We start from the raw sequence: 54,973 nt of genomic DNA on the forward strand, positions 1-54,973 counted from the left end.
TTTTTTTGTGTTTCAAAAGGGGGAAACCCTGAAAAGATTCAAGGAGGATTGCCAAAGAGTGCGACGTCCTGTCGTGAAGGCGATCATCTACATCCACGTACAAGTTAATGGCAATCCGTATCGCATCCAGCGACGCGCCTGTGAGAGTAGGACGTTGCTATGCAAGCTAAGATAATCAATCATTTGAGTGTTTGTTTTTTTGTGGATAGTATTTTAAAAATCCTTATAATGACATTTTATTAACAGAAACATTACAAAGGTTTTATTTCGTGTTTAGTATGGTATTATATAAAGAACCAAGTAAGGAGTTGAATGTACATGAGAAAAAATTATCGTTGGATTGCAATCGCTGTAACAGTCATCTTTACTTTATTAAAACGTGCTAGAAAAGCTAAATGATCTCATTTAGCTTTTCTTTTTTGGTATAATAGATATTATTCGCTACAGAGGAGTTTACATAATATGAGTAAATCATTATTTATTACATTTGAAGGTCCAGAAGGTGCTGGTAAAACAACAATTTTAAAAAAAATTGTTGAAAGATTCCAAGAACAGGGAATAGATATACTAGCTACTCGTGAACCAGGTGGTAGTCATATTGCAGAGCAAATTCGTCAAGTTATTCTAAATCCAGCGCATACGGAAATGAATGCAAGAACAGAAGCTTTATTGTATGCAGCAGCTCGAAGTCAGCATTTTGCTGAAAAGATAGAACCAGCTTTAGCAGAGGGCAAAATTGTTTTATGTGATCGTTTTATTGACTCTTCCTTAGCTTATCAAGGTGTAGGTCGTTCTTTAGGTATTAATGAAGTATATGATATTAACGTATTCGCAATTGGTAATAAGATGCCAGATTGTACAATTTTATTTGATTTAGAGCCTGAAGTTGGTTTAGCACGTATTCATGCGCATTCAGAACGTGAAATTAATCGTTTAGATGTTGAAAGTTTAGCCTTCCATCATAGTGTGCGTGAAGCGTATTTACAACTAGCTAATAAGTATTCAGAACGCATTCAAATTGTTGATGCAAATCGTCCAATTGAAGTGGTCGTTGAAGATGTATGGCGTATTTTACAAACATCTATAGCAAAGTAAAGGTCGTAAAATAATTCTTATGTTATAATTTAAAGAAAGAATCAATACCTAGTGAGGTGGATACGAATGAAATTAGTGGTAGCAGTAGTGCAAGACCAAGATAGCAATCGACTTTCCAATGCTTTAACGAAATATGATTTTCGTGCAACGAAGTTAGCCAGTACAGGTGGATTTCTTCGTTCTGGAAATACAACATTTTTAATAGGTACAGAAGATTCATTAGTTCCAAAAGTTTTAGATGTCATTCGAGAAAATTGTCGTGCAAGAGATCAAATGGTTGCACCAATTTCTCCAATGGGTGGTAATGCAGATTCATACATTCCTTACCCCGTAGAAGTAGAAGTTGGTGGAGCAACAGTATTCGTTCTACCAATTGAACAGTTCCATCATTTCTAGAGTGGAGGCGTTCGTCTTTGAAGATTAATCAAGATCTTCGAATCGGTAATAACCAAGCAAGAAAACCTTTGCCTATGCAGCAACCTAATACCCGTTTTGGTGATATGGTTGTTTCACAAGGTCAAAAAATGCAAACTGAGCAAATTACAAGGTTATTAGGCGATATTTCAACAGCAGGAGATCGTATAGCAAAGTCGCGTAATTTAAGAGATTTAGCAAAATTTAAAATGCTTGTAAAACGTTTTTTGAAAGAAGCTGTATCCTATGGTATGGAATTAAAACAATCTCATACATGGAATCGCTTCGGAGAAGGAAGACGTTTGAAAATTGTTGATACAATTGATGAAAAATTAGTTGAGTTAACAGAAGATATGTTAGATGAAGAAAAAAGTTCAGTTGATTTATTAGCTAAGATTGGTGAAATTAAAGGTTTATTAATTAACTTATACACGTAGCTCCCGTGTTTTTCGGTAGGACCGGAACACGGGTTTTTTTAAAAGAGGTGAAATGATGCAAGTCGATTTAACAATGTTGGAACAGACTCAACCATATGTTTTAAAACAACTTCAAACAATTTTTGACCATCAAAAAGTAGGGCATGCCTATATTTTTGAAGGAACTAGAGGTTCTTTAGTAGAGGAAATGATGTTCTATTTTACGGAATTGTTACTTTGTGAACATCCAAATGGTCATGTTCCATGTGAAACATGCAGAAGTTGTGTGCGACTGCAATCAGGAAACCATCTGAATTTTCATGAAGTTTTTCCAGAAGGGCAGTTTATTAAAGTAGATGCAATTGAACGTTTACTAGATGAATTAAGTAAAAAAGGTGTCGAAGAAGGCAGAAAAATTTATGTAATTCATGATGCAGAACGTTTGAACGTAAAATCAGCTAATAAACTTTTAAAATATTTAGAAGAGCCGGATGGTACAGTCACAGCAATTTTTTTAACGAATAATATAAATGCGATTATTCCTACAATTCGTTCGCGCTGTCAGCAGATTAAATTCCAGCCAGCCTCTAAAAAACTTCTAGTAAAACAACTACAAGAACACGAAGTTACATATTCAAGTGCATCGACGTTAAGTATGATTACAGCTAATTTAGATGAGGCACTTCGTTTATCAAATGATGATGCGTTTGCACATGCAAGAAAAACAGTGTTAAAATTGGTAGAGGCAGTTTCAAAAAATGTACATGAGTCATTGTTAGTTGTACATGAAGAATGGTTGCCTGCCTTTAAAGAAAAAGAGCAGATGGAATTGGCATTAGACCTACTATTATTTGCAATTCGTGATATAGTAGCAATAAAGGCAAACCCAGAGGCAGAGCTAACTTACCCAGATCAAAAACAGTTGTGGAGTACGCTAGCTTTACGTTCATCGTATCAGCATTTATCTGTACAGTTGGAAGCCGTCCTACGTGCACGTCAACAGCTACAGAGTAATATGAATCGAACGTTGCTGATGGAGCAGTTAATGCTGAACCTTCAGGAGGGGAAATCCTTTGTATAAAGTTGTCGGTGTCCGCTTTAAGAAAGCGGGTAAAATATATTATTTTGACCCTGGTGCTTATCAAATCGAAAAAAATGATTATGTAATTGTAGAAACAGCAAGAGGCATTGAGTATGGTAAGATTGTTGTGCCAATTCGCGAGGTAGGGGAAGATGATGTCGTACTTCCTTTAAAACAAGTGGTTCGACCAGCTGATGAACAAGATCGTTTTCAAGTAGAGGAGAACACAAGGGATTCAAGAAAAGCATTTGATTTAGCCACTGAAAAAATTGTGGAGCATCAATTAGATATGAAGCTTGTTGACGTTGAATATACGTTTGACCGCAATAAAATTATCTTTTATTTTACAGCGGAAGGTCGTGTTGATTTCCGTGAACTTGTAAAAGATTTAGCAGCTGTTTTCCGTACACGAATTGAATTAAGACAAATTGGTGTGCGTGATGAAGCAAAAATGTTGGGTGGTATCGGTCCCTGTGGTCGTATGTTATGTTGTTCAACATTCTTAGGCGATTTTGAGCCTGTTTCAATTAAGATGGCAAAAGATCAAAATTTATCATTAAATCCAACAAAAATTTCAGGCTTATGTGGTCGTTTGATGTGTTGTTTAAAATATGAAAACGATGAATACGAAGAAGTTCGTGAAAAAATGCCTGATATCGGTTATACAGTAAATACACCCGATGGAAAAGGGAAAGTAGTTGGCTTAAATATTCTTGAGAGAATGTTACAAATTGAATTATTTGAGCATAAACGTGTTTTAGATTACACATTGGACGAAATTTTACAAAGTATGGGTAAGAGCGTTCAATAGATCAATAATGAGGTGGCTTGAGTGAAGGACCGTAATTTTTTAGATACTGTTATGGAGTTCGAACAGCAGCTTGAGTTGATGCAAAAGCAATTTGAGGTCTTGAAAAATTCAGTAGCATCGATGATGGAGGAGCATCAAGCGCTCCAAATGGATAATCATCACCTACGTACAAGATTAGAAAAGGTTCTAGCGAGTAACGAATCCATTGAGATTCAAGAGAAGCCAGATCGTACAAAGAAAGAACTTTTTGATATTGGAGAGGGTTATGATAACTTAGCTCGTCTGTATCAAGAGGGTTATCATGTTTGTTCGTTAAATTTTGGAAGCTCAAGAAAAGGCGAAGAATGTTTATTCTGTCTTACGTTTTTTGATAAAAAAGGTGAGAAGCAAAACGGCTAAAAGACTGATTCCACATGTATGTGTGGCTCAGTCTTTTGCTATGTTGGAGGGATATTAAAGTATGGAAGAATGGTTAAAAGATGATGAGAGGTTAGATTATTTATTAGCAGAGGAATTGCGTATTATTCAGAGTCCGTCTGTTTTTTCATTCTCTTTAGATGCAGTTTTACTATCACAATTTGTGAATGTTCCACATCATAAAGGAAGTATAATTGATTTATGTGCTGGAAATGGAGCGATTCCTTTATTTTTAAGTAAACGAACAAAAGCGCATATCACAGCAGTAGAATTACAAGAAAAACTAGTAGATATGGCGACGCGTAGTGTTCAATATAACAAACTAGAAAATCAAATTAAAATCATGCAAGGTGATGTTAAAACAATCAGTAGTGTATTAGGAATCGAAAAACACGATATTGTGACATGCAATCCACCATATTTTTTAGCGCATGAAGCAAGTGATAAAAATTTAAAAGAGCATGTCGCAATCGCACGTCATGAAATTCATTTGAAATTAGATGAGATGATTTATACAACAGGCAAGTTATTAAAGCAAGGTGGTAAGGCAGCATTTGTACATCGGCCAGGACGTTTATTAGATATTGTGACAGCTATGCGTGCAAATCGAATTGAGCCAAAACGCATTCAGTTCGTCTATCCAAAACAAGGGAAAGAAGCCAATACACTTTTAATAGAAGGAATCAAAGATGGAAAACCAGATTTAAAAATTCTACCTCCTCTTTATGTATATGATGAGAACGGTGAATATACAAAAGAAGTACATGAGATGCTATATGGAAAAGAGTCTTAACCATTGTATGTATGTACTTCGTTGTGCAGATGGTACGTATTATACAGGTTATACAAATCGTTTAGAGCAGAGAATTAAAACACACAATGCAGGAAAAGGGGCGAAGTATACGCGATGTCGCTTGCCTGTGGAATGTATGTATTATGAAGTTTTTGAAACAAAGTCAGAAGCGATGTCTGCTGAGTATTATTTTAAAAAGAAAAGCAGATTAGAAAAAATAAAATATATGCGAGAAAGAGGTGTCGAATTTGATTCAGACACAGATGAGTAGCCAATACGAAAAAGGTCCATGTCTTTATTTAGTAGCTACACCGATTGGAAATTTAGAAGATATCACAATGCGCGCAATTCGTATTTTAAAAGAAGCAGATTACATTGCAGCAGAAGATACACGTAATACGAAAAAGTTATGTAATTACTTTGAAATCGACACACCACTTATTAGTTATCACGACCATAATCAAGAAGTTGGTGGTGAAAAGTTATTACAATTACTACGTGATGGAAAGACGATTGCACTTGTAAGTGATGCTGGTTTACCTGCAATTTCAGATCCAGGAGCAGATATTGCAATGAAAGCAATTCAAGAAGATTTTGCAGTTGTGCCACTTCCAGGTGCAAATGCAGCAATTACAGCGCTTATTGCTTCGGGATTACCAACACAACCTTTTTATTTTCATGGATTTTTAAGTCGTTATAAAAAAGAACGTCGTGAGGGGCTAGAGGCTTTACGTAATAAGCAAGAGACTATTTTGTTTTATGAAGCACCACATCGTTTAAAAGAGATGTTAAAAGATGTTCAACTTGTTTTAGGGAATCGTCAAATTGTATTAGCTCGTGAACTGACAAAGAAATTTGAAGAATTTATTCGTGGAACAGTAGAAGAAGCACTTGAATGGGCAAATACGAATGAAGTACGCGGCGAGTTTGTAGTTATAATAGAAGGAACTCAAGAAGAAATTGTAGAAGAAGCTGCAACTTGGGAAGCTTTATCGATTAAAGAGCATGTACAACAATTAATAGATGAACAAGCAATGAGCTCAAAAGAGGCGATTAAAGAAGTATCAAAATTACGCAAGTTATCAAAGCGTGAAGTGTACCAAGAGTATCATATAGAAGCATAAAGAAGAAAAGCCCTATGAAACGGCGAAATTTCATAAGGGCTTTTCTATATATTATAGATCACATATTAAAACAAGGTTAGGTTTATGGTTTAATAAATCGTTACTCTACACTACTGAAATGATTATTTTGAAATTTTAGATTGAATTTCTTTTACTAAAATTTGTGCGCCTTCTGGGCTAAGAATTAAGTTACCGCCAGCAAGACGGAAGTTATCATCTGATACTTCACCTGTTACCATGCAAGTCATGTTAGGCATATATTTTTTTAAGATGATTTTATCATCATCAACATAAATTTCTAAAGCGTCCTTCTCTGCAATACCTAATGTGCGGCGAAGTTCGATCGGAATAACCACGCGGCCTAGTTCATCAACTTTACGTACAATACCTGTAGATTTCATTAATAATCTACCTCCTAATTTAAATTTTATATATTATATATTTCGTCAAAATTCGACATTAATTCTTCATCTGTGACTTATCATACCAACTAATTACATATACGTCAATTATTTTACCTGATTATTTTAATATTTTTTTGAAAAAAAATCCATTTTACAAGTGAAATAAGCATATGTTTTTGATTTAAATAGCCAAAACGTGTTGAAAAATACAGTTTTCACGTCTGAAATAGTGTTTTAAAGTTAAAGTATTTTTTTCGACAAAATAAGACAAAAAGACAAATTTCGCTTTTACTAAGATTTACAAAAATGTTGAACTACAGATAAATACCCTGAATTCAAGGGAATTAAGCTGGATTCTTTTTCTGTTAGAAAATAAGTCTTGTAGAGTTCACTTGAAAGGAGTAGGGTACTCCTATAAAATAAGGTTTAAACAAATTAGACAATGGAGGAAGTTTTCGTGAATAATGAAAAGAAAACGTTCTATATAACTACACCTATTTATTACCCGAGTGGTCGTTTCCATATCGGTACAGCTTATACAACAGTAGCAGCAGATACAATGGCTCGCTATAAAAGATTAAGAGGCTTCGATGTTCGTTTCCAAACAGGAATGGATGAGCATGGTCAAAAGATTCAAGAAAAAGCACAAGAAGCAAATAAATCACCTAAAGATTATGTAGACGAGATTGCGGCGTCTGCAAAAGAACTTTGGAAGATGATGGACATCTCGTATGATGACTTCATTCAAACAACAGAAAAACGTCATACTGAAGCGGTTGAGAAAATTTTCCAAAAGTTTTTAGATAATGGCGATATTTATAAAGGTGAATATGAAGGATGGTACTGTACGCCTTGTGAATCATTCTTTACAGAAATGCAATTAGTAGATGGCAACTGTCCAGATTGTGGTCGCCCAGTAAATAAAGTAAAAGAAGAATCATACTTCTTTAATATGAAGAAGTATGCGGATCGATTATTACAATACTATGAAGCAAATCCAGAATTCATTGAGCCAGAATCACGCAAAAATGAAATGGTAAATAACTTCATCAAACCAGGACTAGAAGATTTATCTGTATCACGTGCTTCATTCGACTGGGGTATTCGTGTTCCTGGAGACCCACGTCACGTTATTTACGTATGGGTAGATGCACTAACAAACTATATTACAACTTTAGGATATCCAACAGATGAGAATGGTGACTTCAGTAAATACTGGCCAGCAGACGTACATGTAGTAGGTAAGGATATCGTGCGATTCCACACAATTTATTGGCCAATCTTCTTAATGGCACTAGATTTACCATTACCGAAAAAAGTATTTGCGCATGGTTTCATTATGATGAAAGACGGCAAAATGTCTAAATCAAAAGGAAATGTTGTGTATCCTGAAATGTTAATTGAACGTTATGGACTTGATGCAACACGTTATTTCTTATTGCGTGAGTTACCATTCGGTTCAGATGGCGTATTCTCTCCAGAATCATTCGTAGAGCGTACAAACTTTGATTTAGCCAATGACTTAGGAAACTTATTAAACCGTACAATTTCGATGATGAATAAATACTTCGATGGTGTGATTCCAACAGAAAATTTACAAGCCACTGAATTTGATGCTGCATTACAAGCACAAGCAGATGAAACGATTGCGAAGTACGAAAAAAATATGGATCAAATGCAATTTAGCGTCGTGTTATCGGATGTTTGGGCACTTGTATCACGTACAAATAAATATATTGATGAAACATCACCTTGGGTTCTTGCAAAAGATGAGGCTTTAAAACCACAGCTTGCAATGGTTATGTATAATTTAGCAGAGAATTTACGTCGTGTGGCAGTATTATTACAACCATTCATGACAAAATCACCTGTGGAAATTATTCGTCAATTAGGCTTATCAACAGATGTACTGGCTTGGGAGACATTAACACAAACGCATGTTATTCCAGCAGGTACAAAAGTGATTGAAAAAGGTGAACCAATCTTCCCTCGTCTTGAACAAGAGGTAGAAGTAGAATATATTCGTGAACAAATGAGAGGTTCTGTTAAAACATTAGAAGTAACAGAAGAAGCAGATGTCTATGATGAAGAAGCACCTGAAATCTCAATTGATGATTTTATGAAAGTAGATTTACGTGTAGCAACAGTAACTGCAGCAGAAAAAATGCCAAAAGCAGACAAGTTAATGAAGTTACAAGTAGATTTAGGTTATGAACAACGTCAAGTTGTATCGGGGATTGCAAAATTCTATACAGCTGAAGAATTAGTTGGACGAAAAGTGATTGTTGTTGCAAACTTAAAACCTGTGAAACTTCGTGGTGAATTATCACAAGGAATGATTTTAGCAGGAAGTAAAGATGACGTACTTGTTTTAGCTAGTGTAGATGAAAAATTAGCAAATGGTGCAAAAGTAAAATAAGAAAATACAAAAACTGGAGATGATTTTATAACATTTCCAGTTTTTTTATGAAAAAACATTCTTTTTTATTTGGTAATTATAGAAAAAGTTAGAATTTCATGATAGTTAAATTTACTACTTAAACACTATTTAAAGAGGACTAATTCCAATTTAATATGCAATTAGTATTATATTAATAAATTTTAAATTGGAAAAATTAATTTATGTAATAAATTTGTAATATACAGGTTATATATGAAATATTAAAACGGATAAAATAAGTACAGTGAAGGAGGAAGCCATGATGTTAATGGATACACATGTGCACCTAAACGCAGAACAATATGACGAAGACATAACAGAAGTAATTCAACGAGCTTTGGATGCGAATGTTCAAAAAATGATTGTAGTCGGATTTGATCGTCCGACTATTACGCGCGCCATGGAGTTAGTTGAAGAATACGAATTTTTATACGCAGCAATTGGTTGGCATCCAGTCGATGCAATTGATTGCACAGACGAAGATTTGCAGTGGATTGAAACACTTGCCACGCATCCAAAAGTGGTTGCCATTGGTGAAACTGGACTGGATTATCATTGGGATAAATCACCGAAGGATGTTCAAAAAGAGATCTTCCGAAAACAAATTGCTCTAGCAAAAAGAGTAAAACTACCGATTGTCATCCATAACCGTGATGCAACAGAAGATTGTATTTCAATCTTGGATGAAGAAAATGCGAAAGAAGTCGGTGGTGTTATGCATAGTTTTAGTGGAAGCGTGGAAACAGCCGAATTTTGTATTAATAAACTTAATTTTATTATCAGTTTAGGCGGTCCTGTTACATTTAAAAATGCGAAAACACCGAAAAAAGTTGCTGAAGAAATTCCGCTGAAATACATCATGTTAGAAACAGATGCACCATATCTTACACCACATCCATATCGTGGTAAGAGAAATGAGCCTTCTTACATCCCTCTCATTGCAGAACAAATCGCAGCATTGAAAGGCATTACAGTGGAAGAAGTAGCGAAAATTACAACAGAGAATGCACATCGTCTTTTTTATAAAATTAAGTAGAAAGCCCTAATTTCCTTATGAACTCAAATGATTGATTCTACAGGATTTGTTAAAAATAGGTATTTTTTCTACTATTGACAGTCCAAAAAAGAGTCTTTATAATCCAACGAGTGAATAAGGAGGTATTTTCATGTCAAATCATTCCATGAAAAAACTGTTCCCGGAATCATTAAAAAATTCGAAAGTGAAAATTGGTTTTACAACTCTTTCACTGATGATTGCGTTTGTAGTAGCTGCAGTATTTGGCTCTACAACTAACGAACAGGCAAGTAACACAGAAGCGAAATCAACGACTTCAAATACATCAGTAGATGCAAATCGTTTTGCAGGTGAAAAAATTGCAACAGTCGCATCTAAGAAATACAGAACAACAGCAGCATTAAATATGCGTAAAGGTGCAAGTACAAAATATAAGCGCATTGCGGTATTACCAAAAGGTGCTACAGTCACATATGTAAGTAAAAAAGGTGGCTGGTATAAAGTTTCGTACAAAGGTAAAAAAGGTTATGTATCATCAAAATATTTAAGCCGTACGAAAAAAGCATCAGGTTCAAATTATAGTTCAGGTCGTACAATGTATGTAGAAGCAACAGCCTATACAGCATATTGCTACGGATGTTCAGGTATTACAGCGACAGGTATCAACTTACGTAAAAATCCGAATAGGAAAGTAATCGCAGTTGATCCTCGTGTCATTCCTTTAGGTTCTAAAGTATATGTACAAGGTTATGGTGTAGCGATTGCAGGAGATACAGGTGGCGCAATTCGCGGTAACCGTATTGATGTATTCTTAAAATCAAAAACAGCGATGCGTAACTGGGGTCGCCGTACAGTGAAAATTACTGTATTATAAATAATAAAGAGGGAAGCATAGATATAATATGCCCCCTCTTTTTTTTCGAGAAAAACGCATATTTTCACTATAGTTCAACTTCGTGTATAATAGGAATATTGCAAACTGAGATGAAAAGAGGATTTGAACGTACGTGAAAATCAAAGAAGTCATTGTAGTAGAAGGAAAAGACGATACAACAGCGATTCGAAAAGCAGTAGAGGCTGATACGATTGAAACAAATGGTTCAGCCATTTCAAAAGAATGTTTAGAAAGGATTCAACATGCGCATGAAGTAAGAGGCGTGATTGTTTTAACGGATCCAGACTATCCAGGTCGTCGTATTCGCGCTTTAATCGAACAACAGATTCCAAATGTTAAACACGCTTTTTTACCTAAAAAACAAACGATTGCGAAGAATGGCAAAGGGTTGGGGATTGAACATGCTAGTCCTGAAGACATTAGAACAGCTTTGCAAAACGTTTATACAGTTGCAGATGATAAGTTTGTTTCGACAATTACATTAGAGGATTTAATCGCAGCTCAATTATTATCACATCCAGCTGCCAAAAAGCGTCGTGAACGTTTAGGTGAACTTTTAAATATTGGTCCAACGAATGGAAAACAACTAGTAAAAAGACTAGAAATGTTCCAAATAACAGAAGAACAGTTTGGTGCAGCAATTGCACAAATGAATCAGGAGGAAAAACATGCATAAAGATATTGCGACACCCGTTCGCACACAGGAGATTTTAAAAAAGTATGGCTTTTCATTTAAAAAGAGTTTAGGGCAGAACTTTTTAATCGATCCAAATATTTTAAGAAACATTGTAGGACATGCAGATTTAACGAAGGATAGCGCAGCCATTGAGGTGGGTCCTGGGATCGGTGCTTTAACAGAACACTTAGCACGCCAAGCAGGTAAAGTGGTATCATTTGAGATTGACCAGCGTCTATTACCTGTATTAGAAGATACACTTTCTCCATACGATAATGTCGAAATCATTCATTCAGACATTTTAAAAGCAAATGTAAAAGAAGTGATTGATACACAATTAGCAGGTTATGAGGATATTATGGTTGTAGCGAACTTACCATACTATGTAACAACACCAATTCTTATGAAATTATTAATGGAAGGTCTACCGTTACGCGGAATGGTTGTCATGATGCAAAAAGAAGTAGCAGACCGTATTTCTGCAAAACCAGGTACAAAAGCGTATGGTTCACTTTCAATCGCTGTACAGTATTATATGCAAGCTGAGATTGCGATGATTGTACCGAAAACGGTATTTATGCCACAACCGAATGTTGACTCGGCTGTATTGCGTCTGATTCGTCATGATGCACCACCTGTACAAGTAAAGGATGAGGACTTCTTCTTTACAGTTACGAAAGCTGCATTTGCACAACGTCGTAAAACGCTATTGAATAATTTACAATCGCAATTGCCAAATGGAAAAGCACGCAAAGAAGAAATTTTAGTTGCGCTTGAAGAAGCAGGTATTGAGCCGACAAGACGCGGTGAAACCTTATCAATAGAAGAATTTGGGAAGTTGTCAGACCATTTGTTACCAATTTTTCATTCTTAGAAAAAAATATAGAAAATCATATAAAAAAGAATTGACATAAGAATTGCTGCTTGATAAAATATTTATTTATGTATTGACAAACGTAGGTATTTTTGCTATGCTTGTATCTAGTGAGGTGTAAGCGAAATGCCAAAAACATTAGCCGACATTAAAAAGTCGTTAGATTGTCATTTGGGTAAACGTCTGCAATTAAGAGCAAACGGTGGACGCAAGAAGACCATTGAGCGCGTTGGAACATTACGTGAGACTTATCGCGCAGTATTTGTAGTGGACTTAGATCAAGATGAAAATGCGTTTGAACGCGTTTCATACAGCTATACAGATATTTTGACAGAGGCAGTAGAAATTACATTCGATGAAGAACCTAAAACTGCAGTAATTGATTAGTATTTATAATTTTTATGATTTTTTGAACACTTATCTTCTAACTAGATAAGTGTTTTTGTTATGACAAATTTCTAACTCTCCTACTTATGTGGTAGTTATGATAAAATATAAAACAGTAATCAATTGAGCGAAATTCGCAACAAGGAAAGAAGTGGAGGATCTTTATATGCTTTATGTAAAAGCACCCGCTAAGATTAACTTAACATTAGATGTTTTAAATAAGCGTCCTGATGGCTATCATGAGGTAGAAATGATTATGACAACGGTAGATTTAGCCGATCGCATTGGACTAGAATTACGTGAAGATGATGCGATTCATATTTATTCTTCAAATAACTTTGTACCAAATGACCATCGCAATCTAGCTTATCAAGCAGCAGCTATTTTAAAAGAGCGTTTTAAGATTCAAGAAGGCGTAAATATTACAATTGATAAACAAGTACCGATTGCGGCTGGTTTAGCTGGTGGTAGTAGTGACGCAGCAGCTACATTAAAAGGTTTAAATGATTTATGGAATTTACAGCTTACATTAGATGAAATTGCAGAAATCGGTTCAGAAATTGGCTCAGATGTTCCATATTGTGTATATGGGGGGACAGCTATTGCAAGAGGTCGTGGTGAAAAGATTGAGCATATTGAGGCACCACCGAATTGTTGGGTTGTATTAGCGAAGCCATCAATTGGCGTTTCAACAGGTTCAGTATATGGTGGTTTACAATTAGATTCGATTGAGCATCCAGATACACAGAGAATGAGGGATGCGATTGCAAAGGGTAGTTATGAGGAAATGTGCGCGAGTGTGGGGAATGTTTTAGAGAGCGTTACATTAAAGCTTCATCCAGAAGTATCGAGCATTAAGGAACAAATGAAGCGTTTTGGTGCAGATGCGGTATTGATGAGTGGAAGTGGCCCGACAGTATTCGGACTTGTATCAAATGAAACGCGTACAACACGCATTGTAAATGGTTTAAGAGGTTTTTGTGACGAAGTATATGCGATACGAATGTTAGGCGAACGCGAGTTGCTTGATTAAAGGCGTATGTTTATGGTAAATTTTGTATAGAATATTCGTGTTCAGGAGTGAATCACATGAAATGGAAGCGTAGTGAGCGTCTTGTAGATATGACGCATTATTTAATGGAGCATCCACAACAATTAATTCCACTTACTTTCTTTGCGGAATCATATCAATCAGCTAAATCTTCAATTAGTGAAGACTTATCGATTGTGAAAGAAACGTTTGAAGAAAGAGGAATTGGTTTATTGGTAACTGTTCCAGGAGCAGCTGGTGGCGTAAAGTATATTCCAAAAGTGCCGGATACTGCAGTGAAGAAGATTATTGAAGAATTAAAACAAGAATTAGGGCATTCGGATCGTTTATTACCGGGTGGCTATCTGTTTATGACAGATTTATTGGGCAATCCAGATTTGATGAATCGTGTAGGAAAAGTATTTGCATCTGCATTTTGTGACCAAAAAATCGATGTTATTATGACAGTAGCAACAAAAGGTATTTCGATTGCTCATGCAATTGCACGACACTTGAACGTACCTGTTGTTGTCGTACGACGCGATAATAAGGTAACAGAAGGTTCTACCGTAAGTATTAACTATGTGTCAGGGTCTTCTCGTCGTATTCAAACGATGGTATTATCAAAACGTAGTATGCAAAGCGGTCAACGCGTACTTATTACAGACGACTTCATGAAAGTTGGCGGTACGATGAATGGTATGAAGAATCTTTTAGAAGAATTCGACTGTACATTAGCAGGGTGTGCTGTGTTAGTTGAAGCAGAGCATCCAGATGAGCGTCTAGTCGACGATTACTATTCACTTGTGAAGCTAAAAGAAGTGAACGAAAAAGACCGTACAATTGTTTTAACAGAGGGAAATTACTTTACGAAGGGTGGAAATTAGGGTGAAAGAAGTTTCGACAACAAAGGCTCCAGCAGCGATTGGACCATACGTACAAGGTATGATTGTAAACAACATGTTTTACAGTTCAGGTCAAATTCCATTGACTGCAGAAGGTGTTATGGTTGAAGGTGACATTGTCGCACAAACACAACAAGTTTTTGAAAATTTAAAAGCTGTACTTGCAGAGGCGGGTACATCATTAGATCGTGTTGTGAAAACAACTGTTTTTATGGCAGACATGAATGATTTTGCAGAAATGAACGTGATTTATGCAAACTATTTTGGAGAGCATAAGCCAGCACGTAGCGCAGTAGAAGTAGCACGCCTACCAAAAGATGCGCGCATTGAAATTGAAGTAATCGCATTAGTATAATCTTATAAAATAAAGCACTTCTTAGTATTCTTTTATACTAAGAGGTGTTTTTTGATTTAAAAAAACAAATAAATGAACTTTTCGACATATATTTCTTTTATACATAAAATAAATTCTAAAAATTTAAAAAAAATAAGAAGGAATTGGGTAATTTTTGAAGAATAAAGAAAGTGGATAGGATTAGTTATGCAACTAAGATGAGAGGTGGTGAAAAAATGGAAGTTACAGACGTGAGATTGCGCCGTGTTCAAACAGACGGTCGTATGAGAGCAATCGCTTCCATCACACTGGACAACGAATTCGTCGTACATGATATTCGTGTAATCGATGGGAATACAGGGTTATTCGTAGCAATGCCAAGTAAACGTACGCCAGATGGTGAGTTCCGAGATATTGCACATCCAATTAACTCTGGTACAAGAACAAAGATTCAAGAATCAGTGTTAAAAGCTTACGAGGAATCAAGCGAGGAAGAAGCTGTTGTACTAAATGAAGTCGAAGTTGAAGTATAAGACGTAAGCGCGGAGCCACCTAATTCACCATAGGCAGGCTCTTTTTTTATGGGGAAAATAATAAAGAGATTTCGGTATGTCAAACGACCGAAATCCCTTTAATTTATGTGTTTTGTAACATGCGTTCTAGCGACTGTAAGGCATATTTCGTTGTTTCATCATCTACTGTAATTTGATGCATCGTCTCACCTGCCACGACTTGATCTAATTGCCAAAGTAGATGCGGTAAGTCAATTCGGTTCATTGTTAAACAAGGACACATGTTTTCGTTCAATGAGATGATGTGACGTTCTGGATATTGTTTGATGATTCGTTTGACTAAATTCATCTCTGTTCCAATTGCGAAACTTATATGGGGATCAGCCTGTGCAATTGTATCAATAATGTATTTTGTCGAACCGGCATCATCGGAAGCTTGTACGACTTCATGGCTGCATTCTGGATGAACAATTACTTTCATATCAGGATAATTTTCGCGTACTTGTTCAATATGTTGAACAGTAAAACCTTCATGTACAGAGCAATGCCCTTTCCATAAGATGACACGTATATCTTGTTTGTCGCCTTCAAAAACTAACGCACGTTTAATCGGGTCCCAAATTGCCATTTGTTCTAATGGAATACCCAAGTCGAACGCAGTATTTCGACCAAGATGTTGATCTGGTAAAAAGAATAGACGTTGTTTTTGTGTAAATGCCCATTCGACCATTTTTTTAGCATTTGAAGAAGTCACACAAGCTCCACCGTGACGACCTGTAAATTCTTTAATGGCGGCAGTTGAGTTCACATATGTTAATGGGATAATCGTATCATCAAAAATCTCCTGTAAAACATCCCAAGCCTGTTCGGTTTGATGAATGTTTGCCATATCAGCCATTGAACATCCCGCGCGTAAATCCGGTAAGTAAACACGCTGGTGTGCTGACGTCAACATGTCAGCTGTTTCCGCCATAAAATGTACGCCGCAAAAGACAATATGCTCCGCTTCGGTATTTGCTGCACATATTTGAGCTAGTTGTAAAGAATCTCCTGTCACATCAGCAAACTGAATAACTTCGTCTTTTTGATAATGATGCCCTGGAATTAAAAGCTTTGTACCAAGTTCTTTTTTAATTTTATGAATACGACTTTCAATTTCTACAGTTGATAAAGTTAAATATGTTTCCGGTATTTTTGAGATTTGTGTTAGTAAATTCACGTTTAAACTCCTTTCAATTGAACGAGTGCGCTCATATCTAATGAATGAATTGAATGTGTTAATGCTCCGAGTGAGATGTAATGTATTTCAGTAGCTGCATATTCAGGTAAGGTATCAAGCGTAATACCACCAGAAGCTTCCGTTATGATGTGAGGTGGAATAAGTGGTAACCACGACTCAATTTCTGCTGGCGTACGATTATCAAGTAGTAGAAGGTCAACACCTGCTTCAATCGCTTCAATTAATTGTTCCTTTGTTTCGACTTCGACTTCAATTTTGGTTGTGTGACCTAATTGTTGTTTCACATGGTTCACAGCTTTTGAAATGCTCCCAGCAAATTCAATATGGTTATCTTTTAACATGACACAGTCATACAGTCCACTGCGATGGTTAAAGCCGCCTCCTACACGTACAGCATATTTTTCAAACATACGTAAACCAGGTGTTGTTTTACGTGTGTCACAAATACGTGTACGCGAATTTGTAGTTGCGGCTACTGCTAGAGCTGTTTTGGTGGAAATCGCTGACATACGCTGAATTAGATTCAAAATGACGCGCTCTCCACTGAGAAGTGTTCGAATGGGTCCCTCAATACGTGCAATTAAATCGCCTTTTTGAATCGCTGTCCCATCTTGAATCAACTCATAAATTTGAATTGATTCATCGGTTAGTAGTTGAAATCCGATTTGAATAATTTTTTCGCCACAAAAGATCCCATCCTCCTTTGCGTAAAGTGAAAATTCACCTCTCTGTTTTTCATTGAATAGTAATTCAGAAGATAGATCTGTATCACCGATGTCTTCATTGAAAAATTCCGTAAGTTGTTGTTTGAGTTTGAGTAAATTCATACCATGTCCCCCTATAAATTGGCTGGTCTTTCTGTTGAATAAATAATGTTTGTGTTAAAGAATTATCACTTTGTGGATAGTCGCTCCGAATATGCCCCCCACGTGATTCTTTTCTTGCAAGGGCAGCTTGTACAATTAATTGAGCAGTTATGTGCATAAAATAATGTTCTATATCTAGCTGCGTCAAGTGGCGAACATCTTGTAGAAGTGGTTGTTGTAACTGCGTGCTTAATTGATTTAAATCATGTTCATTTCGAATGATACCTACTGCATGCATCATATGTTGTTGCAATACACTCGGTGTCATGAGTGATGGAAGTTGTTCCTTCTGTGTTGTAATTACATTTTCTGTGTAGTCAATCTCGCATGATGTATGTAAGTGCTTCGCTAAACGTTTTCCAAAAGCTAACCCTTCTAATAGAGAATTACTAGCTAATCGATTGGCACCATGAATGCCATTACAAGCAACTTCCCCAATTGCATACAATCCGGGCAACGATGTTTCACTGTTTACATTAGTCATAATTCCACCCATTAAAAAATGACTTCCTACAGTAATCGGAATACGTTGAGTTTCTAAAGAAATGCTCAAATCACTACATTTTTTAGCGATGCTCGGAAATTGAGTTGTGAAATTTTCAACGCATGAAATATCTAAAAAAACGGTATGCCCTTGTTTTATTTGATCGTAAACTGCTTTTGCTGTAATGTGTCGCGGTGCTAAATCACGTTGTGAATAATCTTCCATAAAATAATGTTGCTGTTCATTAACGAAACGTGCACCAGCACCTCTCACAGCTTCTGATACAAGACCATGCGTCTTTCCTTCCTGGAAAAGTAGCGTAGGATGAAATTGAATAAATTCTAAATCAGCTACAGTTGCACCAGCCAAGTAAGCCAAAGCAATCCCATCGCCAAAGCTATTTTCGCAATTTGAAGTTTGCGGGTACAGTGATCCAATGCCTCCTGTTGCTAGAATGACAGCTTCACCTGTGTAACGACATAATGCACCCTCCACATTCTTTGTATAAACACCGATTACACGTTGTTCTGGATTCTTAATTAATTGAATTGCACATTCTTGTTCATGCACGATGACGTTTGATGGGAGTGTTTTGTATAAAAATTCAATTGTATTTTTGCCTGTCGCATCACCGCCACTATGGATAATTCTGTGATGTGAATGGGCGCCTTCTAAACCAAGTGAAACCTCACCATCGCTTGTCCGGTCTACAGGTAAACCAGCTTGAATTAATTCTTTCGTAGCGATGTGACCTTCTCTTACGAGGAGTTGTACCATCTCATGGTTCGTATGATTAACACCTGCTTCATGTGTATCTTGTTCATGTGAGGAGAAGGAGTCTTCATGATGCCAAACCGTTGCAATGCCACCTTGTGCATAATAAGAACTGCTTTCATAAATTTCTCTTTTTGTAATGAGGTGAATTGTTTTATGAGAGGGTAATAGGCGGGCGCATTGAAGTGCGGCAATCCCGCTACCGATAATCAAAATATGATTTTTCATTTTACTTAACCTTCTTTACAGTTGTCTTGTCACATATATTTACATAAAATATGAAATAAAACAAGTTTTGTTTATAGAAAGAGGTTTTCGTATGGTGTACCTAGATTATGCTGCTACAGCGCCTATGAGCGATGAAGCCATTCGTATGTACGGGGAAGTTGCAACTACTTATTATGGAAATGCGTCTAGTTTACATGAAGCGGGTTGGTATGCGGCACAAATTTTACAACTAACTAGAGAGCAAATTGCTTCAATTTTATCAGTTTCTTCAGATGGTATTTATTTTACAGGTAGTGGTACGGAAGGGAACTTAATCGCAATCCTATCCATTATATTAGGGCAAAAAAAGCGGCAAATTATTACAACTATGGCAGAACACACTTCTGTTCATGCTGCGATGAATACATTGACAAGATGGGGCTATGAAGTCATCAAATTACCTTTAATGCCATGTGGACAAATTAATTTAGAAGAGTTAGAAATGCTGATTACAGAAGATACTGCACTTATTAGTGTGCAACATATCAATGCAGAAATTGGTGTCATTCAGCCAATTGAAGAAATATGTGAAATCGCGAAAAAATATCAAATCCCTGTGCATACAGATTGCGTGCAATCCTTTGGAAAGGTACCTTTACATGAACTTGCGAAAATGGTTGATAGTTTGACCGTTTCGGCGCATAAAATCGGTGGCCCGAAAGGAATGGGGGCAATTTATATTCATCCTAAAAGAATCATTGAACCTTTATTTCCTGGTGTAACACATGAGAAGGGGATGCGTGGTGGTACAGTAGATATTCCATCTGTAGCTGCTTTTTCAGCGGCGATGAATCAGTTATTTACAGAGCAAGATCTTGTAAAGTTAACGCAATTACGACAGTACATGTTAGCAGAACTTCGTACACTACCGATTGAAGTAGTTGAATCGTCAAAAGAGCAATATTCTGGAATTATTGGCATGATGGCGAAAGGGATGGAAGGTCAATTGATGATGTTGGAATTAAGTGAGAGAGGCTTTTATATTTCAACGGGAAGTGCGTGTGATGTAGAGCAAGATGAAGGTACAAAAACAGTTCTTGCAATGGGTTATACACCATCACAAGCGCGTCAGTTTTTCCGTGTATCATTACATCCTAAAAATACATTGGAAGAAATAGAAGAATTCGTAGAAGAAATGGGTAATATTATAAAAAAACATGAATTTTCTATGAACAAGTAAATGTGACTTTTCGAGCAGAATAAAGAGGAACTGTCTAAACAATAGCTTTTATGCGAATAAAAAAGGCAAAGATTTCTAATCATAAGTTGTATGACCTCTTTTTGTCAAGTCATGTACCCTTGAAAAATGCTTACATTTACTATATAGTCATAATAGAAAATCAGCTAAATGGAGGACTTGCGAAATGACAAAAATTTATGCGGTAGTTTTGGCTGCTGGTCAAGGAACGCGTATGAAGTCCAAATTATATAAAGTTCTTCATCCGGTTTGTGGGAAGCCAATGGTTGAGCACGTTGTCGATCATATTCGTGATTTAGACGTAACAAAGATTGTATCAATTGTTGGTCACGGCGCTGAGAAAGTAAAAGAGCAGTTAGGTGACAAAAGTGAGTATGTGTTACAAGAAGAACAACTTGGAACAGCTCATGCAGTTCAGCAAGCTGAAACTTTACTAGGCGACCTAGAAGGCACAACCATCGTTATTTGTGGAGATACACCATTAATCCGCCCTGAAACGATGAAGGCATTACTAGAGCACCACCAGCAACAAGCTGCAAAAGCAACTATCTTAACAGCTGTCGCTGAAAATCCTACAGGTTATGGTCGTATTCTTCGTAATGAAGAAGGACATGTTGAACAGATTGTAGAGCAAAAAGATGCAACAGTTGAACAACAAAAAGTAACCGAAATTAATACAGGCACATATTGTTTCGATAATAAAGCACTATTTGAAACATTAAAACTTGTTAAAAACGATAATGCACAGGGTGAATACTATTTACCAGATGTCATTGAAATTTTAAAACAACAAGGTGAAATCGTATCTGCATATATTTCAGACGATTTCTCTGAAAATTTAGGAGTCAATGATCGTGTAGCACTTTCTCAAGCAGAAGAAATTATGCGTGCGCGTATTAACGAAACACATATGAGAAATGGTGTAACAATCATTAATCCAGCAAATACGTATATCGGTGCAGATGTTACAATTGGTAGCGATACAATTGTTTACCCAGGTACTTTACTTGAAGGTCAAACGGTGATTGGTGAGGATTGCTATATTGGCCCGAACAGCCATATTGTAGATAGCCAAATCGGTCATCGCACAAAAATTGATGCATCTGTTGTGGAAGAAAGTATGATTGGTGAAGATGTCACAGTCGGACCTTATGCACACATTCGTCCAGCTTCAAATGTTTTAAATCGCGCAAAAGTAGGCAACTTTGTTGAGTTGAAGAAAACAACTTTAGGTGAAGGAAGCAAAGCTTCACATTTAACTTACTTAGGTGACGCTGAAATCGGTGCAGACGTTAATATTGGCTGCGGGACGATTACAGTAAATTATGACGGTGTTAATAAATTTAAAACGACAATCGGTGATCGTTCATTCATCGGCTGTAACGCAAATTTAGTAGCGCCTGTAACAATTCATTCAGACACATATGTAGCGGCTGGAACAACAGTTACAAAAGAAGTTCCCCCATTCGCACTTGCCATTGGACGTTCTCGTCAAGAGAACAAAGAGAATTACGTTAACAAATTAAATTCTAATAAATAATTAATATTTAACAGGAGGCCATCATGCCGTATCAATATGCTAACTCAAAATTAAAAATCTTTTCTCTGAATTCTAACGAACCACTTGCAGCTTCGATTGCAAAAGAAATGGGAGTAGAACTTGGTAAAAGTTCTGTAAAACACTTCAGTGATGGAGAAATTCAAATCAGTATTGAGGAAAGTATTCGTGGTTGTGACGTATTCATCGTGCAGTCAACTTCAGCTCCAGTAAACGAAAACTTAATGGAGTTATTAATTATGATCGATGCTGTTAAACGTGCTTCAGCTCGTACAGTAAACGTAGTAATGCCATACTATGGTTATGCTCGTCAAGATCGTAAAGCACGCTCACGTGAACCAATTACGGCTAAATTAGTGGCTAACCTACTAGAAACAGCAGGTGCAACACGCGTTGTACTTCTTGATTTACATGCTCCACAAATTCAAGGTTTCTTCGATATCTTAATTGACCACCTTGTTGGTGTTCCATTAATCTCTGATTACTTCAGCCAAAAAGGTTGGAACCCAGAAGATATCGTAGTAGTATCACCAGACCACGGTGGTGTAACACGTGCACGTAAAATGGCTGAACGCTTAAAAGCGCCAATCGCGATTATCGATAAGCGTCGTCCAAAACCAAACGTTGCAGAAGTTATGAACATCGTTGGTAACGTAGAAGGTAAAATTTGTATCTTAATCGATGATATCATCGATACAGCTGGTACAATTACAATCGGTGCGGATGCATTATTAAAATCAGGTGCAAAAGAAGTATATGCTTCTTGTACACACCCTGTATTATCAGGTCCAGCAATCGAGCGTATCGATAACTCTGTAATTAAAGAGTTAGTAATTACAGATTCAATCCAATTACCAGAAGAAAAGAAAATCGCGAAAATTACACAACTATCAGTTGCAAAATTGTTAGCAGATGCAATCGTTCGCATTTATGAAAACAAATCAGTATCAAAATTATTCGATTAATCATTCGAATGAGAGCAGGTGGGGTTCATCCTCATCTGTTCTTTTTTTATGCAACAAATTATCATGTGAAGCGTCCTAGTACTGTAAGAATGCCAAACGCATTCATTTGCTCCATGTTTATAGCACTTAAAACAGGGTATGTGTATTAGGTGTAACTATGAGACGGAAGGGGAAATGAAACATGCCAGAAACTTTACAAGTAAAGAAAAGACAAGCACATAAGAATTCAGTTTTAAGAGAATTAAGACAGGATGGTTTTGTGCCAGCAGTTGTGTACGGCTATCAAGTAAATACCACTCCAATCGCAGTAAACGAACGAGATCTTGAGAAGAAATTACGTGAAGAAGGCAGAAATGCAGTCTTATCTTTAGAATTAGATGGGAAACACGTAAATGCTGTATTATCAGAAGTTCAAAAAGATCCATTAAAAGACACATTGATTCATTTAGACTTTTTAGCAGTTAATATGAATCGTAAAATTGAGATGGAAGTGCCAATTCTGATTGTTGGTGAATCAGTGGGTGTAAAAGAGGGCGGCTCATTACAACAGCCAAATCGCGAAATTACTTTATTCGTTGAACCTTCAAATATTCCAGAATCAATTGAAGTAGACATTACAGAGCTTGGTATTGGTGATTCACTTGCTGTAGTAGATATTCGTGAACAAGTAGACTTTGATGTCCTACATGAAGACGATTTTGTACTTGCTACAGTTTTACCGCCAGTATCTGACAAAGACTTAGAACCTTCATTAGAAGAAGGAGAAGTAGAAGCAGATAATGGTAAGGAAGCTGAAGATCCATCACCACTAGAAAATTAAATAGATATGAATTAAATAAAAACAAAACGCAACGATTTTAGTAGAGTCGTTGCGTTTTGTTTCTGTTTAAACGTTCGAAGTATTCGTATTTTGTTTAAAAAGATGGGGTATGTTAAAATAACAAGGATTAGTACAGAAAAGGATGTAGTAGATATGAAATTAATCATTGGATTAGGGAATCCAGGTAAGCCATATGAACATACACATCATAACGTAGGTTTTGACACAATTGATGTATTGGCAGACCGCATGGGAATTACATTAAATCAAACGAAATTTAATGGTGTCTATGGTACGGTACATCGTCCAGAGGGTAAAGTCATTTTATTAAAACCATTAACATATATGAATCTATCAGGAGAATGTGTACGACCACTGATGGATTATTTTGATATTGATATAGAAGATATTGTCGTAATATATGATGACCTTGATTTAGAAAAAGGTAAATTACGTTTACGTCAAAAAGGTAGTGCAGGTGGACATAATGGGATTAAGTCGTTAATTCAACATTTAGGAACACAGGAATTTAATCGCATCCGCATTGGCATTAATCGCCCACCACAAGGTATGAAGGTGTCAGATTATGTACTAGCACGTTTTTCAAAAGAAGATCAGCCATTAATGCAAGAGTCCTTTGAAAAAGCAGCCGATGCAAGCATGTATTGGTTAGAGAAGCCATTCGTAGAAGTCATGAATAAATTTAATCAAAAGTAAAAAGAATAGATGCGTGTAGCTTTGGTAAACAACTTACCAAAGCCTTTTTCTATATGAAGAATAGGAGGAAAACATGGAAATCTTACGTCGGTTATTGATGAAAGACATGGAAGTAGCAGCATTAATTGAAGATATAAGAAGAGAACAACCTGCACAACTTGTAACAGGATTATCCGGAAGCGCAAGATCGGCTTTCATCGCTACAATGTATGCAGAAACAAAAAAATCAATCTACATGATTGCACCGAATATGTTGCAAGCACAGTCTTTGTATGAGGACTTATCAAAATTAATTGGTAGTGATGAAGTACATTACTACCCAGCAGATGAGTTTATCGCGGCAGATATGGCTTTAGCAAGTCCCGAATTACGTGCACAGCGTATCGCAACGCTGGATCATATGATTCATGATGTACAAGGCATCTATATTATTCCTGCTGCTGGTATGCGTAAAGTAATGACGCCAAAAGAACAGTGGTCATCACTTCGTTATACATTAAAACTCGGCGATGATTTAGATACACAGGAACTATTGAAGCAATTAGTCATGATGGGCTATACGCGAAATGGTATGGTGACAACTCCCGGCGAGTTCGCTGTTCGAGGTGGAATTATCGATATTTATCCACCATATGATGACCATCCTGTTCGAATTGAGCTGTTTGATACTGAGATTGATTCGATTCGTACGTTCTCAGCAGATGATCAGCGCTCAATTGCGAAATTACAAGAGATGGTGATCTTACCAGCGATGGAGTTTGTATTATCTACAGATGAACGACACGCCCTTGCAGAACGTTTAGAAGCTGGTTTAAGTGAAAGTTTAAAAAAGGTAAAGACAGATGCAGTAAAAACAGCACTTTATGAAAATGTACAAGCAGATATTGCGCTATTACAACAAGGTGAATTACCTGAGTATGTAAATCGCTATGGCTCTTTATTATATGAAAACCCAACTTTTTTAGGTGATTATTTCAAACGAGATGGCATTGTAATTTTTGATGAATTAACACGTATTCAAGAAACAATGGAAGCGTGGGATTCAGAGGAAAAAGAATGGCTGCTTGAGATGATTGAACTCGGTAAGATGTTGCACAGTGTGAAACCATCTTTCAGCTTTAAAGAATTACTTGCGAATATCGAGCAACAAAAAATCTTCTTTGCATTATTTGCGCGTGGATTTAAAGGAATGACGTTTACAACAACACGTAATTTTTCATGTAAACCGATGCAACATTTCCACGGACAGATTGCTCTGTTGAATAGTGAAATTGAACGTTGGGTGTCAAGTGACTTTACAACGCTATTTTTAACAGAGAATGAAGAACGAATCGATGTATTACAAAATCTATTGGCAGACCACGGTGTAGAAGTACAACTCGGTGAACCGAATGGACCGGGTGTCTTCATTATGTCTGGTGCTTTAACTAATGGTTTTGAGATGCCGATTCCGAAATTAGCAATCGTGACAGAAGATGAGCTATTTAAGCAACAAAAGAAACGTAAAGCACGTCCTAAAACGATGACCAATGCGGAACGAATTAAAAGCTATACAGAGATTAAACCAGGGGACTATATTGTCCATGTACATCATGGTATTGGTAAATATATTGGCATTGAAACACTCGAAATTAATGGGAACTATAAAGATTATTTGCATATTCGTTATCGTGCAGACGATAAGTTATATGTGCCAGTCGACCAAATTGACTTAGTTCAAAAATATGTAGGTTCAGAAGATAAAGAACCAAAGCTTCATAAATTAGGCGGAGCAGAGTGGAAAAAGACGAAAACGAAAGTATCAAAAGCAGTTCAAGATATTGCGGATGATTTAATTAAGCTATACGCTGAACGCGAAGCAGCAAAAGGTTTTGCCTTCTCTCCTGATGGCGATGAGATGCATCAATTTGAAGCTGCCTTCCCATATGAGGAAACAGAAGACCAACTACGCACAATTCAAGAAGTGAAAATGGATATGGAGCGTGAACGTCCAATGGATCGCCTTGTTTGTGGAGATGTAGGTTATGGAAAGACAGAAGTAGCCATTCGTGCAGCGCATAAAGCAATTTTAGATGGTAAACAAGTCGCTTTCTTAGTGCCAACAACGATTTTAGCACAGCAACATTATGAAACAATGCTCGACCGATTCCAAGACCTTCCGGTTAATATCGGTTTACTTAGCCGCTTCCGTACACGTAAACAACAAACGGAAACATTAAAAGCCTTGAAAGATGGACAAGTAGACATTTTAATCGGGACACATCGTATTTTATCAAAAGATGTGATTTATAAAGATTTAGGGTTATTAATTGTTGATGAAGAGCAGCGTTTTGGTGTCACACATAAAGAGAAAATTAAGACATTGAAAACAAATATTGACGTGCTAACGTTAACCGCAACACCGATTCCACGTACGCTTCATATGTCGATGGTCGGTGTGCGCGATTTATCGGTTATTGAAACACCTCCTGCAAACCGTTTCCCTGTACAAACGTATGTCATGGAACATAATGGCGCACTTGTACGAGAAGCGATTGAGCGTGAGATGTCGCGTGGTGGACAAGTCTTCTACTTACACAATCGTGTAGAGGATATGGCAAAACAAGTCGATCAAATTCAATCACTCGTACCTGAAGCGCGTGTTGCGTATGCGCATGGGAAGATGACGGAGAATGAATTAGAATCCATCATTTTAGGCTTCTTAGAGGGCGAATTTGATGTATTAGTTACAACAACGATTATTGAGACAGGAATTGATATTCCAAATGTTAATACGCTGATTGTGAACAATGCAGACCGTATGGGATTATCACAACTTTACCAATTACGTGGACGTGTAGGACGTTCTAATCGTGTTGCTTATGCATACTTCATGTATCAACGTGATAAAGTACTGACAGAAGTTGCGGAACAACGTTTACAAGCGGTAAAAGAATTTACGGAGCTTGGTTCTGGTTTTAAAATTGCGATGCGCGATTTATCCATTCGCGGCGCAGGGAATTTACTTGGTGCGCAACAACATGGCTTTATTGATTCAGTTGGTTTCGACTTGTATTCACAAATGCTTGAAGATGCCGTAACTGAAAAACAAACAGGTGAGAAAAAGACCGAAGAAAAAGGGATCGAGATTCTTCTTCCGTATGATGCATATTTACCGGATACGTATATTCCAGATGGTTATCAAAAAATTCAAATGTATAAGCGTATTAAAGCGATTGAAACAGAAGAAGCTTATCACGAAATTTCAGAAGAATTAGTAGACCGTTTTGGTGACTTGCCAATCGAAGTGGATCGCTTAATGCGTATTGCACGTATGAAAGCATGGGGATTAGAAGTTGGCTTAGAGTCCATCAAACTAAAAAATAAAATGTACCGTATTACGCTATCAATGGATGGTACACAACGAATTGATGGTAGTAAGATGGTATCCGATTCAATGGTTTTAGGGCGAGCAGTTGGCTTTACATTGGAAGATGGAAAACTTGTTTTAACAATTGATGAACGAAAGATGTCAAAAGATCAAGATGTCTTTGATTTGGTTGAAGCGGTTGTTCAATTATTGCCAGCTTCACTAAAAGAAGAGAATCCTGCATAATTTTTGTGAAAGGAGGAACTAAAGAAGTAGTTTCTCCTTTTTACATAAGTATTCAAAAAAATGTAGTAATGGAAAGAGGATGCGAATGACAAAAGTAAAAGGCTATGCAAAAGGAGTTGCCCTTTTAACGATGGCAGCACTTTTTGTAAAAGTATTAAGTATGGTCTATCGTGTCCCCTTTCAAAACTTAGTGGGGGACCAAGGATTCTTTATTTATCAACAAGTCTATCCATTTGTGGCTGTTTTCATGACATGGACATCGAGTGGTCTAGCGATTGCTGTTTCGAAGATGATTGCAGATGAACTTGGTCAACCATTGAAAAGGCAACAAGCAATATCGCAATTGTTATATCGCGCGCTATGGGTATTTTCAATTCTTTTATTTATTGGCATGTATAGTGCTTCTGATTTTTTTGCGCGTGCAATGGGTGATGAACAGCTCGGCTTTTTATTGAAAATCGGTTCACTTGTTATTTTTACAGTACCGACATTATCTATGTATAAAGGAAAGTTACAAGCACATGGCAATCTACAAACTGTCGCTGTGATGCAAGTGATTGAACAAGTTGTACGTGTAACTGTTATTTTAGGTGGTACAGCATATGTTATGGCTACTTCACAGTCATTATATACAGCTGGAGCAGTCGCTGTTTTAGGGACAGTTAGTGGCGAATGGATTGGTGTCCTACTTCTAATGTTATATATGAGAAAAAAGCGCCAGTCGATTTATTTACTTAACAAAGAAAATACAGTTGTTCGAAAGCGTGAATTTTTGAAAAAGATGCTCGTTGTGAGTGTCAGTGCGAGTATGAGTAGTCTACTGTTGATTTTCTTTCAAATTGTCGATGCATTTACCGTATTTGATACGCTCGTTCAGTATATTGAACAACCCATTGATGCGATGAAAGAGAAGGGGATTTATGACCGTGGTCAACCACTTGTACAAGTTGGATTAGTGATTGCTACATCATTCTCTATGGCCATTGTACCGATGATTGCAAGCGCGATGAAAAAAAGAAAAGGCGAGCAAATGCGCCAACTCATTCGTGTTACTTTTCAAGCAACACTTCTTTTTGGTGTAGCAGCAACAGTTGGTTTAATGCTCGTTATGCCTTATTTGAATAAAGCTTTATTTGAAACAGCAGATTTATCAGATGTACTGTCGGTCTATGTTATTCAAATTATTATGCTTTCAATGATTATGGCAATTACAGCGATTTTACAAGGTTTAGGGTATCGTAAAGGTCCTACGTACATTTTAGCCATCAGCTTGTTGATCAAAATACTAATTACAAAACCATTTGTACACTATTTTGGAATAGTAGGTGCAGCATGGTCGAGTAATCTAGCTCTAATCGTAGGTGCATGTAGTTTAGTGTATTATTTAAAAAAGAAACAAGATATTCAGTTAGCCAGTCGTCTGTTTTATCAAATCACAGGTTACGCAACAGTTTGTATGGTATTTGTTGTAGGCGGTATTCGCATATTTGATGAGATTTTAGCAATTGATAGTCGTTTATATGCAGCAATTATGATGCTTTTCTTAGTCATCATTGGTGGGAGTATCTTTATTTTATGTATTACACGTTATCGAATTTTTACAGTAAAAGAATGGTTGTTATTACCGCTTGGCAGTAAGATGGCGGCATTACAATTATTTTTAAATCGAAAATAGGTGGGTTAAAAATGAAAGAAATTACAGTTGTAGGTTTAGGTGCAGGTGACTTTGAACAGTTACCGATGGGTGTTTACCGAACATTAAAAAATGCAAAAGAAGTATATATGCGTACATTAGATCATCCTGTTGTCGCGGAATTACAAAAAGAAGGTGTATCATTTATCAGTTTTGATGAAGTGTATGAAAAACATGATGAATTTTTACCCGTATATCAAGAAATCGCTTCTACATTAATTGAAAAAGCTGAAAAGGAACCTGTTCTTTATGCAGTTCCAGGTCATCCACTTGTTGCAGAGATGACGATTCAACTATTAATTGAAGCGGAGAAAAAAGGTGAGATTCAGTTATCGATTGAAGGCGGGCAAAGCTTTTTAGATGCGATGTTTACAACGCTTAAAATTGATCCGATTGACGGTTTCCAAATGGTAGATGGTGCAACGTTCTCAGTTCATCACGTGCATATGCAAAATCATTTATTAATTGCACAAGTGTATGACCAAATTAGCGCCTCACACGTAAAATTAACATTGATGGAGAAGTATCCAGATGACTATGAAGTAACGATTGTAACAGCAGCAGGTTCAAAAGAGGAAGTCATTAAAACGGTACCGTTATATGAATTAGATCACGTTGCGGAAATTAATAATTTAACAACTGTCTATGTTCCACCTGTTCAAGATGCAAAAGAGGCATTAAAGGAGTTTTCAACATTACGTGAAATCATTGCCACACTTCGTAGTCCAGAAGGTTGCGAATGGGACCGTGCGCAAACACATGAAAGTTTAACACGTTATTTACTTGAAGAAGCACATGAAGCAATCCAGGCAGTAAATGAACAAGATGATGACCATATGATTGAGGAATTTGGCGATTTGTTAATGCTTGTTTTAATGAATGCACAAATTGGAGAAGATGAAGGCTATTTCAACTTAGAAGATATTATCCAAGCGATTAACGAAAAAATGATTCGTCGTCATCCGCATGTTTTCGGTGATGTACACGTTGAAAGCGTTGCGGAAATTAATGCGAATTGGGAAAAAATTAAAAAAGAAGAACACCAGAACCATGAAGATGAACCTGTACTAAAAGGTGAGTATCGTGCAGCTTCATCGTTACAAACTTCATATAATTATCAAAAAAAAGCAGCAAAATTAGGGTTTGAATGGGGTACAACTGAAGCATTCCGGGGTAAAGTGGAAGAAGAGTTGGCTGAATTAAAAGAAGCAATTGAAAAAGGAACAAAAGAAGAGCAAATCGAAGAATTCGGCGATGTACTAACGACTCTTGTGAATGTAGCACGCCACTATAAGATTTCTGCTGAAGAAGCGATGGTATTAGCAAATGCAAAATTTGCAAAACGTTTCGGTTATGTAGAGCAACAAGTAAAAGGTAGTTGGGAAGACTATTCAGTAGAGGCACTATTACAATTTTGGAGAGAAGCCAAAGAAAAAGAAGGAGAATCATTATGAGATTAGATAAATTTTTGAAACTCTCACGTTTAATCAAACGTCGTACATTAGCAAAAGAGGTAGCTGATCAAGGGCGTATTGAAATCAACGGGAAAGTGGTAAAAGCAGCGAGTAAAGTAAAAGTGGGCGATGAATTAGCGATTCGCTTCGGTCAAAAAATTGTAACAGTACGAGTAGAGTTATTAAAAGATGTTGTGCGTAAAGAAGAAGCAAGTACAATGTACACAATTTTAAAAGAAGAAAGACTGGAAAAAATCGAGCCACAATTCATTGACGATGAAGAATAGGTAGAAAAAAGAACTATTTTTTGTTAATTTATTGCAAAAATGTGGTTTGACAATACAATATTTGTCGATTTTCCTTTATAATGAACAAATAGATTGGTCAAAAAAGGAGGAGAGATTGTGTCTGAAAGAAAGCGTAATACAGTAAGTCGTATTCATACAGAATTTGCAAAACAAGAAGAGCTTCGTGAAAAAAGACTACATAATAAAAAAGTTTCGCTGTATCGAAATCTCGCTATTATGGGTACAGTTTTCTTCTTAATTATGGGTACATTAGTATTTACAATTATAAATCAGCATCAAGTATTGAAAAAAGAACAACAAGAACAAGTAGCATTAAAAAAAGAAAAGTTAGAACAAAAGCAATATAAGAAAGAATTAGATGCGCAACTCGTAAAATTAGATGATGATGATTACATCGCTAAGATTGTACGAAAAGACTTATTTTTATCTAAAAAAGGTGAGAAAATATTCCATTTACCAGAAGACTCAGAAGACGACGAAGGAATAGATCTTACGGAAAATGAAAAGAAGTAGTGTTGTTGACACGTGTTTTTTCATCGTTATAATAAGAGTAAGTCATAAGCAAGTTTAAAGTCATTGGAACTTTAAATATGTTCATCTGACGCGTCTTATTGTAAAATAAGAATAAGCAATACAGATGAATGAGCGATTGCGTATCATTCCCGTCGGACTACGGCTGAATTACTTGCAGTGGATATTCATAGAGTGTATATGGGTAGAACAATGAAGTATTGAAGAAAAGTACCAAACAATATGGTTATTGACTAGAGATAGTCGCTTAAATTCTAAGGAGGAGCATTTTTTTTATGGCAATTGAAGTAGGCAGCAAAGTGCAAGGTAAAGTAACAGGTATTACAAATTTTGGAGCATTCGTTGAATTACCAGATAACTCAACAGGTCTTGTGCATATTAGTGAAGTTGCTGATAACTATGTAAAAGATATTAACGATCATTTAAAAGTTGGAGAAATGGTTGAAGTTAAGGTAATGAATGTGGAAGCTGATGGTAAAATTGGACTTTCAATTCGTAAAGCAAAACCTCAAGCAGAACGTCCAGAGCGTCCAGAACGCCCGCAACGTCCTCGTCATAACAATAATCGTGGTGGCGGAAATCGTGGCGAGAGTCGTCAACCGCAAGAGAACTTCGAACAAAAAATGGCACGTTTCTTAAAAGACAGTGAAGACCGTCTAACAACATTAAAGCGTGCAACTGAATCAAAACGCGGTGGCCGTGGAGCAAAAAGAGGTTAATTTGCAAACTCTTTGGTCATAGAAAAAGTGTTTGAATAGATCTTAAAAGGTGAGAGAATTCTTGGTTAAGAATTCTCTCACCTTTTTATAGTTATCGAAAATAGCCATTTTTAAAAAGATTGTTTATAATAATTGTAATAAATTCCTTATATAGCATGATTCAATTAGTTTATTATTATCGTAAAAAAACAAAAAAAGAAACTTTCCTAATTGGAAAGCTTCTTTTAATATGACCCCTACGGGATTCGAACCCGTGTTACCGCCGTGAAAGGGCGGTGTCTTAACCGCTTGACCAAGGGGCCGATTATGGCGACCGAGGGGATCGAACCCCCGACCTTTCGGGTATGAACCGAACGCTCTAGCCAGCTGAGCTAGGTCGCCGTTAGTTGCTGTCTTTTTGACAACATAGATTATATTACAAGAGGATTGCGATACCGTCAACCCATTTTTGAAAAAAAAATAATACTTTGCAAAAGTATTTGTTTTTCCACGATATTTATAGCATTTTTTAGAAAAAATTGGGGTATTAAATAAGGAATGAAAAATAATACCATCTTATTTGGTATTGATTTATAAAATATTTGATAAGGAGGGGGATTTCAACACTTTATTCTATTACTTCTACCTCTGTAAAATGCTATGATAAAGCTAAGAGGTGAAAGAGATGGTCAAATTTGAGCAGGAAGTGAATGAATATATTCAAACTCATGCGTTGATTCAATCTGGAGATCGCATTTTAGTTGCATGTTCAGGTGGAATTGATTCGATTGTCCTTTTACACTTTCTACACACTTATCAAAAACATTATGCAATTGATTTAGCAGCTGTACATGTAAACCATATGTTACGCGGTGAAGCGTCGTATGAAGATCGACAGTTTGTAGAAGATTTTTGTAAGGAAAGAGAAATCCCTGTTTTCTCTACAGATATTCCAATTTCTGAAATTTTGAAAAGAGAGAATGGTAATTTACAAGACACTTGTAGAAGAGAACGGTATCACTATTTTGAACAAGTGATGAAGCAACATCATTATAATAAATTAGCTGTGGCACACCATGCTGATGACCAAATGGAGACGGTATTAATGGCTCTTATAAAAGGAGCTCATATCCAAGGGGTTCTAGGTATGTCTGCTGAGAAATCTTGGTGCTCATTTAAAATTATTCGCCCTTTTCTAAGTGTAACAAGAGAACAACTCGTCGCGTATTTAAATAGTCAATCTTTAATGTATAGAGAAGATGCAAGTAATGCAAAAGACGATTATTTACGAAATCGTATACGCCACCATGTCGTTCCTTTTATGAAGAAAGAGAATCCACAAGTTGCAGCAGCTTTTCAGTATTTTACCGAAAAAGAGCAAGCAGAAGATGTTTATTTAAACGAGCAAGCAGAAAGTGTTTTAAAACAGTGTGAAATACAAAAAAGTGATGATGAGATTTATCTGCGTATACTTCCGTTTCAAAAGCAGTCACTTGCTTTACAAAGAAGAGCCATTCTACTACTATTAAAATATCTTTACAAAGATACAATCGTTGCGCAAAGCCATGCACTTTGGACAGCTATTTTAGAGCTTATTCAAAAAACAGATGGACATAACGAAATTTCACTGCCTTTAGGAGGAAGAGCGATTCGCACATATGATGTTTTGGTTTTAACAAAACGTCCACAAGTACAGCAAGTCGTCCAACCACTTCAGCTGCAATTAGGTGAATGGGTCACCTTAATAAATGGTTGTAAAATAGGAGTGTTCCAAAAAAGTTCAGCGCCACAAGTAAGTAAATACGTTAAAAGTTACATACTGTCTACACAACAACTTCCTTTAACCATTCGAACAAAAGAAGTTGGTGATCGTATGTACTTACCAGGTGTGAATGGTTCTAAAAAGGTATCACGCATTTTAATTGATGCGAAAATACCGCAGTCAAAAAGAAGTACATGGCCTATTCTTGTGGATGCAAAGAATCAAATTTTAGCGATTCTAGATTTACGAGTGAGTCGTCTTTTACAAGACGATATGCGTTCAATAGATGATGGTGTAGTATTAATGATAGATACCGCTCCAAAGCAGTAATCTATTTATATTTAAGGAGGATACAAATATGCTTCAAAAGGACATCGAAGAAGTATTAATTTCTGAAGAACAATTACAAGAAAAAATGAAAGAACTTGGTGCACAGTTAACAGCTGATTATCAAGACAAATTCCCATTATTAGTGGGTGTTTTAAAAGGTGCTATGCCTTTTATGGCAGATTTAATGAAGCGTATTGATGCATACATCGAAATTGATTTCATGGATGTAACAAGCTATGGTAACGCAACGGTATCTTCAGGTGAAGTAAAAATCGTAAAAGATTTGAATACAAGTGTTGAAGGTCGCGATATTATCATCATTGAAGATATCATCGATTCAGGTTTAACACTAAGCTATCTAGTAGATTTATTTAAATATCGTAAAGCAAAATCAATTAAAATCGTAACATTATTAGATAAGCCATCAGGACGTAAAGTGAAGCTAGAAGCAGACTATGTAGGCTTCGACGTACCAGATGCGTTCGTTGTTGGTTATGGTTTAGACTACGCAGAAAAATATCGTAACTTACCATATATTGGCGTGCTGAAAAAATCAGTTTATTCATTTTAAAATAATGTGACAAATTTCACTTGAAATTTGTTTAAAACAAAGCTTTTAAATTGTACGCGCAAATAGTCATATGATAAGATTTATTATAGTTTTTCTGTTTACCTTGTGAGGAGGCTGGGGATGAATCGAGTATTTCGATACGCCATATTGTATTTATTGATTTTCCTCGTGATTGTAGGGATTTTTGGCACATTCAATGGCAAAAATAAACCGACAAAAGAATTGAATTATCACGAGTTTGTAACAGCGTTAGAAGATGGACAAATTACAGAGGCGGATATTCAACCTGAAAGGTTAGTATTCGTTGTAAAAGGTAAGTTAGAAGGTTATAAACAAGATGAATCGTTTATTACGAATGTACCACAAGATGATCAGGAATTATTAAACTTAATTCGTAAAGCAGCGCAAGATAATAAGAACAATATTAATTTCTTACCTGCACAAGAATCAAATGGTTGGTTATCGTTATTAACAGGGATTATCCCATTCATCATTATTTTCATTCTCTTCTTCTTCTTATTAAATCAATCTCAGGGCGGTGGAAACCGTGTAATGAGTTTTGGTAAGAGTAAAGCAAAATTGTATGATGACCAAAAGAAACGTGTACGCTTCACAGATGTAGCTGGTGCTGATGAAGAAAAGCAAGAGCTTGTAGAAGTAGTAGACTTCTTGAAGGATCATACGAAATTTGAAGAGATTGGTGCACGCATTCCGAAGGGGATTCTATTAGTAGGTCCTCCAGGAACAGGTAAAACATTATTAGCACGTGCGGTAGCTGGTGAAGCAGGCGTACCATTCTTCTCGATTTCAGGTTCTGATTTCGTAGAGATGTTTGTCGGTGTCGGTGCGTCACGTGTACGTGATTTATTTGAAAATGCGAAGAAAAATGCGCCATGTATCATTTTCATCGATGAAATTGATGCAGTAGGTCGTCAACGTGGAGCTGGTGTTGGTGGTGGTCACGATGAACGTGAACAAACATTAAACCAATTACTTGTTGAGATGGATGGTTTCGGAGCAAATGAAGGTATTATTATCATTGCTGCCACAAACCGCCCAGATATTTTAGACCCTGCATTGTTACGTCCAGGTCGTTTTGACCGTCAAATTACAGTAGGTCGTCCAGATGTTAAAGGTCGTGAAGCTGTATTAAAAGTTCATGCACGTAAAAAACCATTAGATGAATCAGTAGATTTAAAAGCAATCGCACAACGTACACCAGGATTCTCTGGTGCCGATTTAGAAAACTTATTAAATGAAGCTGCACTTGTTGCTGCTCGTTCAAATAAGAAGAAAATCGATATGGGTGATATTGATGAAGCAACAGACCGTGTAATCGCGGGTGTTGCGAAAACAAGCCGCGTAATCTCTGAGAAAGAACGTAACATCGTTGCTTATCATGAAGCAGGTCACGTTGTTGTTGGTTTAACACTTGATGAAGCTGAAAAGGTTCATAAAGTAACCATCGTACCACGTGGACAAGCAGGCGGTTATGCAGTAATGCTTCCAAAAGAAGATCGTTACTTCATGACAAAACCAGAGCTTCTTGATAAAGTAGCGGGCTTACTTGGTGGACGTGTAGCAGAAGATGTCGTATTTGGTGAAGTATCAACAGGTGCGCATAATGACTTCCAACGTGTTACAAGTATTGTTCGTTCAATGGTTACAGAATACGGTATGAGTGATAAGTTAGGTCAATTACAATTCGGCGCAAATCAAGGTGGTAATGTATTCTTAGGACGCGATATGTCTTCAGAACAAAATTACTCTGATAAAATCGCATATGAAATTGATCAAGAGATGCAATCAATGGTTGCAGAACAATATCAACGTACAAAAGATATTCTGACTGAACGTCGTGAATTATTAAATCTAATCGCACAAACGCTATTAGAAGTTGAAACACTAGATGCAGAACAAATCGAACACTTAGAGAAGTATGGTAAGTTACCAGAACGCTCATATGAAAAGAAAAAAGTAGACGATGATCCAGAAGCACTTGTGTTAGATGAAACATTTGGAGGAGACCCTGATCCATCGACAGCGGATCTTCCAAAACCAGATTCATTAAGTAAAAATAAAGACGGTATTCAAGAAGAACGTGAATAAAAAATTTTGACCGACTCTCCGAGTCGGTCAACTTTTTTTTATAGGAGTACCTGTGTTATGATGTCGAAAGATGTTTTAATTATGCTTATAAAGAAAAGAGGATATAATACATGTCAGATTATTTAGTAAGAGCAATTGGTTTTAACGGAAGTGTGCGTGCATTTGCTGTAAGCTCAACAGAAACAGTAGGTGAAGTACAACGTCGACACGATACATGGCCAACAGCTTCAGCAGCACTTGGACGTACAATGACTGCTGGTGTCATGATGGGTGCTATGCAAAAAGGTGACGACCAATTAACAATTAAAGTTCAAGGTGACGGTCCTATTGGTGCGATTATCGTTGACGCAAACGCAAAAGGTGAAGTACGTGGTTATGCAATGAACCCGCACGTGGATTTTGAATTAAATCAATTCGGTAAATTAGATGTACGCCGTGCTGTAGGTACACAAGGTTCGTTATCTGTTGTAAAAGATGCTGGATTACGTGATTACTTTACAGGACAAGTTGAATTAGTATCAGGTGAACTAGGTGAAGATTTCGCATATTACTTCACAAAATCGGAACAAACACCGTCAGCAGTTGGTTTAGGCGTACTTGTTAATCCAGATTATACAATTAAAGCAGCAGGGGGCTTCATTGTCCAAGTTATGCCAGGTGTAGATGATGAAACCATTACACAAATCGAAGAAGCACTATCAAAAATTGAACCTGTTTCAAAAATGATTGAAAAAGGCTTCACACCAGAAGAAATTTTAGAAGCAGTGTTAGGTAAAGAACATGTCGAAATTTTAGATCGCCAAGATGTTACATTCTCATGTAACTGTTCAAAAGATCGTTTTTCAAATGCTTTAATTGGACTAGGTGAAGAAGAATTACAGGCGATGATTGATGAAGATCATGGTGCAGAAGCTGAATGTCATTTCTGTATGGAAAAATACAGTTATTCAGAAGACGAATTACGCGATATTATCGAAGAAGTACGCGCTCAAAAATAATACAAAAAAGCTTTCCGCTCAAGTTTGGAGTGGAAAGCTTTTTTTATAGGGATATTTTGTAAAAATGATATACTAATTAATAAATAAGGTTGTGAGGTGTTTTGAGTGGAAAAATATGAAGTGATTAAACAAGAAATTTTAAAGTATCCAAATGAATTAGAATATTATCCGAAAGTAACGAATGAGTTAATTACAAAAGCAGAAGATGCACTGAATGTTAAAATAACCGGAACGTATAAACAATTCCTTTTAGATTTTGGTTTTTTATCATTTGGAGGTTTGGAAGTTTTCGGAATACCGCATGAAAACATCTTAAAACAAAATGAAGATTGTACCAATGTTGTTGTGAATACACTTGAAAGTAGAGAAGAAATCAACTTACAAGAAAGTTTATTAGTTATACATAACTTTGGAAATGGTGAGTTGTATTGTTTAGATCTATCAAGTAATCAACCGCAAGTTGTAGCAATCTGGGATGAACAACCTGAAAACGATGAATACCCTCCTGTGACAGAAATCATTGCAGAAACATTTGAAGACTTTTTAGAAGAATATACTGCAATGGAAATTGAAGAATTTGATTCATTATAACTGGGCTGTCATATACGTGTAAAAATACTACTCTATATGAGCATAAGAAAAACTGGAATCGCGCTGTTGCGTGGTTCCAGTTTTTCGTTGCGAACTCTAAAAAGGGGAAGTGAAATATTTGGTCCTAACTAGTTTTATTTATGTCATTTAACGATTTAAAATATTTTTTAATTTTTTCACTGCATAGGGGATTTCATGCAATTGTAAGCTAGCAAACCCTAGAATAAAATAACGCCCATCATCCTCATCCTCTACAGGTGTAAGGTAAAAGCGTTCTAAACTAAAAATTTCAAGACTTTCATTTTTGGCACATTCTAAAATCTCTGCATAAGATCTTTCTGTATTGTAATGAATAATAAAATGTAGTCCAGCTGGCACATCGATAATATTTAAGTCCTCGTCAAAAGCCTCTTCTAGTGTATGAATTAAACATTTGCGTACTTCTTCAAAGTGTTCAGTCATGGTTGATAAGTGTTTTTGGTAATAACCATCTTTCATAAAAAAATGTAAAGTATATAAGTTTAATGTGTTACAAGATGGAATTAAATGATTGAATTTTTCTTTATACTTTTTTAAAAGGTTAGGTGGCAGCACCATATAACTAATACGAATACCAGGAAACAATGTTTTGGAGAATGTACCCATGTAGATAGTACGTTGACTACGATCCAAACTTTGTAGCGAGGGAATATGCGCTGTTTCATATTTATATTCACTATCATAATCATCTTCAATAATATAACGCTCTTGCGGAACGTTCACCCAGTTTAATAATTCAAATCTTCTAGAGATCGGCATAATCATCCCCATAGGAAATTGATGTGCAGGTGTGACACATACGAGTTGGACATCTTGATTTTGAAGTCGTTCTACATCAAACCCCTTTTCATCAAGAGGTACCGTTAATACATCCCATCCATGATCTTCAATTAACGCTTTATAACGTGCGTAACCTGGATTTTCTAATGCGATGGTATGCGGTGCATCATCAAATAATTCGAGTAGTTGGCTCATTAAAGCCTGACTAGAAGAATGAAGCACTACTTGCTCTGGCTCACAACGTACACCTCGTTTAAAGTTCAAATGTTGTGCTAAAGTCTGACGCACAATGTAAGGTCCTTGCTGGTGAGATAAGTGAGATAGCTCATTATTGAATTGCTGAATCGCTTTTTGCTCACACTTTAACCATTCGTTATAAGGAAACAGGCTCATATTCGAAGCCATATGTGAAAATGAAGTCTGGTAAGGGCGTTCAATCGGCTGCTCTTTTAATTCAGCTGGTAGCCCACTCCATTCTTGATCATCTAAATCATACCTTGTAATGTCCTCTACAAAATATCCTTTTCTTTCTAAACTATAAACATACCCTTCTACAATAAGTTGATCGAGTGCGACAATGACGGAGTTAATACTCACGTTGAATTGCTCGGAAATTTTTCTTTTAGATAATAATTTCTCATGAGGTTGATAATTCCCAGCTAAAATTTGTTCTTTGATGCGTTCATATACAAGTTGATATTTATATTTTTTATCTTTTAGCATCGTATGTCACAACTCCTTTTTGAAAAGTGGTTCTTATTTTTTTTTGAAAGTGGTTCTTTTCTTTTTTTCTATAAATTGGCATACTTTTAATAAGTTAGAAAATTAAGAATGTTTGTAGCGTAAAATTGAATAAGCGAGAATAATTTATATGTGTAAAAATATGTATATTTTAATCGCGCTGAAAACTCTCAGAATAAGTGTAACATATTCTTACTTTTCTGAAAACGTATGGAGTGTACCTGAAAAATGGATATCCATAAGTAAATCAATCATTCTTGATCAATTAAAGAACATGAAGGAGGGACTTCGCTTGAGAATGCGAGAAAAAAGAGTGCCAACAGTGGGTATTGCTCTAATACCCATCGTTTCAATGGTTGTATTGTTATTTGTGGGTGTATTTATGTATGGATCGGACCCACATGTACCAATCATGCTAAGTGCGGTAGTTGCTAGTTTAGTAGCATTGTACTTAGGCTTTTCTTGGAAGGAACTAGAGCAAGGAGTCATGAAAGGAATCACCCTTTCCTTACAAGCCCTACTCATTTTAATTATCTTGGGAACATTAATCTCGACATGGTTAGCTGCAGGTATTGTCCCGACAATGATTTACTATGGTGTGGAATTTTTATCACAAGGCCTATTTCTCCCAATCGCAATCGTTATTTGTAGTTTAGTAGCAGTTGCTTCAGGTAACGCTTGGACAGCAGCAGGCACAATTGGTATTGCTGTAATGGGGATTGGTACTGTATTTGGTTATAATCCGGCAATGGTAGCGGGGGCAGTTATCTCAGGGTGTTATTTTGGTGATAAACTTTCACCGCTATCAGAAACAACGAATATGTCACCAGGTATTACAGGTGTAGAGTTATTCGACCATATTCGTAATATGATGTTTACGACGATGCCAGCTTGGATTATCTCCATTATCCTATTCTTTATTTTAGGATTATCTCAAAATACGAAAAATGGAAGCGCTGACACAATCGTAACATTACAAAATGACTTAAAAGAGTTATTTGTCATCTCACCATGGTTACTGATTGTACCTGTTATTGTTCTCGTATTAATTGCTTTTCGTATGCCGGCTATCCCTGGGCTACTAATTGGTTCTATTCTTGGCTTTGTAACAGCGATAATCGTACAAGGCGCTTCAATTAAAAAAGTTTTAGGGACAATGGTTTCAGGTTACGAAGGAAAATCAAATAACGAGGTAATTAATAACCTTTTAAACAATGGTGGCATCGAAACGATGATGTACACAGTAAGTCTCGTTATGTTAGCGATGAGCTTAGGCGGTATTTTAGAAACAACAGGTATTTTAGAAGTACTCGTAAATAGCTTACTGAATTTAGCTAAATCAACAGGTAGTCTAATTGCTACAACAGTTGTTACATGTATTTCTGCAAATGTCGTAGCTTGTGACCAATATTTATCGATTCTACTACCAGGACGTATGTATTTAACGGCGTATAAAAAGAGAGGACTTCATCCAAAGGCTTTATCGAGGACACTCGAAGATGCTGGAACGATGTCATCACCACTTGTTCCGTGGAACACATGTGGAGCTTTTATGGCAGCCACGCTTGGAGTAGCGACGATTGAATATGCGCCTTACGCATTCTTATGTATTATCAGTCCAATTATTGCGATTCTTTTCGGAATCTTTAATATCAAAATTGCTAAATTAGATCCACAAGAGCAGCTTGAGTTTGCTGAAGCAACTTTAGCAGCTGAAAAATTGGAAAATTCATATGTTTTAAATAATAAAGTCGACTTCGACTAACAAAGGAGAACAATTATATGTCAAACAATAATCAAGTATTACAATATATCAATCAAGTATTAAGTTTAGTAGAAAAGAAGGAATTAACTTCTGAAGACGCGAAATGGATTACAGAGGAAACAGTTAATGGTTTCCGCGAAAATATTAATCCTGGATTTTTAGAATATCGTAAAACGGTAACAGTTGATAATCAATTTGCTGCTGTTGAGTGGTCAGATGAAGGTTCACACTTCAAAGATGTAAACGGTAAAGAATATTTAGACTGCCTAGGTGGTTTCGGTATTTATAATGTAGGTCACCGTAATCCGAAAGTGGTAAAAGCAGTTATGGATCAATTACAGCACCAAGCACTACACTCACAAGATTTACTTGATCCACTACGCGGTATGCTAGGTAAAGTTTTAGCAGAAATCACACCAGGAGATTTAAAATATTCATTCTTTACAAACAGTGGTACAGAATCAGTAGAATGTGCGTTGAAAATTGCAAAAATGTACAATACTGAACGCTCAACTTTTATCGCAGCCACAAAAGCATTCCACGGTAAAAGCTTAGGTTCTTTATCAAGTACAGCAAAAGGTGTGTTCCGTAAACCATTCCAACCATTAATTCCTGGATTCCGTCATGTACCATACGGCGATCTTGATTATATGCGTAAAACATTCGAAGCATGTCAGTCAACAGGTGATGATGTAGCAGCAGTAATTTTAGAGCCAATTCAAGGTGAAGGCGGAATTATTATTCCAACTCGTGAGTACTTACAAGGTGTACGCGATTTATGTGACGAGTTCGGCGCATTATTAATTTTTGATGAAGTACAAACAGGTATGGGACGTACAGGTGCGATGTTCGCTTCAGAATTATTCGGTGTAACACCAGATTTACTTGCTCTTGCAAAAGCATTCGGCGGTGGAATTATGCCAGCAGGTGCTGTAGTGGGTAGCGAAAAAGTATTCTCTGTATTATTTGACAACCCATTCATGCATACAACAACATTCGGTGGTAACCCACTTGCATGTGCAGCAGCTCTTGCAACAATTAGTGTCCTTTTAGAAGATAACTTACCAGCGCGCGCAGCAGAAGTTGGCGAATATATGTTAAAAGGTCTTCGTGAAGCAGCAACAGAACATGGCGATAAAGTATTAGAAGTACGTGGTATTGGTTTAATGATTGGTATTGAATTCCACACAGATGAAATTGGATATGAAGTATCAAAAGGAATGTTCGATGAAGGCATTCTTGTAGCAGGAACATTAATCAACTCGAAAACAATTCGTATTGAGCCACCACTAACAATTTCTTACGAAGAAGCAGATCAAGTAATCAACACATTCAAAAAAGTACTATCTGAAAAATTTGATACAGCTGTATTAGCTAAATAAAACGAACATCAGAAGGGACGGAGCATACATGGAAGCAACGCAAGCGGTAAAAACATTAAAAAACTATATTAATGGTGAATGGCAAAAGCCTTCATCAAATCATGTAGAGGATGTCATTAACCCAGCAACAGGTGAAGTAATCGGTAAAATTCCTTTTTCAACAAAAGAAGATACAGAGCGCGCGATTCAAGCAGCACGTCAATCATTTGAAAGTGGTATTTGGTCTGAAAAGACAACGCATGAACGTGCAGCAGTTCTGTTGAAAATTGCGGATTTAATTGAAGCAGAAGCTGATGAACTTGCGAAAGCAGAAACAATTGATAACGGTAAAATTCTAGCAGAATCAGAATTCGATGTTGCAGATGCAGCAGCTTGTTTCCGCTATTATGCTGGTATTATGCTTCATCCAGATGGTGAAACGTATCATGTACCAGATAATGTGCAAGCAATGGTTGTAAAAGAACCAGTGGGCGTTACGGGACTAATTGTTCCGTGGAACTTCCCGATTCTTATGTCGGTTTGGAAGATTGCGCCTGCATTAGCAGCAGGAAATGCCATTGTTTATAAACCATCTGAAGTTACACCGATGAATGCACAACGCCTTGTTGAAATCATTGAAGAAGCAGGCGTTCCAAAAGGTGTGATGAACATGGTCATTGGTGACGGGCAAACAGTAGGGCAAACCATTTCTGAAAGTCATGATGTAGATATGGTTTCATTTACGGGAAGTACAGCAGTTGGTCGTGAAATTATGAAGGCTGCTTCTGGTAACTTGAAAAAGATTTCACTTGAATTAGGTGGAAAGTCGCCAAATATTATTTTCGCAGATGCAGACTTAGAAACAGCTGTTGATTATGGTCTATTCGGCATTTTCTTCGGCTCAGGCCAAGTATGTTCTTCAGGTAGTCGTATTCTTGTAGAAGAGAGCATTTATGATGCTTATGTAGAACGTTTTGCAGAACGTGCAAAATTAATTAAAGTGGGACCAGGACTAAATCCAGAGTCAAACATGGGTGCGATTGTTAGCCAAAAACAATTGGATCGTATTCTCTCTTATATTGAAATCGGTAAAGAAGAAGGCGCACGTCTAGTTTCAGGTGGTCATCGTGTGACAGCAGATGGTTTAGACAAGGGATTCTTTATTGAACCAACTGTTTTCGCTGACTGTACCCCAGATATGCGTATCGTTCGTGAAGAAATTTTTGGTCCTGTTGTAACAATTCAAAAATTTAAAACAGAAGAAGAAGCAATCCAATTAGCAAACGATACTGATTATGGTTTAGCTGGTGGTGTATTCTCTGGTGACGGCGCCAAAGCGTTACGTGTTATTAAAAAAGTACGTGCAGGTATCACATGGGTGAATGATTATCACCCAACATATGTGGAAGCGCCATGGGGTGGATATAAACAATCGGGTATTGGTCGTAGTTTAGGTAAATACAGTTTGGAAGAATTCCAAGAAGTAAAACAGATTAATATTCGTTTAAATGTAGAGCCAAATGGTTGGTTCCCAACGAATTAAATAAAAGAAAGAGAGTCGCTTCATAATAAGGAGTGGCTCTTTTTTTACGAAAATTTAGAAAAATACATTTTTTGTCACATATTAGGGTATCTTTTGATTGACATTCGCAAAATGCGCGCGTATTATTAAATTAATAAAACATACAAATTTACTAGGGATTAGGAGTGGGATTGCATGACAAATCAAATTGTACAATCAGTAACAGATTTAGTAGGTAATACACCAATCGTTAAATTAAATAACTTAACAGGACCAAATGACGCAAACGTATACGTGAAATTAGAATATATGAACCCAGGAAGTTCTGTAAAAGATCGTCTAGCTTTAGGTATGGTAGAACAAGCTGAAAAAGATGGTATTTTAAAAGAAGGTAGTACACTAATTGAGCCAACTTCAGGTAATACAGGAATCGGTTTAGCGATGATTGCTGCTGCAAAAGGTTATAAATCAGTCATCGTAATGCCAGATACAATGTCAATGGAACGCCGCAACTTATTACGCGCATATGGTGCAGAATTAATCTTAACACCAGGTGCAGAAGGTATGAAAGGCGCTATTGCAAAAGCAGAAGAACTTGCAAAAGAAAATGGCTGGTTCTTACCGCAACAATTCGAAAACCCTGTAAATGCTGTTGTTCACCGCGAAACAACAGGTCCAGAAATCGTTGATGCATTCGAACAAGCTGGTTTAACATTGGATGCGTTCATCGCAGGTGTTGGTACAGGCGGTACAATTACAGGTGCAGGTGAAGTATTAAAAGCAAAATTCCCTGAACTAGAAGTAATCGCTGTAGAACCAAAAGATTCACCTGTATTAGAAGGTGGAAAACCAGGTCCACATAAAATCCAAGGTATTGGTGCTGGTTTCGTACCAAAAGTATTAAACACAGAAGTATATGGCTCTGTTTTCCCAGTAGAAAATGAAGCAGCATTTGATACAGCACGTAAAGTAGCAAAAGAAGAAGGTATTCTAGGTGGTATTTCTTCTGGAGCAGCTGTCTATGCAGCACTTGAAACAGCAAAACGTCTTGGAAAAGGCAAAAACGTACTAGCAGTTCTTGCTTCAAACGGAGAACGTTACCTATCAACACCACTTTATCACTTTGATGACTAATCAATAGATGATTGAATAAGAGGAATTGTGCTTTGGCGCAGTTCCTTTTTTGTGTTTGGCTCTGTTTAACTTGATTGTTGTTTTTCTTCAAATTAAAAGCGTATTCGGGAAATTTCGAATACGCTGGTTTGCGAGTGGCAAATACATAAAAATCTACCCTTTATAACGTTTCAACCTTTTGAAAAATCTCTTTGTAAAGGATATCCAACTCTTTTTCATCTTTCAAATAGAAATACCAAGCATCTTCTCTATTTGCATCAATATCAGATAAATAAATTGTCGTATGCGAACCATTATTTAATGATTCCCAATGAGCCGTTTTAAAGGTAGTCCCTTCTCTTGTAAATGGAAAATGACGTTTTGTTGAATCGAAAAAAATAATAGGCATTTTAGAATTATCATAAACTTTAATAAATCTATCATCTGATGCTTCTTCAAACATCACTGGTGTTATCATAACCGCATCAAAATTTGTTGAAATACGCAATGTATCTTCACTAAATTCATCTAATAGAATTTGTTCGAATTGAATTTTTTCGTTATTCATTTCAGGAATATCACCAACCACAGCAATTTTTAAAGGTACTCCATCATATTTAACTTCATCATTTGAACACGCAACTAATAATAACAAACTTATTATTAATAAAATTTTTCTCAAATTTATCCCCCCTTCTTTTTTCGTAATCCTGTTCTTTTATTAGCTAAGGCTACTTGTTTTTCATTCATTATACATTATCGTTCTACAAATATTCCCAAAACATTTTTATGCTATCATTTTTCTTAATGGTATCGTTGCGTTTGTTTCGTTTATTGGGTATAAGCAACTTTCCACCGCAAATGCACGAATACTACGTTCATTAGAATCAAACGAAAGTGTATCCAAGAAATTAAACCATTCCAAATACTGTTGCAAATATTTTGTAGCAACTCCTTTAAAACGTATTATCCATTGTTTTAAGCGTTGATGAAAATTGTTTACATTTTGTATATGAAAAATCCCCTTAGTTCATTCTGCACCTGTTTTAAAACGATAGTGTGTAAATCCTTTATCATTTGCATACGTTTTAAACGCTCGCCAAGCATCGGTGCATAGTACGGTTGAAGAATTCAATTGATCACCAATCGCTTTATCTAATTGTTTTTTCGTTATACGGCCACGACCAAGTAACCCAACAAAAGTATTTTTTGTTCGGTCACGAGCCACTAATACACATACTTGTTCGTGACTAATCCCTCTAAATTGAGATTTACCACCCCGTTTGCGAGGTTTTCTTCCTGCGATTTTACGCTTTCCTTTTTCAGAGTATAAGAAGTAAGTTTCGTCCATTTCAACAATTTCTTCGAATGAATTGATTTTAATTTGTGATAAGGCAGAAAGGATTTTATGTCGCCAAAAAAATAACGTAGTATGTGAAATTCCCTTCATCTTTTTAGCGGATTCACGAAGGCTTAATCCACTTAACATACATTCGATAAATTCTAACCAACGATTTGATTTTCTTGTTCGATAAATAGGCGTAGCAGTTGATTCTGTAAATGTTTTTTGACAGTTTTTACAACGATATCGTTGACGCTTTACCGTTTTTAACCCATTTTTCACTTCAAATGTCCCAAAACGAACAACATTTGAAGCAGTACTATGAACACAACACAGCCCATTCTTTGCTTTCGTTTCACTTACTTCTTGAAAAACAGGTCGAGTACCGTGAAGGGGCATTAATAATCTCAACTACCTTCATAACTTCGCCCCTCCGAACAGATATTCTTAACAGTGTTTTAGAATGAATGTTCGTAATAGTCAAATATCAACAACTTAATTAAACAGAGCCTTGTGTTTAAAATGTAGTCACTTTTGCGAAAACTTCCAACATTTCATATACTAGGGACAACAGTGAAAATACATACAGTGGGGGAATTACTTTGACGAATCAGCTTTTTCAAACAGATGCGTTTCCGATGACGAAGGACGCATTTTTTTATCGCTATAAACGACAGACACAGCAAGAAGTACATCATATTTTATTAGAGAGTGGACGAGGGGGAAAGCAGTCGATTGCTGCTTGGAATCCACTAGCAATTATTTCATCACAAGATAATGGTATTCGTATTGATTGGCGAGATGGTTCAGTAGAAGAGCGCGTGGGGGAATCACTTCATTTAATAGAAGAACTAACAAAAGAATATGCAGTAACATCGAATAGTGAATTTTTTACAGGTGGTGTAATAGGGACAGTTTCATATGACTACACGCGTAAAATTGAAAAATTAGCTGAAACAGCAGAAGCAGATGTACGACTACCAGACCAATACATGTACTTAGTGGATGCTTGGGCAGTATATGATGAAGCAAATCAAAATGTGACATTGATGAAGACTTCAACAAGTAAAGTAGATTTAGAAAAGTGGCAAGAAGAATGGGAAGTAGAAGGTTCTGAACGAATCTTTTCTGCAGATACATTAAGTGTGCAACATCAGATGGAGCCGCGAGATGTATCGATGACAGGGGAACAGTTCGAACAAGCTGTACGAAAGATTCAAGAATATATTGCACAAGGTGATGTATTCCAAGTGAACTTATCTGTGCGTCAGTCGAAAGAATTCACAACAGATGCGATTGTTTTATATGAGGCGCTTCGTACATTTAATCCTTCACCATACATGGCATTCATTCAATCACCAGATTTTGCGATTGTATCAGGCTCACCAGAATTACTTGTGAAAAAAGAAGGAACAGCTCTCTCAACACGTCCGATTGCAGGAACGCGTCCACGTGGTGCAAATGATGCGGAAGATTTAGCACTTGCAAATGAACTAATAGAACATCCAAAAGAACGTGCAGAACATGTTATGTTAGTTGACTTAGAACGCAATGATTTAGGAAAAGTATCAGCTTACGGTACTGTTCATGTCGATGAATTTATGGTTATCGAGAAGTATTCACATGTGCAGCATATCGTATCTAATGTTCGAAGTGAATTAGATCCTTCTAAATCGAATGCCGATGTAGTACGTGCGATGTTCCCAGGCGGTACAATTACAGGTGCCCCGAAAATTCGTACGATGGAAATTATTGAAGAACTGGAGCCTGTTCGACGCGGTATTTATACAGGATCAATCGGTTGGATGGGCTATAATGGCGATTTAGATTTCAATATTGTGATTCGAACAGCTTTCATTCAAGATGAGCGTGTTCATATTCAAGCAGGAGCAGGGATTGTTATTGATTCGATTCCAGAAAAAGAATATGAAGAATCGCTGAATAAAGCAAAATCAATGTGGCAAGCAGTTCAGATGGTGGAGGAGTTGACGAAATGATTTTAATGATTGATAACTACGATTCATTTATCTACAATATCGTGCAATATTTTGGTGAGTTAGGCGAGGAATTGTTTGTAAAACGAAACGATGAAGTAAGCATTGCTGAAATTGAAGAATGGAATCCCAAAATGATTGTTATTTCTCCAGGACCATGTTCACCGAATGAAGCAGGTATGAGTTTAGAAATCATCCAGCATTTTGCAGGGAAGATTCCGATTTTAGGCGTATGTTTAGGTCATCAATCGATTGCGCAAGTATTCGGTGGAGATGTCATTCGTGCCGAACGTCTTATGCATGGCAAAACGTCACCTGTCTATCATGAGAACAAAGGGATGAACCAGAATATGCCGAACCCATATATCGCTACACGTTATCATTCTTTAATTGTTGATCCAAAAACATTACCTGACTGTTTAGAAGTTACATCTTGGACAGAGGAAGGCGAGATTATGGGGTTACGTCATAAAGAATATGCTGTAGAAGGTGTCCAGTTCCATCCTGAATCGATTATGACTGAAAAAGGGCTTATGTTATTAGAAAACTTCATTAAAACATATTGTTAGGAGGAAAGTGTATGTGGTGCTTTAAAGATGGTGAATTTGTAAGAGCAGAAGATTTACATATTTCACCTTTTGATCATGGTTATTTATACGGGCTTGGTTTTTTTGAGACGTTTCGTACATATAATGGAGAACCATTCCTATTCGCAGAGCATATGCAGCGTATAAGAGAAGCGCTTGCTACGTATCGCATTCAATTACCTTATACAGATGTGGAATTAAAAGAAGTCATTCGAGAGTTAACAGCTAAATCGAACGGTGAAGACGGTTATTTTCGTTTGAATGTCTCTGCTGGAGATGAAGGACTTGGATTACAAGCGAGAACATATGAAAATCCAACAGTTATCATTTTTCGTAAGGAACTACCACCTGTTTGCCGAGAAAAGTCGGCTGTTTGGCTTGATACAATCAGAAGTCAACCCGAACAGGCAATGCGCTTTAAATCACATCACTACGCCAATAATATTTTAGCGCGCCAAGAAGTATCTTCACTAAAAGATTTAGAAGGTTTTTATGTGACAGAACAGGGCAATGTAGCGGAAGGGATTACATCAAATATCTTTTGGGTAACCAATGGTCGAATCTATACACCTTCTTTGGAAACGGGTATTTTAAACGGGATTACAAGACAATTTGTAATGGAAATAGCGCGTAGCTTGGAAATTCCTTTAATTGAAGGTCTCTATCAAAAAGAAGAGGTAGAACAAGCAGATGAATGTTTTGTAACGACTTCTATTCAAGAAATTGTAGCGATACGAAAGTTGGGTGCGAAGGAATTTAAAGGTTGTGATGGTGAAGTGTATCAACAATTATACGAAGCTTATCAAAAGAGAATTGAGGGATTACGTCTATGATGTTAGAACATTATAAAGAAAAGCCAATCGGAAACCATACATTACATTTTGGAAAAGAAACATATGTGATGGGTATTTTAAATGTGACACCAGATTCATTTTCAGATGGTGGGCAATTTAATTCGGTAGAACGTGCAGTTGCTCATGCAAAAGAGATGGTAGCAGATGGCGCTAAGATTATCGACATTGGCGGTGAATCAACACGACCAGGTTATACACCTGTATCAATTGAAGAGGAGATTCAACGTGTTGTGCCTGTTATTCGTGCCATTCGTAAAGAATTAGATGTTTTGATTTCGATAGATACATTCAAATCAGAAGTAGCAGAGGCGGCATTAGAAGCAGGAGCGCATATTGTGAATGATATCTGGGGAGCGAAGCATGATCCGAATATTGCGAAGGTAGCAGCTAAGTGGGATGCGCCGATTATTCTGATGCATAACCGACAAGAAGAATATGTAGGGGATGCTTTTTTCCAAGCAGTACGTGAAGATTTAGAAGAAAGTATTCGAGTTGCTTTGGAAGCAGGAGTTCCACATGAAAACATTTGGCTCGACCCAGGTATTGGTTTTGGAAAAACACATGAGCAAAATATTGAGATGATGCGTCATTTAGCTGAACTTGTTGATTATGGTTATCCTGTACTACTTGCGACTTCAAGAAAGCGCATGATTGGTCATATTTTAGATTTACCGGTAGAGGAACGCATGGAAGGAACGGGTGCAAGCTGTTGTTACGGTGTAGATAAGGGCTGTCATATGGTACGTGTACATGATGTGAAGCCGATTGCCCGTATGATGAAAACAATGGACGCTTTACGATAGGAGAGAGAGAATTGGATTATATTCATTTAAGAGATGTAGAGTTTTATGGCTATCATGGTGTATTAGAAGCAGAAACAACATTAGGACAACGTTTCCGAGTGACATTAAAATTAGCTGTGGATTTAAAAGAAGCAGGTCAAACAGATGATTTAAATAAAACAGTGAGTTATGCAGAAGTATATGAGTTAACAAAAGAGATTGTAGAAGGCAAACCATACAAACTAATTGAGGCTGTAGCTGAGAAAATTGCACAAACAATTTTAAGTACATTTACGAATCGAGTAAAAGGCGTGCAAGTCGAAGTGATTAAACCAGATCCACCAATTCCAGGGCATTATCGTGAAGTGGCAGTTGAAATTACACGAGGTGAGGGAATATGACGCGCGCTTATATCTCATTAGGTTCGAATATGGGGGATAAAGTAGCGTCTCTAAAGCAAGCAGTTGAACTTTTACAAGCACATGAACACATCCAAGTTATTCGAGTTTCTTCTATATATGATACGGATCCTGTTGGATATGAAGATCAGGATGTATTTATGAATATTGTAGCGGAAGTAGAGACTGAGCTAACAGGAGAAGAATTACTAACTGTGTGCCAATCAATTGAACAAGAATTGAAGCGCGTAAGAGTAGTGCGTTGGGGCCCACGTACGATGGATTTAGATATTATATTATATGGTGATGAAGTAATTGATACACCCATACTGACTGTACCGCACCCACGAATGCATGAGCGAGCTTTTGTATTGGTTCCATTAGTTGAACTGAACGCAGAGGTTATACATCCTGTACATCGAAAAAGTGCAGAAGAACTCCTTTCTGAGAATGGACATGATGGTGTACGATTGTTTGAAAAATGGACATAGGCACTTTCAATCAAAAGAAAATGAGAGGAAAGGCATGAATTGTATGCTAAAATTGTGTACAATAAATACATTATGGACTGCTATGAGCGGAACAATTATAAGGAGTGAAAGATGTGTCAGAAGAATTAAATGACCAAGTTTTGGTGAGACGCCAAAAGATGGATTCAATCAGAGAAGCTGGCTTAGATCCATTCGGTCAACGCTTTGAAAGAACGCACTTAACAAATGAATTACATGAACAATTTGAAGCTGTTTCAAAAGAAGAGTTAGAAGAAAGAGAAGCAGTAGAGGTAGTTGTAGCTGGTCGTATTATGACGAAGCGTAGTAAAGGTAAAGTAGGCTTCGCAAACATTCAAGATTTAGGTGGCCAAATTCAAATTTATGTACGTAAAGATGCGATTGGTGAAGAAGCTTATGAAATCTTTAAACGTGCAGACTTAGGTGACATTGTTGGGATTAAAGGAACGCTCTTTAAAACAAACGTGGGTGAATTAACAATCAAAGCATTAGAGTTCACTTTCTTAACAAAGTCATTACGCCCAATGCCTGAAAAATTCCATGGTTTACAAGACGTTGAACAACGTTACCGTCAACGTTACTTAGATTTAATGACAAATGATGAAAGCAAAAAAGCATTCATTACACGTAGCCAAATCATTCGTTCAATCCGTAACTTCTTAGATAACAAAGGTTATTTAGAAGTAGAAACACCAATGCTAAACTCTGTAGCAGGTGGAGCAGCAGCACGCCCATTCGTTACACACCATAATGCATTAGATGCACAAATGTATATGCGTATTGCGATTGAGCTTTACTTAAAACGTTTAATCGTAGGTGGATTAGAGAAAGTATATGAAATCGGTCGCGTATTCCGTAATGAAGGTGTATCAACTCGTCATAACCCTGAATTTACATTATTAGAGTTATATGAAGCATATGCCGATTACGAAGATATCATGAATTTAACTGAAGACTTATTCGTTCACGTAGCACAAGAAGTTCTTGGTACAACACAAGTTCAGTACGGTGAAGATGTAATTGATTTATCTAAAGGCTGGAAACGTATGCACATGGTAGATGCTGTTAAAGAAGCAACAGGTGTAGACTTCTGGAAAGAAATGACGAAAGAAGAAGCACAAGCTCTAGCAAAAGAACACCATGTAGAAATCAAAGATACAATGGAAGTAGGACATATCATTAATGAATTCTTCGAACAAAAAATTGAAGAATCATTAGTTCAACCTACATTTGTATACGGTCACCCAGTTGAAATCTCACCATTAGCGAAGAAAAATCCAGAAGATCCTCGTTTCACAGATCGTTTTGAGTTATTCATCGTACGTCGTGAGCATGCAAATGCGTTCACAGAGTTAAATGATCCAATCGATCAACGCGAGCGTTTTGAATCTCAAATGGTTGAGAAGGAACAAGGAAATGATGAAGCACATGAGATGGACGAAGACTTCTTAGAAGCTTTAGAGTATGGTATGGCTCCAACAGGTGGTTTAGGTATTGGTATTGACCGTCTAATTATGTTATTAACAAACTCTCAATCAATTCGTGATGTATTATTATTCCCATTAATGCGTCAACGCGATTAATTATTTCTATATAATATTAAAAGGTATCGATCTTGAATCGATACCTTTTTTATATCCCGTACATTTACTACTTGTAATTTAAAAAGAGAAGATATACAATATAAAACATGTTGTTACGAAGAAGTAATTACATCAAATAATGTAAATAATCTTTTTTAAAAAAGGTGCTTGCAATATTTAAAGTATAGTGATATACTAATTAAGTCGTTAAGAGCTGACGTGAAAAACAAATAAAACTTTTCTAAAAAAGTTCTTGACTATCAAAAAACAACTTGATATAATAACTAAGTCGCTAACGAGTGACTGAGAAAATATCTTGAAAAAAGAATTTTAAAAAGTTCTTGACAAGATAAAATATCATGTTATAATAATAAAGTCGCTAAGGCAACTTAGTGAATGAACCTTGAAAACTAAACAAGCAAGAAGATAATCACAAACAAGTCTTATCACA

At 36.6% G+C, this 54,973-nt stretch carries 51 protein-coding genes, 2 tRNA genes and 2 pseudogenes; 46 read left to right on the forward strand and 9 right to left on the reverse strand.

Annotation, left to right across the window (positions count from 1 at the left end; genetic code table 11):
* Positions 1–462: 462 nt before the first annotated feature.
* The 9 genes from tmk (at position 463) to rsmI (ending at position 6,151) form a co-directional block, all read left to right on the forward strand.
* A complete protein-coding gene (gene tmk, locus ACKVQX_RS13635) occupies positions 463–1,095 on the forward strand; it encodes a dTMP kinase (protein WP_068456809.1) in 633 nt (210 codons plus the stop codon).
* Positions 1,096–1,161: 66 nt separating this feature from the next.
* On the forward strand, positions 1,162–1,491 hold the full coding sequence (locus ACKVQX_RS13640; protein ID WP_068456806.1) for a cyclic-di-AMP receptor: 330 nt from the start codon (positions 1,162–1,164) through the stop codon (positions 1,489–1,491).
* 17 nt (positions 1,492–1,508) lie between these two features.
* Positions 1,509–1,946: a YaaR family protein gene (locus ACKVQX_RS13645; RefSeq protein ID WP_068456804.1), complete on the forward strand. Its 438-nt coding sequence runs from the start codon at positions 1,509–1,511 to the stop codon at positions 1,944–1,946.
* A 55-nt stretch (positions 1,947–2,001) separates the two neighbouring features.
* The gene (locus ACKVQX_RS13650) at positions 2,002–3,006 is read left to right on the forward strand and encodes a DNA polymerase III subunit delta' C-terminal domain-containing protein (RefSeq protein WP_068456801.1); all 1,005 of its coding nucleotides are present in this window, start codon (positions 2,002–2,004) and stop codon (positions 3,004–3,006) included.
* Positions 2,999–3,817, forward strand: a complete 819-nt coding sequence (locus tag ACKVQX_RS13655; protein ID WP_409136419.1) for a stage 0 sporulation family protein — start codon at positions 2,999–3,001, stop codon at positions 3,815–3,817. The genes ACKVQX_RS13650 and ACKVQX_RS13655 overlap by 8 nt, the downstream gene beginning before the upstream one ends.
* A gap of 21 nt (positions 3,818–3,838) precedes the next feature.
* Positions 3,839–4,216, forward strand: coding sequence for a DNA replication initiation control protein YabA (yabA, locus tag ACKVQX_RS13660; RefSeq protein WP_068456793.1), 378 nt, complete (start codon positions 3,839–3,841; stop codon positions 4,214–4,216).
* A 61-nt stretch (positions 4,217–4,277) separates the two neighbouring features.
* Complete coding sequence (locus ACKVQX_RS13665) at positions 4,278–5,027, forward strand: tRNA1(Val) (adenine(37)-N6)-methyltransferase (protein WP_068456790.1); 750 nt, start codon at positions 4,278–4,280, stop codon at positions 5,025–5,027.
* Complete coding sequence (locus ACKVQX_RS13670) at positions 5,011–5,298, forward strand: GIY-YIG nuclease family protein (protein WP_068456787.1); 288 nt, start codon at positions 5,011–5,013, stop codon at positions 5,296–5,298. The genes ACKVQX_RS13665 and ACKVQX_RS13670 overlap by 17 nt, the downstream gene beginning before the upstream one ends.
* A complete protein-coding gene (rsmI, locus tag ACKVQX_RS13675; RefSeq protein ID WP_342303195.1) occupies positions 5,279–6,151 on the forward strand; it encodes a 16S rRNA (cytidine(1402)-2'-O)-methyltransferase in 873 nt (290 codons plus the stop codon). The genes ACKVQX_RS13670 and rsmI overlap by 20 nt, the downstream gene beginning before the upstream one ends.
* A gap of 122 nt (positions 6,152–6,273) precedes the next feature.
* Here rsmI and ACKVQX_RS13680 read toward each other — a convergent pair whose 3' ends face one another.
* Positions 6,274–6,552, reverse strand: coding sequence for an AbrB/MazE/SpoVT family DNA-binding domain-containing protein (locus ACKVQX_RS13680; protein WP_068456783.1), 279 nt, complete (start codon positions 6,550–6,552; stop codon positions 6,274–6,276).
* 445 nt (positions 6,553–6,997) lie between these two features.
* Here ACKVQX_RS13680 and metG point away from each other — a divergent pair, with 445 nt between their 5' ends.
* The 10 genes from metG to spoVG all read left to right on the forward strand — a co-directional run bounded on the left by metG (position 6,998) and on the right by spoVG (position 15,644).
* Positions 6,998–8,974 carry a methionine--tRNA ligase gene (gene metG / locus ACKVQX_RS13685; protein ID WP_068456781.1) on the forward strand — a complete coding sequence of 659 codons (1,977 nt, stop codon included), beginning with the start codon at positions 6,998–7,000 and terminating at the stop codon, positions 8,972–8,974.
* Positions 8,975–9,257: 283 nt separating this feature from the next.
* Entirely contained in the window at positions 9,258–10,031 is a 774-nt protein-coding gene (locus ACKVQX_RS13690) for a TatD family hydrolase (protein ID WP_068456777.1), read from the forward strand.
* Positions 10,032–10,161: 130 nt separating this feature from the next.
* On the forward strand, positions 10,162–10,884 hold the full coding sequence (locus tag ACKVQX_RS13695) for a 3D domain-containing protein (RefSeq protein ID WP_068456774.1): 723 nt from the start codon (positions 10,162–10,164) through the stop codon (positions 10,882–10,884).
* Between the two features lie 133 nt (positions 10,885–11,017).
* Positions 11,018–11,581 (forward strand): ribonuclease M5, encoded by a 564-nt coding sequence (gene rnmV / locus ACKVQX_RS13700; RefSeq protein ID WP_068456771.1) that lies wholly within the window; start codon positions 11,018–11,020, stop codon positions 11,579–11,581.
* Entirely contained in the window at positions 11,574–12,455 is an 882-nt protein-coding gene (gene rsmA, locus ACKVQX_RS13705) for a 16S rRNA (adenine(1518)-N(6)/adenine(1519)-N(6))-dimethyltransferase RsmA (protein ID WP_068456768.1), read from the forward strand. The genes rnmV and rsmA overlap by 8 nt, the downstream gene beginning before the upstream one ends.
* A gap of 126 nt (positions 12,456–12,581) precedes the next feature.
* Positions 12,582–12,842 carry a biofilm formation stimulator Veg gene (gene veg, locus ACKVQX_RS13710; protein ID WP_068456765.1) on the forward strand — a complete coding sequence of 87 codons (261 nt, stop codon included), beginning with the start codon at positions 12,582–12,584 and terminating at the stop codon, positions 12,840–12,842.
* 166 nt (positions 12,843–13,008) lie between these two features.
* On the forward strand, positions 13,009–13,875 hold the full coding sequence (gene ispE, locus ACKVQX_RS13715) for a 4-(cytidine 5'-diphospho)-2-C-methyl-D-erythritol kinase (RefSeq protein ID WP_068456762.1): 867 nt from the start codon (positions 13,009–13,011) through the stop codon (positions 13,873–13,875).
* A 56-nt stretch (positions 13,876–13,931) separates the two neighbouring features.
* The gene (gene purR, locus ACKVQX_RS13720) at positions 13,932–14,759 is read left to right on the forward strand and encodes a pur operon repressor (protein ID WP_068456758.1); all 828 of its coding nucleotides are present in this window, start codon (positions 13,932–13,934) and stop codon (positions 14,757–14,759) included.
* 1 nt (position 14,760) lies between these two features.
* On the forward strand, positions 14,761–15,132 hold the full coding sequence (locus ACKVQX_RS13725; RefSeq protein WP_141274460.1) for a RidA family protein: 372 nt from the start codon (positions 14,761–14,763) through the stop codon (positions 15,130–15,132).
* A gap of 215 nt (positions 15,133–15,347) precedes the next feature.
* The gene (gene spoVG, locus ACKVQX_RS13730; RefSeq protein ID WP_068456752.1) at positions 15,348–15,644 is read left to right on the forward strand and encodes a septation regulator SpoVG; all 297 of its coding nucleotides are present in this window, start codon (positions 15,348–15,350) and stop codon (positions 15,642–15,644) included.
* A 103-nt stretch (positions 15,645–15,747) separates the two neighbouring features.
* Here spoVG and nadA read toward each other — a convergent pair whose 3' ends face one another.
* From nadA to nadB, 3 genes are read right to left on the reverse strand one after another with little or no spacing between them, the layout of a single operon-like run.
* Positions 15,748–16,842: a quinolinate synthase NadA gene (nadA, locus tag ACKVQX_RS13735; protein ID WP_156422386.1), complete on the reverse strand. Its 1,095-nt coding sequence runs from the start codon at positions 16,840–16,842 to the stop codon at positions 15,748–15,750.
* Between the two features lie 2 nt (positions 16,843–16,844).
* On the reverse strand, positions 16,845–17,690 hold the full coding sequence (nadC, locus tag ACKVQX_RS13740) for a carboxylating nicotinate-nucleotide diphosphorylase (protein ID WP_121178110.1): 846 nt from the start codon (positions 17,688–17,690) through the stop codon (positions 16,845–16,847).
* Positions 17,644–19,215: an L-aspartate oxidase gene (nadB, locus tag ACKVQX_RS13745; protein WP_409136420.1), complete on the reverse strand. Its 1,572-nt coding sequence runs from the start codon at positions 19,213–19,215 to the stop codon at positions 17,644–17,646. Before nadB ends, nadC begins: the two co-directional genes overlap by 47 nt.
* 91 nt (positions 19,216–19,306) lie before the next feature.
* Here nadB and ACKVQX_RS13750 point away from each other — a divergent pair, with 91 nt between their 5' ends.
* From ACKVQX_RS13750 to ACKVQX_RS13800, 11 genes are all read left to right on the forward strand, one after another.
* Positions 19,307–20,434, forward strand: a complete 1,128-nt coding sequence (locus ACKVQX_RS13750) for an IscS subfamily cysteine desulfurase (protein ID WP_068456739.1) — start codon at positions 19,307–19,309, stop codon at positions 20,432–20,434.
* Between the two features lie 184 nt (positions 20,435–20,618).
* Positions 20,619–21,992, forward strand: a complete 1,374-nt coding sequence (gene glmU / locus ACKVQX_RS13755; protein ID WP_068456736.1) for a bifunctional UDP-N-acetylglucosamine diphosphorylase/glucosamine-1-phosphate N-acetyltransferase GlmU — start codon at positions 20,619–20,621, stop codon at positions 21,990–21,992.
* A gap of 23 nt (positions 21,993–22,015) precedes the next feature.
* A complete protein-coding gene (locus tag ACKVQX_RS13760; protein ID WP_068456734.1) occupies positions 22,016–22,975 on the forward strand; it encodes a ribose-phosphate diphosphokinase in 960 nt (319 codons plus the stop codon).
* A gap of 181 nt (positions 22,976–23,156) precedes the next feature.
* A complete protein-coding gene (locus ACKVQX_RS13765) occupies positions 23,157–23,795 on the forward strand; it encodes a 50S ribosomal protein L25/general stress protein Ctc (protein WP_068456731.1) in 639 nt (212 codons plus the stop codon).
* A gap of 153 nt (positions 23,796–23,948) precedes the next feature.
* Positions 23,949–24,512 (forward strand): aminoacyl-tRNA hydrolase, encoded by a 564-nt coding sequence (gene pth / locus ACKVQX_RS13770; RefSeq protein ID WP_068456728.1) that lies wholly within the window; start codon positions 23,949–23,951, stop codon positions 24,510–24,512.
* A 73-nt stretch (positions 24,513–24,585) separates the two neighbouring features.
* A complete protein-coding gene (mfd, locus tag ACKVQX_RS13775) occupies positions 24,586–28,107 on the forward strand; it encodes a transcription-repair coupling factor (RefSeq protein WP_087682573.1) in 3,522 nt (1,173 codons plus the stop codon).
* An 85-nt stretch (positions 28,108–28,192) separates the two neighbouring features.
* Complete coding sequence (locus ACKVQX_RS13780; protein WP_068456722.1) at positions 28,193–29,782, forward strand: polysaccharide biosynthesis protein; 1,590 nt, start codon at positions 28,193–28,195, stop codon at positions 29,780–29,782.
* A gap of 11 nt (positions 29,783–29,793) precedes the next feature.
* A complete protein-coding gene (gene mazG / locus ACKVQX_RS13785) occupies positions 29,794–31,254 on the forward strand; it encodes a nucleoside triphosphate pyrophosphohydrolase (RefSeq protein WP_409136421.1) in 1,461 nt (486 codons plus the stop codon).
* Positions 31,251–31,541 carry an RNA-binding S4 domain-containing protein gene (locus tag ACKVQX_RS13790; RefSeq protein WP_068456716.1) on the forward strand — a complete coding sequence of 97 codons (291 nt, stop codon included), beginning with the start codon at positions 31,251–31,253 and terminating at the stop codon, positions 31,539–31,541. The genes mazG and ACKVQX_RS13790 overlap by 4 nt, the downstream gene beginning before the upstream one ends.
* Before the next feature lie 117 nt (positions 31,542–31,658).
* Positions 31,659–32,075, forward strand: a complete 417-nt coding sequence (locus ACKVQX_RS13795; RefSeq protein ID WP_121178100.1) for a septum formation initiator family protein — start codon at positions 31,659–31,661, stop codon at positions 32,073–32,075.
* 293 nt (positions 32,076–32,368) lie between these two features.
* Entirely contained in the window at positions 32,369–32,812 is a 444-nt protein-coding gene (locus tag ACKVQX_RS13800; RefSeq protein ID WP_068456711.1) for a S1 domain-containing RNA-binding protein, read from the forward strand.
* 230 nt (positions 32,813–33,042) lie between these two features.
* On the opposite strand, the gene ACKVQX_RS13805 is transcribed toward ACKVQX_RS13800, so the two are convergent.
* Positions 33,043–33,114, reverse strand: a tRNA-Glu gene (locus ACKVQX_RS13805).
* Positions 33,115–33,119: 5 nt separating this feature from the next.
* Positions 33,120–33,193: transfer RNA gene (locus ACKVQX_RS13810), tRNA-Met, on the reverse strand.
* A 283-nt stretch (positions 33,194–33,476) separates the two neighbouring features.
* Between ACKVQX_RS13810 and tilS the strand changes: the two genes are divergently transcribed.
* The 5 genes from tilS to ACKVQX_RS13835 all read left to right on the forward strand — a co-directional run bounded on the left by tilS (position 33,477) and on the right by ACKVQX_RS13835 (position 39,152).
* On the forward strand, positions 33,477–34,883 hold the full coding sequence (gene tilS / locus ACKVQX_RS13815) for a tRNA lysidine(34) synthetase TilS (protein ID WP_068456708.1): 1,407 nt from the start codon (positions 33,477–33,479) through the stop codon (positions 34,881–34,883).
* 28 nt (positions 34,884–34,911) lie between these two features.
* Positions 34,912–35,454, forward strand: a complete 543-nt coding sequence (gene hpt / locus ACKVQX_RS13820; protein WP_068456705.1) for a hypoxanthine phosphoribosyltransferase — start codon at positions 34,912–34,914, stop codon at positions 35,452–35,454.
* A gap of 120 nt (positions 35,455–35,574) precedes the next feature.
* Positions 35,575–37,563: an ATP-dependent zinc metalloprotease FtsH gene (gene ftsH / locus ACKVQX_RS13825; RefSeq protein ID WP_068456702.1), complete on the forward strand. Its 1,989-nt coding sequence runs from the start codon at positions 35,575–35,577 to the stop codon at positions 37,561–37,563.
* A 110-nt stretch (positions 37,564–37,673) separates the two neighbouring features.
* A complete protein-coding gene (gene hslO, locus ACKVQX_RS13830; protein WP_409136422.1) occupies positions 37,674–38,561 on the forward strand; it encodes an Hsp33 family molecular chaperone HslO in 888 nt (295 codons plus the stop codon).
* Positions 38,562–38,666: 105 nt separating this feature from the next.
* Positions 38,667–39,152, forward strand: a complete 486-nt coding sequence (locus ACKVQX_RS13835) for an SMI1/KNR4 family protein (protein WP_336664024.1) — start codon at positions 38,667–38,669, stop codon at positions 39,150–39,152.
* A 147-nt stretch (positions 39,153–39,299) separates the two neighbouring features.
* Here the strand turns inward: ACKVQX_RS13835 and ACKVQX_RS13840 are convergent, their stop codons facing one another.
* Entirely contained in the window at positions 39,300–40,694 is a 1,395-nt protein-coding gene (locus ACKVQX_RS13840) for a PLP-dependent aminotransferase family protein (RefSeq protein ID WP_409136423.1), read from the reverse strand.
* A gap of 316 nt (positions 40,695–41,010) precedes the next feature.
* Between ACKVQX_RS13840 and nhaC the strand changes: the two genes are divergently transcribed.
* The 4 genes and pseudogenes from nhaC to cysK all read left to right on the forward strand — a co-directional run bounded on the left by nhaC (position 41,011) and on the right by cysK (position 46,494).
* Positions 41,011–42,477, forward strand: a complete 1,467-nt coding sequence (gene nhaC / locus ACKVQX_RS13845) for a Na+/H+ antiporter NhaC (protein ID WP_197409926.1) — start codon at positions 41,011–41,013, stop codon at positions 42,475–42,477.
* Between the two features lie 14 nt (positions 42,478–42,491).
* Positions 42,492–43,859 (forward strand): annotated as a pseudogene (locus ACKVQX_RS13850) (putrescine aminotransferase); the annotation flags it as partial.
* A gap of 28 nt (positions 43,860–43,887) precedes the next feature.
* Positions 43,888–45,381 carry an aldehyde dehydrogenase family protein gene (locus tag ACKVQX_RS13855; protein ID WP_409136424.1) on the forward strand — a complete coding sequence of 498 codons (1,494 nt, stop codon included), beginning with the start codon at positions 43,888–43,890 and terminating at the stop codon, positions 45,379–45,381.
* Between the two features lie 174 nt (positions 45,382–45,555).
* Positions 45,556–46,494, forward strand: coding sequence for a cysteine synthase A (cysK, locus tag ACKVQX_RS13860; RefSeq protein ID WP_068456684.1), 939 nt, complete (start codon positions 45,556–45,558; stop codon positions 46,492–46,494).
* 160 nt (positions 46,495–46,654) lie between these two features.
* Here cysK and ACKVQX_RS13865 read toward each other — a convergent pair whose 3' ends face one another.
* Positions 46,655–47,155 (reverse strand): amino acid oxidase, encoded by a 501-nt coding sequence (locus tag ACKVQX_RS13865; protein ID WP_231726962.1) that lies wholly within the window; start codon positions 47,153–47,155, stop codon positions 46,655–46,657.
* 105 nt (positions 47,156–47,260) lie between these two features.
* Positions 47,261–48,214, reverse strand: a pseudogene (locus ACKVQX_RS13870) (IS1595 family transposase).
* A gap of 239 nt (positions 48,215–48,453) precedes the next feature.
* On the opposite strand from ACKVQX_RS13870, the gene ACKVQX_RS13875 reads away from it, so the two are divergent.
* The 7 genes from ACKVQX_RS13875 (at position 48,454) to lysS (ending at position 54,522) form a co-directional block, all read left to right on the forward strand.
* The gene (locus tag ACKVQX_RS13875) at positions 48,454–49,812 is read left to right on the forward strand and encodes an anthranilate synthase component I family protein (protein WP_409136429.1); all 1,359 of its coding nucleotides are present in this window, start codon (positions 48,454–48,456) and stop codon (positions 49,810–49,812) included.
* A complete protein-coding gene (gene pabA / locus ACKVQX_RS13880; protein ID WP_068456678.1) occupies positions 49,809–50,378 on the forward strand; it encodes an aminodeoxychorismate/anthranilate synthase component II in 570 nt (189 codons plus the stop codon). The genes ACKVQX_RS13875 and pabA overlap by 4 nt, the downstream gene beginning before the upstream one ends.
* Positions 50,379–50,389: 11 nt before the next feature.
* A complete protein-coding gene (gene pabC / locus ACKVQX_RS13885) occupies positions 50,390–51,229 on the forward strand; it encodes an aminodeoxychorismate lyase (protein WP_409136425.1) in 840 nt (279 codons plus the stop codon).
* Positions 51,226–52,053 (forward strand): dihydropteroate synthase, encoded by an 828-nt coding sequence (gene folP / locus ACKVQX_RS13890; RefSeq protein WP_409136426.1) that lies wholly within the window; start codon positions 51,226–51,228, stop codon positions 52,051–52,053. Before pabC ends, folP begins: the two co-directional genes overlap by 4 nt.
* Positions 52,054–52,064: 11 nt before the next feature.
* Entirely contained in the window at positions 52,065–52,433 is a 369-nt protein-coding gene (gene folB / locus ACKVQX_RS13895) for a dihydroneopterin aldolase (protein WP_409136427.1), read from the forward strand.
* Positions 52,430–52,921, forward strand: coding sequence for a 2-amino-4-hydroxy-6-hydroxymethyldihydropteridine diphosphokinase (gene folK / locus ACKVQX_RS13900; protein WP_409136428.1), 492 nt, complete (start codon positions 52,430–52,432; stop codon positions 52,919–52,921). Before folB ends, folK begins: the two co-directional genes overlap by 4 nt.
* A 104-nt stretch (positions 52,922–53,025) precedes the next feature.
* Positions 53,026–54,522: a lysine--tRNA ligase gene (gene lysS / locus ACKVQX_RS13905; RefSeq protein WP_197409925.1), complete on the forward strand. Its 1,497-nt coding sequence runs from the start codon at positions 53,026–53,028 to the stop codon at positions 54,520–54,522.
* Positions 54,523–54,973 lie beyond the last annotated feature (451 nt).

Source organism: Kurthia sp. ISK08, assembly GCF_046159805.1.
Taxonomy (GTDB): domain Bacteria; phylum Bacillota; class Bacilli; order Bacillales_A; family Planococcaceae; genus Kurthia; species Kurthia gibsonii.

Bases quoted from the DNA above. Each gene is read 5' to 3' on its own strand.
- tmk (WP_068456809.1), top strand. From the start codon at position 463: ATGAGTAAATCATTATTTATTACATTTGAAGGTCCAGAAGGTGCTGGT.
- ACKVQX_RS13640 (WP_068456806.1), top strand. From the start codon at position 1,162: ATGAAATTAGTGGTAGCAGTAGTGCAAGACCAAGATAGCAATCGACTT.
- ACKVQX_RS13650 (WP_068456801.1), top strand. From the start codon at position 2,002: ATGCAAGTCGATTTAACAATGTTGGAACAGACTCAACCATATGTTTTA.
- ACKVQX_RS13665 (WP_068456790.1), top strand. From the start codon at position 4,278: ATGGAAGAATGGTTAAAAGATGATGAGAGGTTAGATTATTTATTAGCA.
- ACKVQX_RS13670 (WP_068456787.1), top strand. From the start codon at position 5,011: ATGGAAAAGAGTCTTAACCATTGTATGTATGTACTTCGTTGTGCAGAT.
- ACKVQX_RS13680 (WP_068456783.1), bottom strand. From the start codon at position 6,552: ATGAAATCTACAGGTATTGTACGTAAAGTTGATGAACTAGGCCGCGTG.
- metG (WP_068456781.1), top strand. From the start codon at position 6,998: ATGGAGGAAGTTTTCGTGAATAATGAAAAGAAAACGTTCTATATAACT.
- ACKVQX_RS13690 (WP_068456777.1), top strand. From the start codon at position 9,258: ATGTTAATGGATACACATGTGCACCTAAACGCAGAACAATATGACGAA.
- ACKVQX_RS13695 (WP_068456774.1), top strand. From the start codon at position 10,162: ATGTCAAATCATTCCATGAAAAAACTGTTCCCGGAATCATTAAAAAAT.
- rsmA (WP_068456768.1), top strand. From the start codon at position 11,574: ATGCATAAAGATATTGCGACACCCGTTCGCACACAGGAGATTTTAAAA.
- veg (WP_068456765.1), top strand. From the start codon at position 12,582: ATGCCAAAAACATTAGCCGACATTAAAAAGTCGTTAGATTGTCATTTG.
- ispE (WP_068456762.1), top strand. From the start codon at position 13,009: ATGCTTTATGTAAAAGCACCCGCTAAGATTAACTTAACATTAGATGTT.
- purR (WP_068456758.1), top strand. From the start codon at position 13,932: ATGAAATGGAAGCGTAGTGAGCGTCTTGTAGATATGACGCATTATTTA.
- spoVG (WP_068456752.1), top strand. From the start codon at position 15,348: ATGGAAGTTACAGACGTGAGATTGCGCCGTGTTCAAACAGACGGTCGT.
- nadC (WP_121178110.1), bottom strand. From the start codon at position 17,690: ATGAATTTACTCAAACTCAAACAACAACTTACGGAATTTTTCAATGAA.
- nadB (WP_409136420.1), bottom strand. From the start codon at position 19,215: ATGAAAAATCATATTTTGATTATCGGTAGCGGGATTGCCGCACTTCAA.
- ACKVQX_RS13750 (WP_068456739.1), top strand. From the start codon at position 19,307: ATGGTGTACCTAGATTATGCTGCTACAGCGCCTATGAGCGATGAAGCC.
- glmU (WP_068456736.1), top strand. From the start codon at position 20,619: ATGACAAAAATTTATGCGGTAGTTTTGGCTGCTGGTCAAGGAACGCGT.
- ACKVQX_RS13760 (WP_068456734.1), top strand. From the start codon at position 22,016: ATGCCGTATCAATATGCTAACTCAAAATTAAAAATCTTTTCTCTGAAT.
- ACKVQX_RS13765 (WP_068456731.1), top strand. From the start codon at position 23,157: ATGCCAGAAACTTTACAAGTAAAGAAAAGACAAGCACATAAGAATTCA.
- pth (WP_068456728.1), top strand. From the start codon at position 23,949: ATGAAATTAATCATTGGATTAGGGAATCCAGGTAAGCCATATGAACAT.
- mfd (WP_087682573.1), top strand. From the start codon at position 24,586: ATGGAAATCTTACGTCGGTTATTGATGAAAGACATGGAAGTAGCAGCA.
- ACKVQX_RS13780 (WP_068456722.1), top strand. From the start codon at position 28,193: ATGACAAAAGTAAAAGGCTATGCAAAAGGAGTTGCCCTTTTAACGATG.
- mazG (WP_409136421.1), top strand. From the start codon at position 29,794: ATGAAAGAAATTACAGTTGTAGGTTTAGGTGCAGGTGACTTTGAACAG.
- ACKVQX_RS13790 (WP_068456716.1), top strand. From the start codon at position 31,251: ATGAGATTAGATAAATTTTTGAAACTCTCACGTTTAATCAAACGTCGT.
- ACKVQX_RS13800 (WP_068456711.1), top strand. From the start codon at position 32,369: ATGGCAATTGAAGTAGGCAGCAAAGTGCAAGGTAAAGTAACAGGTATT.
- tilS (WP_068456708.1), top strand. From the start codon at position 33,477: ATGGTCAAATTTGAGCAGGAAGTGAATGAATATATTCAAACTCATGCG.
- hpt (WP_068456705.1), top strand. From the start codon at position 34,912: ATGCTTCAAAAGGACATCGAAGAAGTATTAATTTCTGAAGAACAATTA.
- ftsH (WP_068456702.1), top strand. From the start codon at position 35,575: ATGAATCGAGTATTTCGATACGCCATATTGTATTTATTGATTTTCCTC.
- hslO (WP_409136422.1), top strand. From the start codon at position 37,674: ATGTCAGATTATTTAGTAAGAGCAATTGGTTTTAACGGAAGTGTGCGT.
- ACKVQX_RS13840 (WP_409136423.1), bottom strand. From the start codon at position 40,694: ATGCTAAAAGATAAAAAATATAAATATCAACTTGTATATGAACGCATC.
- nhaC (WP_197409926.1), top strand. From the start codon at position 41,011: ATGCGAGAAAAAAGAGTGCCAACAGTGGGTATTGCTCTAATACCCATC.
- ACKVQX_RS13855 (WP_409136424.1), top strand. From the start codon at position 43,888: ATGGAAGCAACGCAAGCGGTAAAAACATTAAAAAACTATATTAATGGT.
- cysK (WP_068456684.1), top strand. From the start codon at position 45,556: ATGACAAATCAAATTGTACAATCAGTAACAGATTTAGTAGGTAATACA.
- ACKVQX_RS13875 (WP_409136429.1), top strand. From the start codon at position 48,454: ATGACGAAGGACGCATTTTTTTATCGCTATAAACGACAGACACAGCAA.
- pabA (WP_068456678.1), top strand. From the start codon at position 49,809: ATGATTTTAATGATTGATAACTACGATTCATTTATCTACAATATCGTG.
- pabC (WP_409136425.1), top strand. From the start codon at position 50,390: ATGTGGTGCTTTAAAGATGGTGAATTTGTAAGAGCAGAAGATTTACAT.
- folP (WP_409136426.1), top strand. From the start codon at position 51,226: ATGATGTTAGAACATTATAAAGAAAAGCCAATCGGAAACCATACATTA.
- folK (WP_409136428.1), top strand. From the start codon at position 52,430: ATGACGCGCGCTTATATCTCATTAGGTTCGAATATGGGGGATAAAGTA.